Genomic DNA, 51152 nt, shown 5'->3' with positions numbered 1-51152 from the left:
TATTGGTTGCGTCTGGCGCACCAGCAGCAACGCTTCGATCCACATAAAAAGTGGTGGCCAATTTGGTGGAATTATCTCCAGCTGATTGAGTAACGGCTGTGGTTCCTGTTGGCAAAGTAGGAGTTCCTGTAAAAGTTGGAGAAGCCAATGAAGCCTTTAAAGCCAAAGCCGTATTGACCGAACTTGTATCAGCCTTGGCGGCTAATGAAATTGTAACATCTGTGGCATTTGCTTTTAAGGCAAGGGCGGTATTGACCGAACTTGTATCAGCCTTTAGGGATAAAGCTGGAACAGTGGGAGCATCCGCCGTTCCAGCTAAATCACCTGACAATCGTATTTTACCTAAAGTTGTATTAGTGGCATCTGTCATACCAGCCGCTGCCCAGCTTGCTGTCCCGGCGGCATTTATCGTTAAAACTTGACCGGATTCGTTATTGTGGGCGTTTGGATAGGTCACCGTTCCCGCTGTGAGGGTACCGCTGGTTTTTACATCAGTGACATTAGTGTTTCCTAGTTGAATGGTGTTGCTAGCGCTCACTATAGCTCCATTCCCTATTGCTGTCGCATTGGTTAAGGTACCAGATGCAACATTTGCCCCGTATCCAATTGCTGTGTTATTTGAACCTGTGGTGTTACTTAATAAAGTTGAATGGCCTAATACTGTGTTATAAGAACCTGTTGAGTTATTAAAAAGAGATGACCTGCCGTATGCTGCATTATAAGAACCTGTTGTGTTATTAAAAAGAGATCCCTGGCCGAATGCTGAATTTTCTAAACCTGTTGTGTTATTAAAAAGAGCAGTTGTGCCGCTTGCTGTATTACTAGAACCTGTTGTGTTTTTATAAAGAGCATATACGCCAGTTGCTGTGTTAGTATTACCAGTTGTGTTTACAGGAAGGGCATTTACTCCAATTGCTGTGTTAAATTCTTTATTCCCACCACCTTTCCCAACAGTCAATCCATTTACAATAGCATCTTTTGAAAATGTTGTTGTCTCTGAAAATGTTTTTGAAGCTGTTATTGTTTGTGCAGTATTGGTAGTTACATAATTAGTTAGATCCGTGGAATTGGCTTTTAGAGCTAAAGCCGTATTAACCGAACTTGTATCGGCTTTTGCGGCTAGCGAACTACTAACATCTGAGGAATTTGCTTTCGATGCAAGTGCGGTATTGACCGAACTTGTGTCGGCTTTTGCGGCTAGCGAACTACTAACATCTGTGGAATTGGCTTTTAAAGCCAAAGCAGAATTGACCGAACTTGTATCGGCTTTTACAGCAAGAGAGTTACTAACATCTGAGGTATTTGCTTTTAAAGCTAAGGCCGTATTGACTGAACTTGTATCGGCTTTAGCGGCAAGTGAATTACTAACATCTGAGGCATTTGCTTTTAAGGCAAGGGCGGTATTGACTGAACTTGTATCGGCTTTAGCGGCAAGTGAATTACTAACATCTGAGGCATTTGCTTTCAATGCAAGGGCGGTATTGACCGAACTTGTATCAGCCTTTAGGGATAAAGCTGGAACGGTTGGAGAAGCGGCTGTTCCAGCTAAATCGCCAGCTAATTGGATTTTACCTAATGAGCTATTGGTTGCGTCTGGCGCACCAGCAGCAACGCTTCGATCCACATAAAAAGTGGTGGCCAATTTGGTGGAATTATCTCCAGCTGATTGAGTAACGGCTGTGGTTCCTGTTGGCAAAGTAGGAGTTCCCGTGAAAGCTGGAGAAGCCAATGAAGCCTTTAAAGCCAAAGCCGTATTAACCGAACTCGTATCAGCTTTTGCGGCTAGCGAAATACTAACATCTGAGGTATTTGCTTTTAGAGCTAAGGCAGTATTGACAGAACTTGTGTCGGCTTTTGCAGCTAAACCTGGTACAGTTGGAGAAACGGCTGTTCCAGCTAAATCGCCAGCTAATTGGATTTTACCTAATGAGCTATTGGTTGCGTCTGGCGCACCAGCAGCAACGCTTCGATCCATATAAAAAGTGGTGGCCAATTTGGTGGAATTATCTCCAGCTGATTGAGTAACGGCTGTGGTTCCTGTTGGCAAAGTAGGAGTTCCTGTAAAAGTTGGAGAAGCCAATGAAGCCTTTAAAGCCAAAGCCGTATTGACCGAACTTGTGTCGGCTTTTGCGGCTAGCGAACTACTAACATCTGTGGAATTGGCTTTTAAAGCCAAAGCAGAATTGACCGAACTTGTATCGGCTTTTGCGGCTAGCGAACTACTAACATCTGTGGAATTGGCTTTTAAAGCCAAAGCAGAATTGACCGAACTTGTATCGGCTTTAGCGGCAAGTGAATTACTAACATCTGTGGCATTTGCTTTTAAGGCAAGGGCGGTATTGACTGAACTTGTGTCGGCTTTTGAAGCTAAACCTGGAACGGTTGGAGAAGCGGCTGTTCCAGCTAAATCGCCAGCTAATTGGATTTTACCTAAAGAGCTATTGGTTGCATCTGGCGTAGCAGCCGCAACGCTTCGATCCACATAAAAAGTGGTGGCCAATTTGGTGGAATTATCTCCAGCTGATTGAGTAACGGCTGTGGTTCCTGTTGGCAAAGTAGGAGTTCCTGTAAAAGTTGGCGAAGCCAAAGGAGCCTTTAAAGTTAAAGCTGAATTGACCGAACTTGTATCGGCTTTTGCAGCTAGCGAAATACTAACATCTGAGGTATTTGCTTTTAAAGCTAAGGCCGTATTGACCGAACTTGTGTCGGCTTTTGCAGCAAGAGAATTACTAACATACGTGGAGCTGGCTTTTAAAGCCAACGCCGTATTGACCGAACTTGTATCGGCTTTTACAGCAAGAGAGTTACTAACATCTGAGGTATTTGCTTTTAAAGCCAAAGCCGTATTGACTGAACTTGTATCGGCTTTAGCGGCTAGCGAACTACTAACATCTGAGGAATTTGCTTTCAATGCAAGTGCGGTATTGACCGAACTTGTGTCGGCTTTTGCGGCTAGCGAACTACTAACATCTGTGGAATTGGCTTTTAAAGCCAAAGCAGAATTGACCGAACTTGTATCGGCTTTAGCGGCAAGTGAATTACTAACATCTGTGGCATTTGCTTTTAAGGCAAGGGCGGTATTGACTGAACTTGTGTCGGCTTTTGAAGCTAAACCTGGAACGGTTGGAGAAGCGGCTGTTCCAGCTAAATCGCCAGCTAATTGGATTTTACCTAAAGAGCTATTGGTTGCATCTGGCGTAGCAGCCGCAACGCTTCGATCCACATAAAAAGTGGTGGCCAATTTGGTGGAATTATCTCCGGCGGATTGAGTGACGGCTGTAGTTCCTGTTGGCAAAGTAGGAGTTCCTGTAAAAGTTGGAGAAGCCAAAGGAGCCTTTAAAGCTAGAGCAGAATTGACGGAACTTGTATCAGCTTTTGCAGCTAATGCATTGGTAACATCTGTGGAATTGGCTTTTAAAGCTAAAGCAGTATTGACCGAACTTGTATCAGCTTTTGCAGCAAGAGAGTTACTAACATCTGAGGCATTTGCTTTTAAGGCAAGGGCAGTATTGACTGAACTTGTATCAGCCTTTAGGGATAAAGCTGGAACAGTGGGAGCATCCGCCGTTCCAGCTAAATCACCTGACAATCGTATTTTACCTAAAGTTGTATTAGTGGCATCTGGCGTAGCAGCCGCAACGCTTCGATCCACATAAAAAGTGGTGGCTAGTTTGGTGGAATTATCTCCGGCGGATTGAGTGACGGCTGTGGTTCCTGTTGGTAAACTAGGAGAACCTGTAAAGGTTGGCGAAGCCAAAGGAGCCTTTAAAGCCAAAGCGCTATTGACCGAATTTGTATCTGCTTTTGCGGCTAGCGAAATACTAACATCTGTGGAATTTGCTTTTAAAGCCAAAGCAGAATTGACGGAACTTGTATCTGCTTTAGCGGCAAGTGAATTACTAACATCTGAGGTATTTGCTTTCAATGCAAGGGCGGTATTGACCGAACTTGTATCAGCTTTTAGGGATAAAGCTGGAACAGTGGGAGCATCCGCCGTTCCAGCTAAATCACCTGACAATCGTATTTTACCTAAAGTTGTATTAGTGGCATCTGGCGTAGCAGCCGCAACGCTTCGATCCACATAAAAAGTCGTGGCTAATTTGGTGGAATTATCTCCTGCCGACTGAGTAACGCCCGTTGTTCCTGTCGGCAAAGCAGGAGTGCCTGTAAAAGTTGGCGAAGCCAAAGGAGCTTTCAAAGCTAAGGCTGTATTTACAGAACTTGTATCAGCTTTCGCTGCAAGCGAATTACTAACATCTGATGCATTTGCTTTCAACGCCAAACCTGGAACGGTTGGAGAAGCGGCTGTTCCAGCTAAATCGCCAGCTAATTGAATCTTTCCTTTGGTCGATGCGTCTGCATCTGCAATAGTAGCGGAAGCGATTTGAGAATCCACATAAATTTTTACTGCTTTTTGAGATGGATAGAATACGTCGCTCGTTCCTAAGGCTGTGGCGGTGGATTTATTGGACACATCTTCTTTTGATGACAAGGATGTGTTGACATCTGAAATATTCGCTTTGGCTGCTAAACCTGGTACGGTTGGTGAATCGGCTGTTCCTCCTAAATCGCCGCTTAATTTTATTTTTCCTTTTGTAATAGAAGATGCATCAATGATACCAGCTGATGTTGCTTGCTGCACAAATGCTGTTGTGGCAATCTTCGTGCTATTATCAGATTCGTTTTGAGTGACTGCAATGGTTCCGGTGGGCAAAATAGGATTTCCTGTGAAAACAGGTGAGTTTTTATCCGCCTTTGAATCTACGGTTGCCTGCAAAGCGATGCCTTGGGTGGCTTGATCCACATAGACTTTGACGGCGTTTTGGGTAGGATAAAAGTCATTACTTGTTCCTAATGACGTAGAAGTGGATTTGTTGCTCAAATTTTCTTTATTGGCCAATGCTGGAACGGTAGGAGAGAAGGCTGTTCCGCCTAGATCACCAGATAGCTGCACTTTTCCTGGAGCCAAGGTAGTTGCATCGGCTACTCCTTGACCTACTGCATTGTAAATGGCATTATCTACATAGGTTTTAGTTGCTTTTTGGCTTGGGTAAAATTGATCCGACGGATTATCTCCTCCTAGGGTGGTCGATGTAGATTTATTCGCCAATACTTCTACATCGCTAGCTAAAGTACTTAACGAAGATGCTGTGGTATTTACCCTATACCACATATCACCCATTTGTCGACCTAACGTATTTGTTGTTGTAGATATTTGGTATCGATTGTCATTAATCTGATTTTGTTGGTCTGTTAATTTCCCATTGATACTGACTATCGAATTCGAAATAGAATCGACCTTTACGCTTATTTCTGAAATGCTTTGATTAACAATTAAAAATGAATTATCACTAATATTTTTATTAGTTTCAATTTGGTTATTTGCATCTGAAATTTGACTAGTTAGTAAAGTTGTTTTGGATGTTATTTGGTCATGATTGTTTTCAATTTGATTCTGTTGAGCTATTAATTTTCCTTCGATGTTCATTATTGAATTTGAATTGGAATCTAGCCTAACCTCTAAACCTGCAATATTTTCATTGACAATTTTAAAGGAATCATCGCTCGTTTTTTTATAATCATTTAAATTTTTATTTGCATCGATGATTTGCGCGGCATTGATCTTAATGTCGATTGTATTGGCTTTGATGTCGGACGTATTAGCTTTGATGTCGGACGTATTAGCTATTATTTCTGCAGTATTGCTTTTAATGTTGGCCGTATTGGTTTGAATATCAGCTTGCAATGGATTAAGATCTTTGGGAATCAAATATCCTACATCATTTGAGAATTGGGATAATTTTGTAGGAGTGTCTCTAACATTTTTATAATCCACCGCTTCAGCATACAAGGCATATGGAGTATAATTCAACATCTGGGTGCTTACTTGCTTGAAACTATTACACCCATCATAGCTGACAGACACCCTCATGCTTTTCATATTCTCATCCCAAATGATGCACTGAAAACTCTTACACGTTCCAGCGCTATAGGTACCTTGGCCCACATAAAGATTTATTAGTCCATATTCATCGGTGGTGGCCTGTTGAATTTCTTCATAATCCACAATGCCTTGTGAATTTAGGAAGGTGAATTTTAAACAGACTTTCCCATTAGACAATGGTTGTCCATTCAAGCTGGCACCTGGAATATCAATTGGCTTTGGATCTAAAATTACAGCTTGGTAATTCAAGTTTTTATTGGCCGATTGGCCCATTAGCGTAGACAAACTTACAATGCAAAAAAACAGTGTTAGAATTAAAGTTTTTTTCATATCAATTAATTAGTATAAGTGCTCTTGTTCGGAATTAATTACTTTGTTTGATTAGTGTTTGATTAATAGCTTTCTCTTTCTGCATGACTTGTAAAATATATTTACCAGCTTTAAGATCTTGGAGTTTTTCAAGCGCGATCTCTTTTGTTAGAGCCATATATTGTCCCTGCCAAAGTACTTGACCTTGGATATCATATACTTGCAAGAAGACGGGATTGGCAGTAGGTTGATCAAAACGAACGGTCACAAGGTCGATAAATGGATTAGGAAATGTTATGTAAGACCAAGCTCTTTCTTTTTCATGGATCTGTAAGCTGAGGCTATTATTGGTGGATTTTTGTGGTCCTACAGGTTGTTTGAATCCTTGTCTAAAAATGAGCCCTTGGCTGTTCGCCGTTCCAGTAATCACACTAGATTGTCCTAATACATGAGACATATAATTTACTTTTTGTGAGGATGTGCCACCCCAAGCAGCAAAGGTGGCCACCTTCAGGTATTGAGCCTGAATGGTAAGTGATATCAATAAGAATAGGTGGATATTTAATATTCGTGACATGGTTCTTAATTAATTCAAAAAGCGAATGCCGATGGAAAATAAACTGGGTGCAAAATGGAGTGTCGAAAGTCCGACAGGATTTGAATTAAGTGTTTGGCATTGTTGGTAGGCTACCAATCCAGCTAATTTCCCTGAGAATTTTTTCTCTAACTCAATACCATACCCCGCCATCAATTTGATTTGTGAAAATTGAGGATCCTCGTTCAAGTCCACGTAATGGTTCTGCAGCAATTGGTTGCCATGAACGATTTTATTCACACTCATAATTCCCTGTAGATTAATCGAAATCGAAAATGGTATTGGGATCCGAATACCTAGTTTTCCTTGAAGGCCCACATAATCGGTTTGATAGCTGAAGGCTATATTTTTAATATCTCCTACAGCGTTTAATTGATTTAATTGAAACCCTATATCGTAATTGATCATACTAAGAAATCGAGCTATTTTAGGATTTTGGCTAAGGTAAATGGAGGTCGGGCCTTGTGCTAGAATATATTTGGCAGAATCAACTAAACTGGCTTTATGATAAGATATCTGAAAGGAAAGTCCTGACCCACGTTTCAGGCCTTGAATGATTTTTCCCTGATCATCTTGGTAATTAAATTGGGTGACTGCTATTCCTTGGTTGAATTTCATTTGTTGTGCTGCGGCAGTTGAACAAATGAATAGAAAAAGGAGTAACCTAAGCAATGGCCAATAGATAAATTTTTTGAATGGGGAGAACACTTTTTATTATTTTGAATTTTTACAGAGTAGAATTATCTACTCATTTTCAAAATTCACTTACAAACTGTAATCAAATTTATTTTACCTGTTTTATTTTGTCTACATTATTAAATTTTAGACAACTAGAATTGGAGAATTTGTATAGAATAAATTTTTATGACTAAGTTTAAATGAATAAAGTTCTAAATAATTCAATCTTTAAACTTTCGTTTATGCTTAATGCGAATCTTATTCTTGTTTTTTTATTAATTTTTGTTTTGCTTAAAAACCATTTTCACAAGAATAAAGGAATAGTTTTTTCGGTGTTGGGAATTTTAAGTTTTTATGTCAAAATTTTAGCTATTTCTTTTGATTTGTCTGAAATTCAACAACATCCTATCATACTAAGGCTTGTACTTTTTCATGGATTTATAGGTTATCTAACAGTTCCGTTTATGTTACTATATTTACAGACGGTATTTAAAAAGCAACAAGTATTTAGTACATATATTTATTTATCAATAATTCCATTGTTGATAATGTTTATTTATTACATACCTTTTTCCCAATTACCTCTTTCAGATAAGATTGCTCTATTCGAAAATCCCCATTTTCAACTATCTAATGCTAGTTTTCTTTTAATTCCCTATTCAACGGCCTGCATCATAAATGATATTGTAAATCCAATGATGGGCATAATCGTCTTAGCATCTGTTTACAAAAATTTGAATTTTTATAAACAGATACTAAGCAAGAAAACTTATTATTTAATTGTACAAATTGGGAGTATTTTCGTGATTAATTTTATTATAATAAGCATTATTACTCTATATAAATATTGCTTTGATCTTCAGCTAATTAAAACTGAAATCTTTGGGATATTGGCATTGGCTTCTCCTTTATCCTATATGTTATTTCCAAATTATGTTTATGACATTTCCTTAAACTCAGACTTAGGATTTTATTTAAGCATGATGAACCGAATTTCTCCCGAAGTTGACGAAGAACCCATAAATCAAGAATTAGTTCTAGATACTAATAGAATCATTAACTTTTTAAACCAAGAAAAGCCTTATTTGTCTGCTGATTTTTCTATTCATGATATCGTTAAACAATTAGATATTCCACAGAAAAGAGTGACAGATTGTTTTAATAAAGTTATTAAAATTCCATTTCCTAAAATGCGGAATCAATTGCGGGTGAATCATGCTACATCACTGTTTAAATCCAATGAGCACTTAAATAAATCTATTTTTGGAGTGGCAAGTGAATCGGGTTTTAAAAATCGGGCGACTTTTTATAATGCCTTTAAAGAAGTAAAAAAAACCACACCAGTCGGTTGGATTAAACATAATTGTGATTTTGTTGGCGACCGTAATTTGGAATAAGTTCGATTCTAGTTGTGGTGCTATTTCCCCATATAGATTAATTTCTTTCTACTCTTCCGCTAAACCCTCCCATCATTACAATTGGATTTTTGTCCATTTTTATACAATTTGTCTTCGATTTAATCTTTTGATTTTGCGTGAAACCTAATTGTATGAAAAAATTACTTTTGTTATTGTTACTTGCCAGTCCGGCCATTGCACAAAAAGAACTTTCCAATTGGCCTGCAAAAGCCAATCCCATTACTGTCGGTAAAAGAACCGCCGAGCGTTTTATGGCTGTTCCACATTCACGCTATGGTGTAACTTTCCCTAATCCTCCCGCTACCCAAATTACCTATCCAGATGTTTGTACATGGTTAGGTGCTTTGGGCTTTGCTCAAAAGACAAAGGATACGGATTTGCTCAAAAGATTGGATGCAAAAACAGCGCTATTACTAACCTCAGAAGCTCATCTTCAACCCCAAAAAAACCATGTCGACAATTTTGTGTTTGGGGCCATTCCTTTGGCTTTTCACCTTCAAAACGGAGATCAAGCATTAAAAATATTGGGACTTTCTTATGCCGATGAAGAATTTAAAACCCTGAGTTCAGATGAATACAACAAGCTTAAACCGGAGGTACGCAATTGGTATGCTGCCGGATTAAGTTGGGTTACTCGTTTCTGGATGGATGATATGTATATGATTACAGCGGTGCAAGCAAAGGCTTTTGAAGTTACCAAAAATCGGAAATACATAGATCGTGCGGCGTATGAGATGGTGGCCTATTTGGATACCTTACAAAATGCGGATGGTTTATTTTACCATGCGCCTGATGTGCCTTTTTATTGGGGTAGAGGTGACGGTTGGTTAGCGGCAGGCATGGCTGATTTATTGAAAGTCCTACCCCAAGATAATCCCTACAGATCTCGCATCATGAAAGGTTATTTGAACATGATGGGTGTTCTACTTAAACATCAAGATACCAATGGCATGTGGCATCAGTTAATCAATGACCCAAATTCCTGGCCAGAAACTTCATGTACAGGTATGTTTACCTACGCCTTTATTGTAGGAGTCAAACAGGGCTGGTTGCCTGCAACTACTTATGGAAAAGCGGCTAGGAAAGCTTGGATTAAATTGCAAGATTACGTGAATGAGAACGGAGATTTAACGGAAATTTGCGAAGGGACAAATAAGAAAAATGACCATCAATATTATTTAGATCGCAAAAGAATTGTGGGCGATTTACATGGTCAAGGTCCATTGCTTTGGTGTGTGAATGCCTTGTTGGAAAAATAAATTTTTGGACCAGGATTGGCTTTTTATGTATTAAAAGATTTAAAATTTTCACTCAAAAGATTTTAGGTAAAGGAATTTATTCAAATCAATCGATAGAAAATTTAGCATATGGGTATTTTTATATTTAATTAGAAGAAATGAAAAAATCACTAATCTTTTCACTGTTTATTATTTTACCGTTCCTTTCTTTGGGCCAAAAAAAGACAGCCATACAAGCAAGCTTTTTAAAATTTCCAAACAATATGGCCGATTGGATGAAAACACACATTAGTAATTTGAATCGATACAATGAACCACTTGGAACCAAATTTGAGACAGGCCAATCCAAGCAGTTTTATGATTTCAATAAAGATGGGAAAAAAGACATCTGTATGGAAATTGGCTTGAATTATTTCTTGCCTCCAAACAAAGAAGATTCAGCTTACATGTATTTCAAAGGAATATTTGTCAATAAAGGGAATGAAACCTTTGAATTAGATACCAATTATATTATTTCTGGAAGGGGACGACCCTGGTATGGCAAATTCGGTGATTTTAATGGAGATGGGAAAATTGATTATTTTCATTTAACTGAAAATTACCATGGAGATCAAGCTAAAAAGCCATTGGATTTGTTTCGATTTAAAGATATCCCGGATGGTAGTCCAAGTCATGTATTTTTTAATAATGGTACAAGTTTTGATCGTATTGATTTAGATACACTACACATGATTTCTCAAAATGGATATGTAATAGATATCAATGATGATGGGAAAGATGAAATTATATCTATACCTCAAGGTAAATTTATTGTTTATTCTTACAACACAAACACTAAAAAATTCGACCAATCATTTGATCATATCAATCAAATCATTCGGCAAAAATATGGAAATACAATCAAGTTTTTTAATTTTGAGAATGTCGAAAACAAGAAAATCAAACTGACCATTTCCTATGATTTCACCACGGGCGACAAGAATAATTGGAAAGTAGATATCGCAGAAATAGGATTAAAAGACAGCACATTTACCGTTATCAATTCATTTAAGCATCCTGTTTATTTATCTCCCAATGGAACCTTGGCCAATGCAGATATTCAAGCCAACGATTCATTTAAATACACAGATTTAAATGGAGATGGTATCAAAGAGTTAATCATGATTTCTCCTTATAGTATGGTTCCGGAAATGCAAGGATTTAATATTATTGAAAATAATCAATTAGTTACTAGCAAATATTGGACCCCTGACTTGAACGAAGTGGGTTTCAGAATTCAAGGATTCATTCAAGATTTGAATGGAGATAATAAATTGGATATTGTATCGAGTGAATGGAATCTGGATAGAAGACAAAATTATTTGAATTATTATTATGAATTTAAAAATGGGAGGTTTTTACAAACCAAATTAGATCTGACTTCAAATTCGCTAATTCCCCCAAATATCCCTTATTGGACTTGGGTAGAAGATTTCAATGAAGATGGATCCAATGATATTTTTGTTTTTAATGAAAGGAATATGTTGGAAAGTTATTATTACAAAACAATTGATTGCGATAAAACCTCGAAACCTATTTTATCATCCAATAAAAATACTTTTTGTGCGAATGATTCATTGAAAGTTTCTATTTCAAATACCTTGAAAGGGGATAAATATAAATGGTATTATGGATCCAAAATCGATTCTACTAATTCGAGCTCCAAGTATTTTACAGAGGCTTATCAGGTATTTGTTGTAAAAATGGACAGTTTGGGTTGTGTGAAACGTTCGGATACGTTAATCATTAATAAATTACCTTTAATTCAGGCTCCAAGTATTTCAAATTCTACACCACTTATTTTTTGCTCAGGTCAAAATGTTGTTTTGACTAGTAGCAGTACCAATAATCAATGGTTTTTGAATGGGAGTCCATTAATTAATGCCACGTCAGCGAGCTACACAGCAAATGCAACGGGAACGTATCAAGTTAAAGCGCTTAATGGCGATTGCAGCAGTTCATTAAGTTCAGGTGTAAGTGTTGTAGTGAACGCAATTCCTTCCGCTCCTAGCATTATAATGGAATCGAATGGAGGCTTGACGTCAAGCGCCTCTAACGGGAACCAATGGTATTTTAACAGTAACATAATTGAAAATGCTACTCAGAAAACGATCAATCCAACTAAGAGTGGAAATTATACCGTTAAAGTAACTACACCATGTTCAAGTGAGATGAGTAAACCCTATAATTTAGTAATATCAGCTTTAGAGGAGAATATATTGAGCCAAATTCAATTGGCACCTAATCCCTTTTCAAGTCAACTAAAAGTAAGTTTTCCCCATGAATTTGGAAAATTTGCTCATCTCCAAATCATGGATATGACCGGAAATTTGCAACTGCAAAAGGCCATTGTTTTTGATGGAGAGTTGTTGGACCTTAGTATTTTAAAAGAGGGGAATTACCTGTTGATTTTGATGTCCAATGAAAATGCGAATTCTACCTCAATGAAGATTACAAAGGTTCAATAATAACAGGGCTATTTTTTACCTTGGGACATTTAAATGCAAATTAATTTGTTCTTCCATTTGTGAATTCGCTTTCAGAAATGGGAATACCCCTAATTTTTATTAAATAGCTTCATATATTTCAAAGATGACAGAAAAATCGATTAGCCCCAATCAACAGGTAGAATGGATTGACCTAACAGCCCCTAATTTAGAAGAACTAGAGGCAATAGGTCAACAATATTCGTTGAATAAATTTGCCATTTCGGCTTGTTTGCAAGCAGATCATCTTCCGAAACATGAAGACATGGATGGTACGCATTTTATCATTACTCGAACATTAATATCCCATCCCAGAAAAAAGGCGATTTCCATTCAGTCCATTTCTACCAAAATCGCTTTTTTTTATCGATCTGGATTATTAGTTACCGTTCATCGCCTTCCGCATGGATTCATGCAGGAAGTGAAAGAAAAGTTTTTTGATACGGGAAAATTCACCGAAGTAGAATCTTTGGTCGCTAAAATGCTTTGGTACATCTTACACTCGTATGAATCGCCCGCCGTCCATTTATCCTATGAATTAGATGAATACGAAAGCAAAGTTTTTTCTCAAAACTTAACCCCCGAGATGCTTTCCGATTTATATCAAATCAAACGTCAATCGCTGATTAGCAAGAAATTATTGTTATTTAGTCAGGAGGCCGTAAGTTCCATCCGATTAGCGGATCAAGATGCAGTCGTTCTGCAAGATGCGCGGGATCTACATTTGAAACTTTTGAATATTTACGATCAAATACATGAAGACGTTTCCAATTTGGTCAATTTTTATTTATCTATTTCGGCTCAAAAAACCAATGAAGTGATCAAGGTTTTGACCATTTTTTCCGTCTTTTTCATGCCTTTAACCTTTGTGGTAGGGATTTATGGAATGAATTTTCAATACATGCCCGAATTACAAGCCAAATGGGGTTACCCAGCAGTTATTTTCGCGATTTTATTGATATCATTAACCATTTATCTTTGGTTTCGGCGCAAAAATTGGCTCTAACCAGAAGCTATCAATTCTTAATCTTTACGCTTATATTTCAAAACAAATCCCTAAATTGTATCTTCAATTTTTTTATTTCTAAACAAGACAATTATTAACTATGAAATTGACTAAGTTTTTTAAACCCCTCATGATGTTTGCTGCAGTTTCTGCAATGGCATTATTTTCTTTTAAAACCTTACAATCCGAGAAACCTTTTGGTGGACTAGCTTTATACACCGTTCGCGATGCTATGAATAAGGAAGCAAGAGCCACTTTGGAAAAAGTAGCTCAAGCCGGTTATGTGAACATAGAATCAGCTGGATATAACAATGGTAAATTTTACAACTTGTCGCCCGCAGATTTTAAAGCTTTATTGGATGAAATGAAATTAACTCCTATTTCCGCACATCAGGGATCGGTTAATTTTGAGAATGTAGATCAACAAATCGCAGATTTAAAAGCGGTTGGTTTTAAGTATTTTGTGATTCCGGTTCCCCCAATGAATTTGTTTTACTTTGATAATGTCAACAAAAAAATGGCAATGAAAGGTGGTGCTAAAAACTTGGCGGATATTTTAACCAAATTAGGTGAAAAATGTAAAGCAGCAGGTTTAGAGCTTTTGTATCATAACCATGATTTCGAATTCGTAAAAGATGCGGATGGAAATGTTGTGATTGATTATTTATTGGAAAATTGTGATCCTAAATTGGTGAATTTCCAAATGGATTTGTATTGGGTAACCAAAGCTGGTGCAGATCCAGTGGCGTATTTCAAGCGTTATCCAGGCCGTTTTAAAATTTGGCATGTGAAAGACATGGATGAGCAAGGTCGTTTTGCTCCTGTTGGAAATGGAAGCATCGATTTCAAACGTATTTTGGCGAACAAAAAATTATCAGGCATGAAATACTACTACGTAGAACAAGATGCTTGTTTCAACGAAACGCCATTAGAAGCTATTAAGATTAGTCACAAAGGACTTTCTAATATTGGATTTAAATAATCAAGAGCTATTTTTTATCACCAAGGTCACAAAGATTTATTTCTTTGTGACCTTTCTGTTAAATGACAAATTCGAAATCATTTCATCCCATATTAACAATGAAACACCTTTTTTTTACCTTTTTCATTTTTGGTTTTTTTATCGTTCATGCGGGACCTCGCAATTATTCTTCCCCTGTGAAAAAGCCCAAGATCGTTTTTCAATCGGCGGAATTAACGATTGAACAAATAAGTCCAAACGCCTTTATTCATGTTTCCTATTTAAAAACCAACGATTTTGGAAATGTTCCTTGTAATGGACTCATCGTTCGAGACAAAAACGAAGTAGTCATTTTTGATACACCCACCAATGATAAAAGCGCAGAGGCCTTGATTCAATGGGTTTCCAAAAGTCTGCATGCCAAGATCAAAGCCATTGTTCCTACTCATTTTCATGGCGACTGCCTTGGTGGATTGGAGGCATTTCATGCCCAAAATATTCCTTCTTATGCTTCTGAAAAAACGATTTCTTTAGCAAAGGAAAACGATTACATCATTCCCCAAAATGGCTTTTCGGATTCTTTGAGCATCCAAGTAGGGCAAGAACATGTGATGATCAGTTTTGTGGGAGAAGGCCATACCAAAGACAATGTGGTGGCTTATTTCCCAAAGGAAGAAGTGCTTTTTGGAGGGTGTTTAATCAAAGAAATGAATGCCACCAAAGGCTATTTGGGAGATGCGAATGTGGAGCAATGGCCTTTAACCGTCCAAAAATTGAAAAAGAAATACCCTCAAATAAAATGGGTTGTTCCAGGCCACGGACAATGGGGTGACCAGCAATTATTGGATTATACTATTCAAATGTTTTCGAAATAATGTGACATGTAAATAGTTAGTTATTAATGCGAATTAAGAGTCAAAAAATCTGATTTTCATTTCTCTAATACCGCTTTTTGCTTCGTCGCCGCTCAGCCAACGCTATTTCTTTTTTTTCAAGCTCATCAATGAACTTTTGGTTAATCCCGACGAAAGATTTGAACGTAGCGGTAGGCGGAGCTTTGACAATGCGCATTGGGTATGTGCGTCAGGGTCAAAGAAAATAGCCGAGAGCGTAGTGAAAATCGGTCAGCTTGCTGATTCGTCTTGGATTAACTTGCGACTAATAAGTTTTTTTTTCTTTTTTTTCAAAAAAAGAAATGCCTTAGAAAATGAATTAGCCAGAAAATTGCATTGTTGGCCAGGAAAAATGTAATTAAATTTGATTTAGCCACAATTATTGGAAAAGATCCTGAATTTTAGTTTTTAACCCTTAATTCGCATTATTAGTTATTAGTTATTAGTGATTAATGCGAAATTAAGAGTTAAAACTTCTAATTAAAATTTCTTTTTATGCTGCTCTTCGATTCTTAACAGCCTTTATAAACGGGTCTTCGATACTTCAACATGCTCAGTAACCGGCCTCAGCCGCCGTTTGTAATCACGTAAACGTTTGTTCAGAAGCTAAATAATCTTGTCACTTGCGGTTAATCCGACGAAAGAAAATTAAAATTGATTCGTCTTGGATTAAATGAAGTAAACAAGTTTTTTTGTTTCTTTTTTTCTAAAAAAGAAATGCCTTAGAAAAAAAAGAACCAACAAATTGTCACGCGGTAGTGAATTAGGGAAATCAAAGGCAATTTCAATCTTGTTCCAGTTTTTTCAATATATCTCTTGATTCGCATTAATCTTTAATAACTAAAAACTAATAACTAATAAATTGGCAAAATGAAAAAGCTAAAGCATTTTACCTGCTGCATTTTTCACATTTTCTTTGGAAATATTCACTGATTTTGAATCCAAAACCATTTCTGACCCTGAACTTTCAATGAATAGATTATTCAATTGTGCTCCATCGCATGCCGTGATAATCAAACCCTTTTGTTCGTTGCGCCAAGTATTTTTGATAAAGATTCCTTGCACATTTATTTGTTGGCACTGATTAAAATTGACGGTAGAGCCACAAGCATTTTGGAGATGCAATCCTTCTACCTGAATACCTTCACAATTCGTCATGGAAATCAAAGCAGGACTTGCTTGAAGAACACTTTCTTGTAAATAGCCTTTTTGAATTTGATTTTTGATTTGTTCTGCAACTCCTGCTCCTTGTCCCTCAATGACTCCCTTTCCAAAAATGCCTACATTTTTTTCTCCATCCGCCACAATCAAGGCTTTGTTTTCTTTGAGTTTCACATAATCGTAAATCGAGCTTGTTGCCAATAAAACAGCACCTTCTTTTAATTCAATGCTTACCTGCGACTTTAATTGAATACTGCCTGTCAAGTATTTCCCCACTGAAAATATCAATTTTCCCCCACCTTTCTCATGGATAAAATCGATGGCTTTTTGAATCGATTGGGTATTTAACGTAATACCATCTGATTTTATGCCAAAAAGAGACGCATTGTAATCTTTGGCACTAGCTGCTAGTGATAGCAGTAAAATGAAAACTCCGGTGAATAATATATTTTTCATATGACGTGTTGACAAAACGACTTATTTGATATTGACATTGGTAGAATGATAGGGGAAAATTTGTGTTTTACCCGCACTTTCTGGTTCATTAATTTTCATACCTGAAAAATTGGCCCCGTTCACATCATCCAAAACAATGCTCGGACGATAATCTTTTTTCTTTGCAGTGAATGTGACATTTTCAAAGGTAATTCCCTCCGCATGACGAATATACATGCCCCAAGCAGGTAGTTCTTTGAACTGGGAGAATTCAGGATAAACATCTCGCATTTCAGGAATTCCATCCAGTTCGAGGGCCGTTAATCCTCTTTTGGCATAAAGGGGATTTCCTTCTCCTGGATAAACGATTTGGATGTTTTTCAAGGTCACATTTTGTATTTTGTTCTCCACCAAGCCGATGATGCTTGCGGGCGAAATATTTCTTGGTAAATCTTCCACAGGGCCTTCGTAATTATAGCCCGCATCTGGTTTTCCCAATGGGACTTCCGCGTAGACATTTGAGATACTAATGTTTTTCATATACGGTTTTTTGCCTTTTCCCCAACGGTCGCCAATGCGTAAAAAAATCACATTTCCTGTGTTGATGGACCTAACCCCATCTACCACAATATTCTCAATTTCGGCACCATCTACAGCAGCAAAAGTGATGGCTGAACGGAAGGTGTCAAAGATCGTTAAATTGGTGACTTTGAAATTCTTAAATCCTCCTCGAGAAACAGTTCCAAATTTTAGTCCATTGGCACTGGAACGGCCCACGCAATTATCCACCACTACATTTTGACAAATAAAATCGGGCGAATGTGATTTGAAACAAATGACGTCGTCAGCGGCATCGAAGTAGGAATTTTTAATGACCACCCCATCGCAATCAACTATGTCGATACCATCGTTGTTCCAATAACTTTTGCTATCCACAAAAATGCCATCCACATACAAATTCTTGCATTGATCATAGGTTTGGTTCCAACTTGCTGGATCTTTGAGGGTAATATCTTTTATGATGATATTTTTGCATTCTCTGAAATAGATATTTTGTGGTCGGTTGGTTTCGTTCGGTCTGTCTAATTTCAAGACATCCGTGTAAATTCCGCGATGAATGTAATTCACCATGTTATTGGCGGTGATATAGCCTCTGCCATTGATGGTCCCTTTTCCAGTTATGCCAATGTTTTCTTGATTGAGGGCAAAGATCATCGACATCCAGCCTATTTTTTTGTCTTTGATGTAATCAAATGGATTGGTTGAGCCTAAAATAGTGGCCCCTTGGTCCAATTGCAAAGTGACATTGGTTTTTAAATATACGCTTCCTGTCACATAAGTTCCCGTTTGGAATATCAGGCGACCTCCGCCATTTTCATGGACATAATCGATGGCTTTTTGAATGGTTCGGGTATTGATGCTTACACCATCGTTTTTGGCACCAAAGTCCAAAACGAAATAATCTTTGGCTGAAAGGTTGAACCCAATCAGCAAGAAAAATAGCAATTTGATAGCTTGATAATGATTCATTGGGCGTCTCTTTTATTTCTTTTGAAGAATATCTGTTGATTTGTACAAATGCACTTGTTTTTTCTTTTTGTTTGGCTCCACAAAAGTCACATTATTTAAATGGGCACTTTGTACGTCATCCATGACGATGGCGGGACGATATTCCTTTCCTTTAGCGGTTAAAGTAATATTTTCCATGGTCAAATTTTTGGCATGACGAACATAAAATCCCCAGGCAGGAAGCTCTTTAAATTGAGAAAATTCGGGATAAGCCGCTGGCATTTCAGGGATGCTATCTAAATCGGCAGGTTGAATTCCTCGGAAAGCATAATGGGGATTACTATTTCCTGGAAATACGAGTTGGATGTTTTTTAAGGTCACATTGGAAATAGCTTGTCCCGGTAGACCAACAATACTTGCTGGAGAAATATTCCGTGGCAAATCTTCGATGGGCCCTTCGTATTCCTTGCCTGCATCAGCCTTGGTTTCAGCCACTTCGCAGTACATATTTTGGATAGTGATATGATTCATGGACCCTGTTCTGCCTTTGTTCCAACGGGCTCCGATACGCAAATAAATAGGATTTCCAGTGTTATAGGCATATAGGCTATCCACTAAAATATTGTCCACCACACCGCCGTCTGGTGTAGCAATCGTAATCGCAGAGCGGTAAGTATCGTAAATTTTATTGTTGATTATTTTGAAATTTTTGTACCCTCCGGAAGTTAGGGTGCCAAATTTGATCCCATTGGCACTGGATCTGGCTACGCAATTGCGTACTTCTACATTTTCGCAAAGTTTCGTTGCGTCATGCGATTTAAAGCAAATGGCATCATCACTGGAGTCTATATACGAATTGGAGATAAGGACATTTTGGCAATCGACAATATCAATTCCGTCGTTGTTCCAAAAGGCTTTGCTATCGACGATGATTTTATCAATTTTTAGGTTTTGACATTGATCTGCCACCACAACCCACTCGGCGGCATTTTTGACCACAATTCCGGAAATTTCCACTTTGTTGCATTCCCTCAAATAAATGGCTTTAGGGCGATAAAGGGCAGAACGATCATTGGCCAAAGGGTCTTTTAAAAAACCTTTTTGTACTTGGTCTGTGACATGATACGCGACATCTCGGCCTTGGCCATCTACGACACCTTTGCCTGTAATGGCGATATTTTCGGCGTTTTTGGCGGCTATGAGTGAAGGGAATCGTTCAGTAATATTGTAATCATAAATATTGGTGGACCCCAATAAGATAGCTCCTTCTTCCAAGTGGATCGTTACATTGGACTTAAGTTGAATTGTGCCAGTGAGGTACCTACCAACATAAAAAACCAATCGGCCACCTCCTTTTTCGTGGATGTAATCAATGGCTTTTTGAATGGCATGGGTGTTAAGGTTGGTCCCATTGGATTTGATGCCAAATAGGGATGCTTTATAGTCTTCTGCTTTTGAGGAATAAGCACAGAATATTAGCACTTGCAAGGTAATTACAAGGTACTTCATTATTTTTTCAGGTTTAGAGTAGAGAAATTTACTTAGGAAAATTGAATAAATGGCAATATTCTTAGAAAAAATTTGGTCTAATCATGTTACTGACAAACCAACACCAATTGGGCGGTTTCTGATTCATCGATGACAATGGTTACACGGTTTCCCACTTTCAAATCCGATTCATTGGCTGGACCGGCGCTGGTTTTGATGGTTGTTGAAGCTGTGAGTAGCACTTTTTGAGTATGGCCTTCCTTGGATTTCAACATGAAAAAGTGAAGTCCTTTGCTGATTATTTGTCCCGTTCCTCCTGTTCCATTGCATAGATCTTCTTGTAATTGTTTCATTCCTGCTTGGCTAGCTTTTATGTTAGGAAGTTCTCTGATTGGCGCTTTCTCTAGTCCAATGGGCCCATAAATGAATAAAAGGCCTAATAAAACGATAAGTGTAGTAATCAAAAAGCCTATTTTTTTAGGTGTAAGAATGGATTGAAAAAACGATGAATTTCGGAATGCTTGACTCATCCAAAATCCTAAGAAAACGCCCCAAACATTCAAGATGACATCATCGACATCAAAAATTCCTACATGAAAAAAGACTTGTAAACCTTCAATAGTGCCACACAAAAAAAGGGCTAATAGGCTGCATTTTTTCCAAGAGCAAGGTTGAAAAACGAAAGGAAACAGGATTCCAACGGGCACTAAAATCAATATATTTCCGAGTATATTGATGCCCCCAATTAGCCAACCTTTGGATCCTAATAGATAAGGAACAATGGTTTGAAAAGGAATCCAGTTTCCAGGACCGTCTTGCGTTCCTCCAAAATTAAACTTCATGTGTCCAACCCGAACCATGGGTAAATCTTTTAATACCAAGATTTCTATGATACATGCGATGGAAAATAAAAGTAAGAAAATGGAGAATATGCGAGGTTTCATATTATTCACTTAATAAAAATTGAATGGGCAAAACAAGTGATGATGCAATATTTACATGATTCTTTTTAGCGGGAATCCATTTTCCAGACTCTTTCATTACCCTTACAGCTTCTTCGCCAAAGCCATATCCAGGGGTTTTTAATATTTTCACATTTGTCAAAGTCCCCTCAGCATTTACATTGATTTCTACATATACCTTGCCCGTGACTTTGGCTTTTTTTGCATCTTCGGGATATTTTAAATTTTTATTCAAATAGGAGACAAAGGCTTCCATTCCACCTGGATATTCAGGAATTATTTGGTCATTCGATGGAGAATCTGAGGGTGCAGCTGCGTTTTTCTTTGAGGTAATTTCAATCACACCATTTTTACCCAATTTGCCGTATTTTTCTTTGGCTAGGGCGCCCTTTAAAACATTCATGGATTCAATTTCATTCGGTTTGATATCGTTCATGCCTTTTTTCTCTTCAATTTTTCCATCAATCACCATTAGTGGTGTGATCGGTGGTGTAGGAGGTATTGGCAAAGAGGCATTAGATGATGTTTTGCGTTTTTGCTTACTTGGCGCTACTGCTAAAGTTGATTCTTTAGAAGTAGTTTTTTCGGTAGTTTGAGCACTTAATTGCATAGAAAATGCGAATACAGTGCCAGCTAAAAGTGGAAGAGCTAATACTTTTCTTAAGTAGCTGTGTTTTGGGTTTTGGGAGGTAGTTAACATAATGATTCTGCGTTTAATGGATGAATAATAAAATGAGTGACTAGGATTAAAAAAATGGTTCCCATAATGGGTTTGCAATACTATTTTGGCCAGAGTTTCCGCATTTCCTTGTCCAAAAGACTTCTCGTCTGCGATGAATTCATGGATATTTTGGAGCTCATTTTGTATGATCCAGGTGAAGGGATTCATCCAAAAAATACTTGACATGACTTGACAAAATATTCGGTCATAGCTGTGTTTTTGTTCGATGTGTGTGATTTCATGTGTGAAAATAGCTTGTCCGTTTTCCGAGTTTAAATCGATGGATTTTTTCCAAAATAGATGATTAAAAAAGGAAAAGGGAGCGTTTTCATCCTCTGTTTCAATGAAATAAATGTCATTCAAACGAGTTCCTTGATACTTATTTTTCAATTGGAACACCGAATATATCTGGAAACACAAGTAGCTAAATAGAATAAAAGAAACGCTTCCAAGGAGAATCGTTAATAACTCCATCCAATGCTCATCCAACCAAGGCGATTGTTGGGCTTTGATGGTTACCGTGGATAAAAAGTAAACGGCTTTTTCTGTTTGACTCAACACTTCTTGTTTACCTGTCAAGTAAGTGAAATTGAAAAAGGGAATGATGAAACTTAAGATTAGGCTAATGATTAAGTAAAAGCGATTGTATGTATGAAATCGCTTGTTACGAAGCACTAGTAAATAATAGCCATAAAATATTCCTGATAATAAAACACTTTTTGCCAAATAGATGAGTGGTAGGTTATTTGTCATGGTCTTTTTGTTTTAATTGGTTAATCAATAATTCTAAATCTTCAATGGAAACTTGTTTTTTATCTACTAAAAAAGAAACCACATTGGTAAATGATCCTTCAAAAAATGAATCTGCTAAACCTGTTATCCTTTGTCCTGAATAAGCCTCTTTGCTAATTTTTGGGAAGTAAAAATTATTTCTGTTGGGATTGCTGATGCCTACAAATTCTTTCTCTACCAATATTTTTAATAGGGTCGCCACTGTATTGGAATGTGCCTTGGGTTCTGGTAAATTTTCTAAAATATCCTTCAAAAATCCTCCTTCGGGAAGGCCCCAAATGACCTGCATTATTTGCTCCTCTGCTTGTGTTAATTTTTTCATGGTTGTAGTTTGTTGTGCCAAATGTATAACTAAATTTTTAGTTACAAAATATTTTTAACTATTTTTTTAGTTAGAAATATGTTAAGGTACTAATCCTTGTTATCATCCGTTTAACAATTTTTAAAATAATTTACCGTTTCGATGTCGTTTATTTGCCCTCTCAATTCTTACTTATGACCAAATTTTTATCTATACTTTCACTATTAACGGTTTTTTCTTTTGCTTCCTTGGGTCAAACAAAACTAGGGATTCAAGGTAAATTGGTGGATTCCAGCGGTCGTGCACTTCCTCAGGCAACAGTGATGTTGTTGCAACCTAAAGATTCTTCCTTGGTGAATTATGGCAGATCGAATGAGCAAGGTCAATTTGAATTCAAGAATGTTAAACGCCAAGCCTACCTCTTAAAGGTTTCTTATGTAAGTTATTTGCCCTTGCAAATGGACATCAAACCTTTGGATGAACCATCCATCGACTTGGGAAATATAACTTTAAAACCCATTTCAAAAGAGTTGTTTGAAGTGGTTGTTCGAACGGCAAAAGCACCTTTAAGTATACGTGGAGATACGATTGAATACAATGCGGGCTCATTTAAAGTCCCACCAGGAGCTACGGTGGAGGATTTGTTGCGCAAATTGCCTGGCATGGAAATTGAAGCCGATGGAAGTATCCGAGCTCAAGGACAAACGGTTAAAAAAGTAACAGTGGACGGTCGAAGTTTTTTTGGTTCGGATCCTAAATTAGCTACCAAAAATATTTCTGCAGATGCCATTCAGAAAGTTCAAGTATTTAACGGACAGACAGAAGCCGCCAAAGTAACGGGCATTGATGATGGGAAAAAGGAAAAAACCATCAATTTGGAATTAAAAGAAAGTCATAAAAAAGGAGGATTCGGAAAAATTACCGCCGGAATAGCCACCGAAGACCGAAGGGAAATCAAAGGGAATTACAATAAATTTGATGCCAAAAATCAATTATCGGTTATTGGATTAGGAAATAATACCAACCAATCGGGAATGTCTTTTGACGACTATCAAGATTTTAGAGGAAGTCAATCGTTCAGTTGGGGCGATGAAGCGGATTTTGGGTTCTCTTCCAGCAATCGGTATATTTCTTTTGATGATGGAGATGACCAATTGGGCATTCCTATCGGAGGAAGAAGAGATGGCTTTTCCAAAAATTATTCGGGTGGTGCCAATTATAATTATGACACCAAAAAAGCGAAATTCAGCTCCAATTATTATTTCAATCAATCGGAGAGAATCATTGATAAAATTTCTACCACACAACGTTTTTTTCAAGATAAAACCCAAAATTCAGCTGACACAAGTAGTCAAAAGACTTTTTCTGCCAATCATCGCATGAGTTTGCGCTACGAAAACAACCTAGATTCAAGTAATACGCTGATTCTTATTGGTAATGGCAAATTGTCATTTGGTAATTCAAACGAATCAAGTCGTATTTACCAACAATTATTTTTTCAAAATAACCTTGTTCCACGTACTACTTCTTTACAAAACGGGAACGATTTGCAGTCGATGACGACTCAAAATACCGCCATTTTCCGACATAAATTTGCCAAAAAAGGACGTAGTTTTTCGGCTAGTGCGGGCTATAATTATTTGAACTCAGATGGAAATGCGAGTCAGAAATCCATCAACAAATTATGGAATGCCACCACTTTGCGTGATTCCATTCAAGCAATTGATCAATTGATGAATAATTTTTCCAATAAATCACAAGTTAAATCAAGTCTTTTCTTTGTTGAACCCTTATCGAAATCCTTTTTTTGGGAATCCTTTTTCAACACCAGCCTTCAAAACAATCAAGTGAATCGGGAGTTGTTTGACAATGTCATTGGAATGGCCAACAAGAGAAATGATAGTTTAAGTCGGTTTTACGACAATCGATTAACCTATAACCGTTTAGGATCAAGCATTCGTTATTCCAAAGATGGGATTAATATTTCAGCAGGATTGGCCGCTCAACATTTTAATTTAACGGGCGATTTTCGTAAAACTGCGACTGGCACCAATTTAGCTAATATTGACCTTTCTTATTTAGCTTGGATTCCCAAAATAAGTGCTGATATCGAATTGAAAAATAATCGATATGTGTTTTTCAATTATGATAAATCGGCGATAGAACCCAATATTCGAGATTTACAGCCCATTGTTGACAATAGTAATCCGTTATTTTTGCGAGTGGGGAATCCGAATTTGTTACCGAGTGTTAGTCATTCATTGTCAACTGGATTCAACTTATTTGATGCGGCTAATTTTATGCATTTTTATTCCAATGTATCCTACAACTACAATGTTAATCAAGTTGTGTACAATCAAACCATCAATGCTACGGGAATCATCACCACCAAACCGATGAATCTTACCGGAGGTGAAACGTTCAATGGATATTTGGGATTTGGATTTCCATTGAAAAAAACGGTTAGTACGCTAAGCATCAATGCCGATTTTACGGCGGCAAAAAATCCCTTGATGATCAACGATGTATTCTCCAATACACAAACCAATTCTGGAAACATATCTTCTCGCCTTTCCTTTACTCCCAACGATCGAATAACATTTTACATTAATACAAGTTTTGGATTGACTCATTCTGCCTATGACAAATCGGCTTTACCTGAACAAAATATTCGGAATGATAAATGGGGCTCTGAGTTGAATGTTAATTTTGGCAAGAATACGTTTTTCTCTTATAATTTTGATTATAATATTTTTGAAAATAAGACCAGGGGCTTATACCAAGAAATGCCCATTTTGAATCTTTCGGTATTTAAATATGTCGGAAAGGCACAAAAATCGGAGATTCGCTTAACTGTTTATGATGTATTTAAAAAGAATTTAGGCGTGAATCAAAATGCCTTTCAAAATTTTGTCAGCTTTGAAAAAACCCGGACATTGTCGCAATATGTTATGTTAAGTTATACCTATAACATGCGTGGATTAAGTTCGCCCATTCGTAAAAATTAGAACATGAAAAAAATTGGGATATTATTATTGATTTCTTTTTCCTCGTTTTGTCAGGAATTAAAACAGGAGGGAGTCGTTTATTTTGAACGTAGAACTTTTTGGGTTAATATCATGAATCGATTAACCTATTTAAGTACAGAAGAAAAAGATCGATTGAAGCTAACTTGGGGAAGTACGGATGAAGGTTGGAAACAAATCATGACCTTGACATTTAATCCTAAACAAAGTTTATACGCCTACGGCGAAGATAACCCTGAAGAAGGTTGGGCGGGCAGAAAAGAAACCCTTTATTTAACCAAGAATTTTGAGACGGAACGTTCAACCGATTACATGGATCTTTTAGGGAAAAGTTATATCGTGGATGATACTTTACGAAGTCCAAAATGGAAAATTCTCAATCAAATCAAGGAAGTGGCTGATTTCATTTGTATGAAGGCTGTCACAGAGGACACCATTAAAAAGCAAAAAATTGTCGCATGGTTTGCTCAAGATATACCCGTTCCCGCAGGTCCTGAAAGGTATTTTGGATTACCTGGATTGATTCTAGAATTGGATATTAATGACGGGGATGTGACCATTGTGGCCAATAAAATCGAGTGGAAGAAATTGACCAATGAATTGAATTTAAAGAAAATCAAAGGCAAGAAAATTGCGGATGCTGATTACAACAAAATCATCGCTGATTATATCAAAGAATCGATCAAAGGTTTTCGAAATCCGTATTGGGGATTGAGGTATTGAGATTAGTTATTAGTGTTTAGTTATTAATGCGAATTATGGGTTGAAATTTCCAATGATTAATCTCTTCCTTTACCGCTTTTGACTTCGATACTTTGGCGATGCGGTATCGGAATGTTGAGATAATAAGGAAGGAGGTAATTGGCACCTTTGAGATAAAGAAGAGATTTGTTTTTAACACAATGGACACAAAGATTATTCAACCCGACTATTAAGGATGTTTCATTGTAAGCGTGCACAGCCATCGTTAGTAATCACGAAAACATTTTTCAGAAATTAAATAATCTCGAGATGTACGGTTAATCCGACGAAAGATTGGAACGTAGCGGTAGGCGGAGCTTTGACAATGCGCAAGGGCGATGTGCGTCAGGGTCAAAGAAAATAGCCGAGAGCGATTGAAAATCGGTCAGTTTGCTGATTCGTCTTGTTTAACTTGCGACTAGTAAGTTTTTTTGTTTCTTTTTTTTCAAAAAAAGAAATGCCATAGAAAATGAATTAGCCAGAAAATTGCATTGATAGGTAATAGGTAAAAGGTAATAGGTAGTAGGTAAAAGTTAATAGGTAATAATGTGAATTAAGGGTTGAAAATTCCTGTGACAGGCTCAGGAACCGAGCTGAGATAAATCTATTAATTCTATTTTAGAACTTATAAAGGAATTTGCGGTTAATCCGACGAAAGATTTGAACGTAGCGGTAGGCGGAGCTTTGACAATGCGCAAGGGCCATGTGCGTCAGGGTCAAAGAAAATAGCCGAGAGCGATTGAAAATCGGTCAGCTTGCTGATTCGTCTTGGATTAACTTGCGACTAATACGTTTTTTTGTTTCTTTTTTTTCAAAAAAAGAAATGCCATAGAAAATGAATTAGCCAATAAATTGCATTGATAGGTAATAGGTATAAGGTTTTAGTGTTTAGTTATTAGTTGTTAGTAAAATAATTAGTCTGCCTATTTTCAGGAAAAGACAACACTAATAACTAATAACTAATCACTAACAACGCTTACCGCTTTAAAACAATTCCTACGGTTTTTGGGTTTAGATGTTGTTATGAAAAAAACACTCCTACTGCTATTCATTTCTTTTTCCATTTTCGCACAAAATAACGGTCGTATTTCTGGAAAAATCATTGATAAACTAACTCAAAAGCCCATTGTAGGCGTATCCATTTTGTTAGATAATTCTACCAAAGGAACAGCTGCGAACGAAAATGGAGAATTTCGTTTAACGGGTTTGGCATTAAAAACATACAATATTCATTTTTCAGCCGTAGGCTATGAAAAATTAACGGCTTTTAATATCATTGTTAATTCAGGTAATGAGAATTATCTGACTATCGAGTTAAATCCCAACAATCAACAATTAAACGAAGTAGTCGTTACACAAAATAGGCGGACAGCCAAGGCTGCTACTTTAGAATCTCCTTTGAGCGTTCAACGCTTAACCACCGAAGAAATAAAGAGTAATCCAGGGGGCAATTTTGATGTTAGTAAAGTGATCCAAACATTACCCGGTGTTGGTGGCGGCCCACAAGGAGGAGGCTTTCGAAATGACATTATTATTCGTGGAGGCGGACCCAATGAAAATGTGTATTATTTAGATGGAATCGAAATACCTGTGTTAAACCACTTTCAAACCCAGGGAAGTAGCGGTGGCCCTCAAGGGATTTTAAATGTGTCGTTTATTGAAGATGTTAAGTTGAGTTCCTCGGCTTTTGATGCTCGTTACGACAATGCTTTAAGTTCTGTTTTTCAATTCAAACAGCGATCGGGAAATCCCAATAAATTTCAAGGAAATGCACGCTTGAGTGCAACCGAATTTGCGTTAACCACCGAAGGACCTTTGTCTAAATCAGGTAAAACAACCTTTTTGGCGTCAGTTAGACGGTCCTATTTACAATTTTTATTTCAAGCATTGGATTTGCCCATTCGTCCGAATTTCTGGGATGCGCAGTTTAAAATAACCAAGCAAATCAACTCTTCCACCACGCTTTCCTTCATGGGTTTAGGTGCCATTGATGATTTTTCTTTTGGAACTTTAAAAAAGGCAACTCCCGAAAAATTGTATATCTACAATTCGAATCCTTTGATCAATCAGTGGAATTATACGTTAGGAATGTCCTTGAAAAAATTATTGGACAATGGCTATTTAAATATTGCACTGAGTCGAAATGTATTTGACAATAATTTCCTGAGATACGAAGATAATTTAAAAAAAGACCCAGCTCAATTGAATTTGGATTACCGATCCAGAGAAACCGAAAATAAGCTGCGTATAGACGTCAATAAAAATTCCAATGGTTGGAAAATCAATTATGGTTTATCCGCTCAGTTGGTCGATTATTCCAACAGTACCTACCAAGTTCTGAATAATGTAACGCCCAATCCAGCGATTAAAATAGCTTTTCCAACAACGATATTCTATGAAAGTCCTTTGAATTCTTTGTGGAAATATGGAGCATTTGCACAATTATCCAAAACCTTTTTTGATTCCAAATTAGGCCTAAGCGCAGGTTTGCGAACAGATATGAATAGTTTTACCACCACGGGCTCTGATCCCATGGAAACCTTGTCGCCACGGATCTCTTTGAGTTATGTCTTATCCGACAAATGGACTGCCAATGCTTCGGTTGGAAGGTATTATAAATTAGCGCCATATACGATTTTAGGATACGCTAATTCGAGCTATCCAAATCCCACGTATTCGAGTTTTGCACCTGTGAGTCCCCAGTTGGTAAATCAAGACAGTAAGTACCAACAAAGCGATCATTTTGTAGCCGGTGTAGAATATTTACATGATGAGTCATTGCGATTTACAGCTGAAGCATTTGTCAAGGACTATAACAATGTTCCAATTTCGAATCGAAAAGGAATTTCATTAGCCAATTTAGGGGGCGATTTTAATGTCTTGGGTAATGAAGATGTCACGACCAGCGGTAAAGGTCGTGCTTATGGTTTTGAATTTTTCGCTCAAAAGAAATTGACGGATAAGTTTTTTGGGATCTTATCCTACACGTTTTACCGAAGCATGTACAGCGGTTTTGATGGCAATTTAATTGCCTCCAGTTGGGATAATCAACATTTATTGAGTGTAACTTGGGGCTACAAATTTCCAAAGAATTGGGAGTTAGGATTACGTTTTCGTTACCAAGGCGGAGCTCCTTATAGTCCTTACGACGAAGTTTCTTCTCGCTCTAGTTACTTAACTTTGGGACAAGGTGTCTTTGATTATAGCCAATTGAATTCTCAACGATTACCCAATTTTCATTCAAGTGATGTTCGGATTGATAAGAAATACAATTTGAAGAAAACGACCATAGACGTGTTTTTGGATGTGACGAATTGGTACATAGCGGTGAATCCAGGCGTACCAACCTACACCTTTAAACGCGTGGAAGATAATTCAGCCTTTGCGACTACCAACGGTTTGCCCATTGCCAAAGACGGAAGTAATGCCATTCCTACCCAGTTTTTGAATGACAGAGCTCAAGTGACTCCAACGATTGGATTTATTGTGGAGTTTTAGGAAGAGAGAAAATAGGAATACAGATTTCTTTTTAATCAACTCCTAGGTTTTCTTTGATTAGTTTGTGGGTTTCTGTTAGGCCTGTTTCCATGTTAATAATTTGCAGAAAATATATTCCTGCTTTCCAGTGGGAAGTATTCAGATCTTCGTTAACGTTTTCTTGTTTTGCATATAGAAGGGTTTTTCCCTGAAAGTCCATCAAACGCACCATATTGGGTCCAAGGCTGTTGATTTTTAGTCTTTCATTAAATGGATTCGGATAAACGAGACTTTTTTGCGGTTCAAACGAGTTTTCCAATATCAAATCTTCTACTACCTCATCAACGGTCAGCGATGTAATCGCGATGCTACCGATTTGCGTACCTAAATCAAAGCTAATTCTTGCATTGGGATCAAAAAGTTCGTTCATCGTAAAAATGAAGGTGTATTCTTTTTCTGTGGGCTCAAAAGTCAAATTGTTATAAGCGCTATAAGCATTGTAAGGGTTAGACGATTTTCCCATGTAGGCCGTGATGGAAATATCTTTATCTGCGGATGCTTTTAATCGGACTATATATCTTTTTTGATACGCCAAAGGGAAACCTGATTTGGTTAATTGAATATGCCAAGCTGTACCCGTTGTCTTCAGTAAATTAATTTTTAATCCAGAAGTGAGGGAGGATAAATTTCCATTGGCACCCGAATTCAAATTTAAGTTCCAACCTGCGGAAGATTTTAATTCATAGATATTTTTGGTAGGTAAAATTTTAGGAGAGAGAAGTGGATTTTTTAGTAAGGCATTGACCAATGGCGTTTTATAGGTTTTTGTAGATGGGTTGTAAATTCCAAAACCGGCAGAAAATTCCCAATAGGCCCAACTTAGGCCTTGGGTTTCCAACCAACGAGCCAGAAATGTGGTCCAATTCGCTCTACTATCCATATCAGCAAGTTCATAAGACCCAAATTCGCCGATATGCAAGGGGATATTTTTTTGTTTCGCCCATTTGATCGCAAATTCAAATTCAGAAGTAATTTGATTTCTTTCCCACGACAAATCCTCCCATTTTGTACCGATGTATTTATCTTTATTCCCTGCCCAATCAGCACCTTGATGGGTGAAATTAAATGGATTATAATAATGTATCGTTAAAATTAAGTTAGGGTCATTGGGTAAAATAAGATCCTTTACTCCGGCAATTCCTCCATAAGAAGCGGTCCCAACCAACACCTTTCTGATCGGATTCGTTTTTCGAATTTCTGCTAAAGCTTCCGCGAAATAAACATTCCATAATGCGGGAGTTAATTGATCATGTGGTTCATTCAATACCTCAAATAAAAGTCGATCATTATAGCCTTTGAAATAATTGGCGATTTGTGCCCATTGTTGAATAAAACGGGGCTTCGCTTTTGCAGGGTCCGTAAATAATTCTTCATGATGATGCATGTTGATAATCACATATAAATTCTTGCTCAAAGCCAAGTCGATGACTGATTTGATTCGAAGCAGAAATTCAGGATTTACGGTGTAAGGAGGAGTTAATTGAGTTCTTTCTGGAACATCCCAACGGATAGGAACCCTAATGTGGTTGAAACCAAGCTCCGCAATTTTTGATATATATTCTTCTTTGTAAGGATTTCCCCAAGCCGTTTCTGTTGGAGCTTCAAACATATTGCCTAGATTAATTCCTTTTCCTAAATTTTGCCCATAAAAGGAAAAACAAAAGAGCATTAATAAAGTGAATAATGGTTTGTTCATCTAGGGTTAAATCGGATTTTCAGATTCTTAATTGTCGAATTTAATGCATATTCAATCATTATTTTAATTACCGATCATCATTTTATCGAAAAAGAAGACAAAAATAATAGGAGATTTTGATCCATCGTTCGTTGGATTCGTCACGAACAAAAGATTATTTCGCAATAAATGCCTAATTTCAAGGAATTAAACCTTGATTCTATGAAGTTCTCTCGTTCCCTGTTGGCTATTTGTTTCCTGTTGATTTTGAATGTCGCATTTGGCCAAAACAAAAAATTTACTTTTGTGGCTTTTGGTGATATGCCTTATCATGTTCCCGCAGATTATCCGAAATTTGAGCGATTAATTGCACAATTGAATAAAGAAAATCCGCATTTTATTGTGCATGTGGGTGATTTCAAATCGGGCTCGAGCCTTTGTTCCAATGAATATTTTGAGAAAATGCATGCCTATTTTGAAACCTTTGAATCACCTTTGATTTATACTCCGGGCGATAATGAATGGACTGATTGCAATCGGAAAGCGGCGGGAGAATATAATCCCAATGAGCGATTGGAAGTGCTTCGGAAGATGTTTTTTCAATCGGACAAAAGTTTTGGGAAACGCAAAATTCAATTAACGCCTCAATCCAAGTCGGCAGGATATGAAAAATATGTGGAAAATAATGCTTGGACCTATGCCGGAATTCAATTTGCAACCATTCATTTGGTGGGTTCCAACAATAATTACAAAGAAGTAGAATCCGAAAATCAGGAATTTGTTGATAGAGAAAAGGCCAATTTGGCTTGGTTGGAGGATGTTTTCCACAAGGCATCCGACAAAAAAGGATTGGTGCTTTTTACACAAGCAGATATGTTTTACAAAGACATGAAACCAAGCAAAGGTTTTGTTAAAATAGTTGAAAAACTGACGGAGCTTACCCAAAAATACGGGAAACAAGTATTTTTAGTTAACGGAGACTCCCATCGTTTCATTACCGACAAGCCCATTTTAATCAATAATTACAAAGAAACCTTGATGAATTTCACTCGAATTAATGTATTTGGTGATGCAGAAATGGCGGCTGTTAAAATCACTTTTGATCCCAAATCTAGTACGCTTTTTCAAGTGGAGCAAATGTTGATTGATTAAAGAATCGGGTAGATTTTTTCCAACCAAGCGGCGGTTTTGATAAATACGTCTGGCAAGCTCTTTTTCATTTCATGCGTTTCATTAGAGTATAAATACATTTCGGTTTTAAAACCCAATTGCAGTAGACGTTGGTGTAAATTTTTTGCCTGATGGACATCCACTAATTCGTCCTTTTCTCCATGGAAAATAATGGTTGGAACTCCTGTTTTTTTAGTCAATTGAAAGATTGGACTAGATGTTTTCGCGATATCAGCTTTAGGATCTGGATTGCCTAGAAAATAGCTAATGGTGGCATCCGCAATCCCTTGTCGGCCCCGAACCACCGAATCCGCTAAATCAGTTGGTCCAACAATATCAATAACCGTTTTGGTCATTTTTTGGGGATCATTGGCATAAGCATACATCAAAGCTAAATGTGCCCCTGCGCTTGCGCCTATCATGGCAAACGATCTTTTTTTGTATCCAAGACTATCTGCTTTGCTCGATAAATAATTCATAGCAAGAACCACATCATCCATTTGTGTTGGATATTTATTGGCACCAGCCTTCACAAAACGATAATTGATAGAAGCCATGGCATAACCTTTTTCGCCTACTAATAAATCGATCAAAGGCTTGGGTAATTGTTGTTTACTTCCTTTGGCCCAAAATCCACCATGTATAAAAACAACCATTGGAGTCTTTTTTGAATGATTTTTTGGCAAATAAATATCCAACTCATTTCGATGATCGGTTGCGGAACCATAAATTAAATTTGAGAGAATTTGGTATTTACTCGAATCTTGATTAGCGGTTTGACCGATTGCTAAATGATGAATAACAAAGAGAATCCCTAGTAATAAATTTCTGTTAGATTTGATGTCCGTTTTCATGTTTAAAGGGATTTTTAATCAGATTTTTTGCGTAGTCAATCAATTGTCGAAGGGTACTTTCTCCACATAACTTTTAAAATTATCCAAAATCATTTGCCAACCTTCTTGTTGCATCTCTGGCGGATTTTGATTTTCGGGTTCAAAGTGTTCTACCACTTGAGTTCCAGCATCGACTTTCTCAAAGTGAATGGATAACTTACGTTGATCGCCTAAAAGGATGTCAAGGCTTTTCTGCCATTCAATGTTTTGGTAAGTCCCCCAAAAATCGAAACTAAAGGATCCGTCTCTAGCGGCCATGGTATAATGAAATTCTTCGCCTACTTTCAATGAATTGTTGGCTTCCGGACAATGCCAATCGGGGCTAGCAAAATTCCAGTTGATGATGTGTTTTTCTTCGGTCCAACATTCCCAAACCTTCGATAAGGGGGCATTTATGAGAGCTTTTACAGTAATAAGTGTCATGATGATAAAAGGTATATTATTTAATAAAATCGGCTCGCATGGGACTAAATGCATCAATCAGCGCGCCATCTTCTAGGCAAAGGGCTCCATGAAGCACATTGGAAGGCACATGAAAGGTATCACCTTTGCGGAGGATTTGCTTTTGTTGATTTATTTCAATTTCAAAAACTCCAGATTCCACATAGCTGATTTGTACGTGTTCATGTTGATGAATTTGCCCTACAGCCCCTGCCAAAAATTCAACTTTGACCAACATTAAACTGGGGTCATAGGAAAGTACTTTTCTTCGGACTTTTTCTTCTAACACTTCCCATTCAAGGGAATCATTGGGAATAAATGGGGTCATCATCAAATTAGGTTTAAGCGGAAATGCCTCGCAATATACAATCCTGTGGTAAAACTAGTCGAATGTAAGCGAAAATTCTTTTACAAGTTTGGATCAAAAAATGCATGAAAATCCAAAAAGCTTGAATTGAAAATGATAACTTGGGGGCGAAAATTAGCTAATTGAAAACAATGACAATATTTGACCGAATGAAAAGTGGTGGGATTATTAAGCAAAATGATCCTGAAATTAGTCGCTTATGGGAAGTGGTATCCCAAACACGCGAATTGTCTGTAAACTTAAATGCTTCCACGGATGTGTCTCAGGCAAGAGTCCTATTATCGGAGATGATCGGGCAAGTAATTTCAGAAAACACCACTGTTTTTACGCCTTTTCATACCAATTTTGGGAAACACACACGGATAGGGGAAAATGTATTTATCAATCACGATTGTTCTTTTTTGGATTTGGGCGGAATTACCATTGAAGATGATGTATTGATTGGACCTCAAGTAAAATTGGTGACAGAAAATCATCCCATTGATCCAAAAAACAGGAAAGATTTAGACTTGAAATCGATTCTTATCAAAAAGAACGCTTGGATTGGTGCGGGAGCGGTGATTTTACCGGGAGTCACCATTGGTGAAAATGCCATTGTTGCCGCTGGAGCTGTGGTGAACAAGGATGTTCCCAATAATGCCATTTTCGGGGGTGTCCCTGCTAAATTAATTCGTACCATCTGAGGCTAGAGATAATTTGTTTATTTCAACATGCTTATGGATTAATGCACATGCTTTATATTTGCAAAACAAAAAATTGAAAAGATATGATTATTGAACCAAGAATGAGGGGATTTATCTGTTTGACTTCCCACCCAAAAGGTTGCGAACAGAATGTAATTAATCAAATAAATTACATCCAATCGAAAGGACATATAGAAGGACCCAAAAATGTGTTAGTGATTGGAGCGTCTACGGGTTTCGGACTTTCTTCTCGTATTGCCAGTGCTTTTGGTTCCAATGCTTCCACTATTGGAGTATTTTTCGAAAAGGCTCCTCAAGCTGGGAAAACAGCTTCTCCTGGTTATTACAATAGCTTAGCTTTTCATGAACAAGCTGAAAAAGCGGGACTTTATGCCAAAAGTATCAATGGCGACGCTTTTTCAAATGAGGTTAAAAATCAGACCATCGACTTGATTAAAGCTGATTTAGGCAAAATTGATTTAGTTATTTATAGTTTGGCATCTCCGGTTCGAATGAATCCAACCACTGGGATTTTGCACCGTTCGGTGTTAAAACCTATTGGAGATACTTTTTCAGACAAAACGGTTGATTTCCACACCGGAATTGTTTCTCAGGTTTCCATTGCGCCATGTACCGAAGAGGATATCGAAAATACGGTGGCAGTAATGGGTGGAGAAGATTGGCAAATGTGGATGGATGCTTTGTTAAAAGCAGATGTATTGTCGGAAAATGCCAAAACAGTTGCTTATTCATACATTGGACCTAAAGTTACGGAGGCGGTTTATCGCAAAGGAACCATTGGAATGGCGAAAAATCATTTAGAGGCGACTGCTGCCAAAATTACTGCGGATTTATCCCAAATTGGAGGCAATGCCTATGTTTCGGTTAATAAAGCCTTGGTTACTCAAGCTAGTTCTGCAATCCCTGTCATTCCATTGTATATTTCATTGTTGTACAAATTGATGAAAGAAAAAGGGATTCACGAAGGATGTATTGAACAAATTCAGCGATTGTTTAGCCAAAGACTTTATGTGGATGGTGCTATTCCAACGGATGATAAAGGAAGAATTCGCATTGATGATTGGGAAATGAGAGAAGATGTGCAGGAAAAAGTAGCGGAATTATGGAAAGTAGCAGATACAGATTCGTTAGCAGCTATTGGAGATTTAAATGGGTATAAATCCGACTTCTTAAATTTATTTGGTTTTGGTTTTGCAGGAGTTGATTATGCAGCGGAGGCAGAGGAAAATTTAGAAATGGAGGGTTTAATCACTGTTGGATAAATAATTAGTTCCCGAATGATCTCTTGCAAAAATTGCAACCATACAATTGAAGGAAATTATTGCAGTAATTGTGGGCAATCCGCCCACATTCACAGCCTTGGGGTCACCTATTTTTTGCATGAAATACAGCATAGTTTGTTGCATGTTGACAAGGGAATATTATTTACGACCAAAGAGCTTTTTTCTAGGCCAGGACGCACCATCAATGAATACATAGCTGGGAAACGGGTTAACCATTTTAAGCCATTTGCTTATTTGTTTATCATGTCTTCTTTATATGTACTTATTTCGCATTTGTTAAAACTAGAAGATTTCGATACTAAAATTTCGTTTGAATTGTCTCCCGATACGGTCTCCTCAAAAGCCGATTCCCAAAAGACTCAAAACTTTATTCTTACCGTTAAAGACATCATCCATTGGATTCGAAATCATTATGCATATTCGAACTTAATGATTCTTCCCGTTTTGTCCTTAGCATCCTTTTTAGCCTTTAAAAAACGGGGGTATAATTATTTTGAGCATTTGATTTTGAATACCTTTTTAGCGGGTCAACGAACAGTTTTCTTTCTACTTTTTTTACCTATTTTCTATTTTTTCAAAGGATCAAGTTCTTCAGATACGATCGAATTAATTAAAAATATATTCAATTCTATCTTAATCTTTTGGACGTTCAATCAGTTTTTCCATTCCAATAAATGGACCCAAAATCTACTTTTAACAGCTGTTTTTATTGGTTTAATTGGACTCTTTATGCTGGCCATCATTTTGGTAGGTTTGGTGGCTATTGGCTTATTGGTTTCCTAATCATGCAACCGATTAGAAAGATGAATGATAAACCATGAGCTTTTATAAAATTCTTAACTCAAGCTTTGTGTTGTCTTTGGTTGGATTAACCCCAATGACTTATTTAAGTTGAAAAAGAATAAAATTTCTGTGTGAACAAAAGTTTAAATACTTTTGTAAAATGAATTTACCAATTAATATTGATAAATTTCGTTCTAAATTTTTGACCCATGGCAAAAAAAATAATTGTTGACATTGATAATACACTTACAATTCACAATTCTTCAAACGATTATTCTAAAAAAGAAATAAGACAAGATGTACTGGATATGTTAAACGCATATAAAATCCGTGGCTATGAGATTGTGTTATTTTCTGCCAGAAATATGAAAACATATGATGGCGATATTTCAAAAATAAATAAACATACTCTTCCTGTTTTAATCGAATGGCTTGAAAAACATCATGTGGAATATGACGGCCTTATCATGGGGAAGCCTTGGTGCGGAGAAGGTGGTTTTTACGTTGATGATAAATCGATTCGTCCAGATGAATTTGTTAGTATGTCAGAAGAGGATATTCACAAAATGTTGGGAAATATTTAACAAATGACAGGAGTTATACTATCAAGTAAGTTTATAGAAAGTCCTCTTAAAGATCAATTTGGCGAAATTTTACCGATTGAATTGCCCATACAAAATAAAAGATTGTTGGATCTCCAATTAGACTCGATCGGAAAATTTTGTGATGAAATATATGTAACCATTCCCAAAGGCTACCACTTAGCACCTGCTCAAACAATTAAAATAATTGAAATTGATCCTGGTCTAAGTTTAATGGAGGAGTTAAACGAAATCGTTCGGTTTTTCAAATTAAATCAAAGGATTTTCATCTATTTTGGCGATACGTTATTTCTAAATATGGGGGAAATTGATCCCAATGAAAATTATTTCTTTTTCAAAGAGGGTAATGTGGGAGCTTGGATGATTTCCATTCATCAACTTCATGAACACTTGGATGGATGCCTAAATTTCAAGGATTTATTGGATAAATTTATAGCAGACGATGAGATTCACACATATTCCCAATTTGAATGTTTAGATTTCGGCAATTCGCCTTCTTACTATCATTCTCGAAAATTATTTTTAGAATCCAGAGAATCCAATAAGCTGATCATTAAAGACGGATTTATCATTAAAAGTAGCAAGGATCAATTAAAAATTTGGTCGGAATATAAATGGCTGGAAACAGCTAAAGTTTTCATGCCTCTTAATGTGCCGTTTGTGACAGAATTTTCCATGTCAGATGAGGAGGCAAGTTATTCAGTTGAGTATGTAAACCATCCTACGCTGAGTGATATTTTTGTTTTTGGAAAATTATCAAATGCCTTTTTTATACAAATTCTAGTTTCCATTAAGAAATTGATTCTTACTATGAAAGAGCAAAAATTTAATTTCGAACCAGCCACTCAAACAAACTTTTTGGTTGAAAAACTAAGCGACAGAAAAAATCAAATAATTGAAATTGTTGGAAGTTTACAAATGGACGTTGATTATATCCATCAAAAAATCGAAGAAAACAGGGTCTATTTTAGCAATAAAACATATAATTATTCGCCCATGCATGGCGACATGTGTTTCAGTAATATTTTACTTGATTTTTCAACGCTTGAACCTCAATTAATAGATCCGAGGGGATATACCTCTAAAACAGTTGGGTTCTCCATGTACGGGCCAGATTGTTATGACTATTATAAATTAGCTCATAGTTATGTGATGGGCTATGATTTTTTAATCGCTGGCCGAGAAGATGATCCTTGTTTGAAAGTCGAGGAAATATCAAAAAGATTACATCTCTTTTGCGAAATATTTAACATCGAAAAAATAGACTTACAAATGGGTTTAATCAATTTGTTTCTTTCCATGTTACCGCTTCATAATGATTCCACACAACGTCAAACTTCTTTTATCAATACCATCAAAAAAATTGAGGCATTATGATTTTAATTACACTTGCAGGTGATTCGAGCAGATTTTTTAAGGAAGGATATGCACAAGTAAAATATAAATTGGACTATGGAGATAAAAGCATCATTGCAACGATAGTCGACTACATTCCAAGAAATGAAAAGTTATTGATTGTCTTAAATAAAAAGTATCATGATTACGATTACATCAATAATCTGCTAATTCAAATGAGATTTCGGGAATACAAAATAGTAGAAATTGAAAATACCATTGGACAATTCGATACGGTCATTCAGGGATTATCCAATGCGAAAGAATTTTGGACTGAAAACGATTCTTTAACCGTTTACAATGGCGATACGATTAGAAAAATAAATCAATGGACCTATGATGAATGTGACGGGCACATCGAAGTTTTTCATGCTGAAGGTAATCATTGGAGCTTTGTTGACAATATAGGAGTAGTTAAAAACGTCACAGAAAAGCAAAGAATTAGCAATTATTGCTCTTCTGGACTATATTTTTTTAATAAAATTAAATATATAATTGATTTTGGTCCTGAATACATGAACAGTGCAATTCAAGAGTGCTATGTAGCGCCTTTTTATAATGTATTGATTAATAAAGGTTTAATCATTAAAAGTGATGTTGAAGATATCAAGCATTTCGTTTTTTGTGGCACACCTAATGAATATGTAGAATCTGTGAAAATTAAAGCTTTTTATGAAAAACCAAATTCCATTTAATAAACCATACCTATCGGGTAAAGAAATACAGTATATACAAAACGCCGTTTATCTTGGAAAGCTTTCCGGAAATGGTGAATACACCAGAAAATGTCAGAGTTTTTTAAAAGAAACATATGGATTTGGGAAATGTCTATTAACAACATCTGGTACGGATGCTTTGGAAATGGCGGCTATTTTGGTTGATATTCAGCCTGGCGATGAAGTAATAATGCCATCTTACACGTTTACCTCTACGGCAAATGCTTTTATTTTGAGAGGTGCGACCATTATTTTTGCAGATAGTCGGATGGACGCCCCAGGTATCAATGAAGATAGTATTGAATCATTGGTGACATCAAGAACAAAAGTGATTGTGCCAGTCCATTATGCGGGTGTTGCCTGCGATATGGATAAGATTATGGATATTGCGAAGAAACACAATCTATTTGTTGTAGAGGATGCTGCACAAGCGATCAATAGTTTTTACACTGGTCGAGATGGGGTAAAAAGAGCATTGGGGTCCATTGGTCATTTGGCCGCTTTTTCTTTTCATGAAACCAAAAACATCATATCCGGTGAAGGGGGTATGTTGGTAATTAATGATGCTCAATTTGATAGCCGGGCGGAAACCATTTGGGAAAAAGGGACCAACCGATCAGCTTTTTCTAGGGGAGAAGTAAAAAAATATGAATGGATTGATTTGGGATCCTCTTATCTACCTTCCGAGATACTTTCAGCTTTTCTTTGGGCACAATTGGAAAATCTTGACGATATTCAACAAAAGCGAATTAGCATTTGGAATCAATATTATTCGGGATTAAAAGATTGGGCGAACAGAAATAACGTTTCGATGCCTATCATTCCGGATTTTGCAACGAACAATGCTCATATGTTCTATCTGGTATTCAACAGCATGGCCCAACGCGAAAGCATTCAGGAGGAATTGAAAGAAAAAGGGATTTTATCCGTATTTCATTATTTGAGTTTGCATAAAAGTCCTTATTATGAGCGTAAACATGATCATCGAATTTTACCAATGTCTGATCAATATTCTGATTGCTTGCTAAGGTTACCCATGTTTTACGAATTGACGCCAATGGAGATAGATTTTATTGTAGATACCATCCTACAAAAAGGTAAAAAAATAGCTTAAAATGAAAATATTAATTATTTCGGGGGCAGACAATAAATATCGAGGATCCACATTTGTGCCTTTTGATATATATGACGGGCTAAAAAGAATAAAAGGGAATGAAGTAAAAGTGCTTTTTAAAAATTGGAATACATACGATGATAAGAATGTTATTACTCTCCACACTTTTTTTGAAGGATTGAAAAGTAGGTTTTTTTTCAATTTGAGTCGAGTTATAAGGAGAATACATGCATTGGCCATTGGTTTTAAAGTATGGAAGGATGTCAGAATAAAATACAATTCTGAATACATCGTACAAGATATTGATCAAACGATTACCTATTATTCGAGCGAAGAAATAATCAAGAAAGCGGGTTTTATTCCTGATATAATTGTTGTACTATTTTGCTTTTCACAAAAATTTTTATCGTATAAAAACCTATACGAGTTTGAAAATATCTATGGTTCTAACATATACATCATGCCTATGGACATGGCCACCTACACAGGTGTATGCCATTATGCTTGGGATTGTATTGAATACACCAAACAATGCGGAAATTGCCCTGCATTATATTCAAACAATGGTAATGACCAATCCTACTTGAATTGGAAATTTAAAAAATACTATGCAGACCTAACTAATATCCATGTTATTGTGGGGGCTGATTTGCAATTAAGGCAGGTTAAATCCAGTTCTTTATTCTCCCAAAAACCCATTCATAAAATCTTCCTTCCTACCGATTCCGATATTTTTAAACCGGTCGATAAACGAGCATTACGTCAAAAAATGGGTCTGCCCGTGGATAAAAAAATTATCTTTTTTGGTTCCATGTTATTGGGTGAAAGGCGTAAAGGAATGCGTTGTTTATTGGATAGTCTCAAAATCTTAAAAGAGCAATTGAAAGACACAGATGTTGAAAATAATATCTTGTTATTAATCGCTGGAGGTAATATCGAAAGTCTCGAAGAAATGTTAATTTTTGATTACCATTATTTAGGTTGGCTTACGACTCCAGATCATACAGCGGAGGCTTATCAGGCGGCAGATGTATTTGTTTGTCCGTCGATAGAGGATGCTGGCCCAACCATGATTAATCAATCAGTCATGTGTGGAACACCGGTAGTTTCATTTGAAATGGGAGTTGCATTTGATTTGGTCATAACTGGTCATACGGGATATAGATCTAAGCTTGGTGATGTTGCTGACTTAGCCAAGGGGATTCAAACGATCATTAATTTGGATGATCCTGCTTATCAATTAATGAGTGAAAATTGTAGAAACTTTGCATTGGAAAATTTTAGTAAAATCAAAAATGCTGAAAAATTAACGGAATTGTTTACCAATAATAGACATGAAAAATAAACTAAGCTTAAAAGAATGGGATACGAGTTTTTTTGAAATAAAAGTAGGTACGGTTGATGCTGATCATATTTCCAAAGAAGAAATGGATTTAATTTTGATGGAAATTAAGCTATATAAATACGACCTTGTCTATTTTTTTGCATCACACGAAGATGCCGTAAGTAAAGAAATTTTAAATTCTTCAGGCGCCTATTTGGTGGATCAAAAGGTGGTGTTTGAAAAAGAATTGGATAAAAATCCATATAAATTAGAAGATGACAAATTGGTCATACTATTTGAAACAACAGGGATACATTTATCTGATTTTAGTACACTTGTTTTGCAGGCGGCGGAATTTTCAAGGTTTAAAAACGATCCGAATTTGGATGAATCTATTTACAAAAAAATGTATTTAGAATGGATGAGAAAATCACTAACGAAAGAGTTAGCGGATTTTATTATCGTTTATATGGATAATAATCGTGTGGAAGGATTTATGACAGCCTACATAAAAGACAATATAGGTTTTGGGGGAATAATGGCAGTTGAAACAGAATCAAGAGGCAAATCAATTGGAACAAAGTTAGTTCAATCCTGTTTAAATTACTTTATGGAAATGAATTGTGAAGCAAGTAACTTTATCACCCAGCTAAACAATCTTAAGGCCTGTTCTTTATATAAAAAAACAGGGTTTACTCAAAAAAGTGTAACTGATATCTATCATTTTCATTCAGAGTCTTTCTAATTTTATACATTTGGTCTTGCCCTTAGAATAATTTATTTTTCTGCAATTATATAGGAACCGTTTCGCTACATTCCAATATCCAATAAAACCCTTTATCTATGAAGGATAATCAATTTGTTTTAATATGCCCCATTTATCCACCGGATTTTAAATATGGACAATATTTATATTACCAATCTTTATTATTAGAAATACAAGTATGTTTTGTTTTTACCACTCATGAAGATGAACAACTCTTTATTAGTGAAGTATGTAAAGAACAAAAATTATCATGTCTAAGTATAATTTTAGAAGATATATACACAAATAATCAATTGGAGCGCCTTTTGGAGAAAAGAAGTTTCCCAACATTCAAAAAATTTGTCGCCATTGATCAGTTAAAATCCCAATTTGATTTTTTGATTTGCATCGACGCTGAAACAATTTTACTTACCCAGGATTGGTCCAGTATTTGCCATAAATTATTGAATAGAAAAATCTGGTTTGGTGGGGGTTTAACTTCAACTATGCGGGATGCGAAAAAAATTATGCAATCTTCCGCAACGGAATTAGTTCCGATAGAAGATCATGAAAAAATCAAACGCTTAACATTTGATTATAATTTCTATAACTGGTGGTGGGACATACCCGTTTATTATTCCTCAGATGTTAGTGCATTTTTACATTGGCTTAATTGGTATGATACAGAATCGGTTATCAATAGATTGACTTGGTATTCTTTTGACCATTCGATTTATCAATTTTATACCGTGCTTTACCAAGGATTTAAATTTGTTAAGGTAAATGATGTTATCCATAGTCTAGAGTTTTCTAGTGTGGATGTTTATCAGCATGTTAAACAAGATTTTGAAGCACCTACATGGATTAATTGTAGGGCTTTTTTACAAGATTCTTCGTTTGCCAAAGAAAATAATATGGCGGCGATCTATCACATTGATCGAGTTTCCATGCCTGAGTTTGATTTAATGAGTAAAACGACTCGTGCTCACAAAGCCAATTCCTTCATCATTCGAATTGTTAGAAGATTATTGGTCAAAATGTTAAGTAAACTTCATTGAAATGCTAGACTATTTGACTAGCGCCTAACCGTTTAAAAGAGAAATAACAACAGAACTAAGGCTGTTTTCGTTTGATTCAGGTTCATAATTTGATGATTTTAAGTGCTATTGGTTGCTGTAGTGCGCAATGAATTAGCAAGAGATACATCCCCGTCCGATATTCTTTCATTTGGATGATGGTGTCGATGTTCAATATGGGCTTATTTTCTATTTCTTGTCCAAATAAATCAACTAATTGATACGATAAATTAGCTATCAAATTTCACTGAATGTGTAGGGTTAATAGGTCATTTACTGGATTTGGACCCACTTTTATTTGCAATGTTTCGCTGACAGATAGGTAACTATAAACTTGTAAGACACCGCGGCTTAGTGTATTTGTTGGACTAGCCGATTCGTAATTTATTTGTCCAATGACCCAATGGATACTTCCTGTTGGGTTCCCAATGATCCTACCACTACTAGTAATCGCTTGTTGAGCAATTAGACAATTAGGCAATAATTTAAATAAAATACATAGAGCTACACTTTTGTAAGGCATAATCATTGATTTTCGAGAAATTCAAACATGCAAAAACTTGACAAAAGAAGGATAATGTCAAATTATTTAAAGAGAAATGACGTCAGACCTGACGCCGTTGGGGATTAATAAGTAAGGTAACTTAAATGATGGACAATACCTATTGTATCAAAATGATTATATTTGTTATTTAAATTCAATTTATATAATCGGCCTAATGAAAAAACTTTTATTCATCCTTCTTTTTTTGTCTTTTAGTACTTCTTTAATGTCCCAAACAGGGAGCATTGAATTAAGTTCGGGCGGATTTTCCTTTATTCCAGCCTTTACCTCAAAAGAACCCAATCTTATTATCAATGCAGGAACAAATCCAAGCAGAAAATTAACGGGTCATTTAATGTATATGATGCGTTTGAAAAGCATGACTCCCAATACCGTCGTTTTGATTACCCGATACAAATTGATTGATAAAAAATTTAAAACTACTTTCGGTTTACATATTCCGGCCATGCAAATAATGGAAGATTATTCTGTCAATAGTTTGTTTGGACAAGAATTGACACTGTCTTATCCTCTGACAGAAAAGTTTAATTTGGGTTTATTTGTGTTAAACGGGAATGGTCGAAATGTAGACTTTAATGCCGCATTGGCTGCCTTGAATGGTAATTACCATCGCGATAAGTGGAATTATTTAAGTCAAGTTTATTACTTAGATAGAGGAAATCTGACAGGCCTTGCTGAAACAGTTACCTATGATATAAACAAGCATTTCCAAGCGAAAGCCTTCGTGAATTATACGATTACAGATCAATTCTTTATTGGAACAATTGGAGTTAATTATCGATTGTAGTAAAATCAATTAACTTATTTTGTTTATCAGTATTTTTGTGAGGTTTGAATATTGCTCAACTTATTTTTGTGGAGAAATATTCAAAATGTGAATTAACGGTTAAAACTTCTAATTATTTTTTTCGTGCTGTTCGTTGTAGAAATCATCATAAACATAGCCTTTAAAAATCGACAGGCTCAATAACCGTGCACAGCCGCCTTCTGCAATCAAAAAAAAATTGTTTTGAAAGCTAAATAATCTCGTCTTTAATGGTTAATCCGACGAAAGATTTGAGCGAAGCGGTAGGCGGAGCTTTGACAATGCGCATGGGCGTTGTGCGTCAGGGTCAAAGAAAATAGCCGAAAGCGTAGTGAAAATCGTGCCGCTTGCGGATTCGTCTTGGATTAACTGGCAGAAAATAAGTTTTTTTGTTTCTTTTTTTCTAAAAAAAAGAAATGCCTTAGAAAATGAATTAGCCAATAAATTGTATTGATAGGGAATAGGTATTAGGTAAAAGGTAATTTAAAAAACTAATACCTAATAAGGAGAATTAAGGGTTGAAATTTCCAATGATTAATCTCTTAATTACCGCTTTGGGCTTCGATACTTCGACAAGCTCAGCAATCACCTAAAGCCACTGTTTGTAATCACAAAAACGTTTGTTCTGAAAGCTAATTTTATGTCGATACTATCGGTTAATCCGACGAAAGATTTGAGCGAAGCGGTAGGCGGAGCTTTGACAATGCGCATGGGCGATGTGCGTCAGGGTCAAAGAAAATAGCCGAAAGCGTAGTGAAAATCGTGCCGCTTGCGGATTCGTCTTGGATTAACGGGCAGAAAATAAGTTTTTTTGTTTCTTTTTTTCTAAAAAAAAGAAATGCCTTAGAAAATGAATTAGCCAATAAATGGCAATGCTATATTGAATGTTGAAATAATAATGAATATTTCAACTCTTAATTCGCATTCAAACATTTATTCCATTATTTGGTTTAACAATCAAATTCCATTTCCATCAATTTTATGAAGGGAGTCAAAAAACAACATTTACCTTCAAAAATATGCCCCAAATGTCAAAGACCTTTTTCTTGGAGAAAAAAATGGGAAAAGAATTGGGACCAAATCATTTATTGTGGTGAAAAGTGTAGAAGAACAAAATAGATTTTCAGTGGAAGATGCTGACCGTATCATCCAAATGGCTTGGGAAGATCGAACACCTTTTGAAGCCATTGAATTTCAATTTGGGCTAAAAGAAAAAGAGGTGATTGAATTCATGCGTCTTAATTCGAAATCATCCAGTTTTAAAATGTGGAGAAAAAGAATGTCGGGCAGAACAACCAAACACCTGATGAAAAGAATCTCAGACACCAAACGTTTTAAATGTACCTTACAAAGAAGTATTAGTTTGAACAAAATCAGTAAGCGCTAATGCTCTTTCCCACCGATTTACCTTCCATCTATCAGCGCATCGACGAATTTGACCCTATTCAATATGGCCGAACTCGGAATTTCATTTCTGGAGGAGTATCCTATTTATCGCCTTACTTGTCTCGTGGAATCATTAACATTCAGTTCGTTTTGAAGCGATTGCAAGATCGGGGTTTTCAGATTTCCGACATGGAAAAATTTGTCCAAGAACTAGCTTGGAGAGAATTTTATACCCGAAAGTGGATGGAAATGGGGGATAAGATTTTTGACGATATTCGTCATCCTCAAGAAAATGTTCATTCCAATGCGATGCCAAGCGCTTTCGTCGAAGCGTCCACCGGAATAAACGTACTGGATCAACACCTATCCGAATTTCCTCAATCAGGCTATTTACACAATCATTTGCGCATGTATTTGGCTTCCATTGGCTGTAATGTGGGGAAATACCATTGGCGGAATTTAGCTGATTGGATGTACTACCACTTATTGGATGGCGATTTGGCCAGCAATGCCCTTAGTTGGCAATGGTGCGCTGGTACATTTAGTAACAAACTCTACTATGCCAATCAGGAAAACATCAATAAATACACCCAAAGCAATCAAAGAGGCACATTTTTAGATGTTGACTATGAACAATTGACCCAATTGCCCCTTCCTGATGTTTTGAAAAAGAACATTCGTTTCCATGTGTCATTTGAAATTCCAAGTACCCCGTTTCCATTGATAAATCCCGACTTCCCCACCTTTATTTATACACATTACACACTTGACCCTTTGTTTCATGCGGAAGAAAAAGGAAATCGCATCTTGGTCCTCGAGCCAGAGCATTTCAAAAGACATCCTATTTCTCCGAAGTCTTTGAAGTTTATCTTGGACTTGGCCAAAAACATCCCTGACATTCAAGTGTATTTCGGGGCTTATTCCGATTTAGCTGTACAAGGAATTTTTCAACATCATCCCGTCAATTCGCATTTTGAAGGAATTAGAGAACCTTATCCCTACATGAGGGAAGGTATTGAGGGACATTTTCTAAGTTTTTTCTCTTTTTGGAATCAACTTAAGAAACATCTTTGAAAAGAGTCTCCAAATAATTATTCGCATGGCTTAAATGAGTATTCTTTTTTTCCAAAGGCATTTTATCCCATGTGCTGATTAGCATCGCCCATCTTGGATTTTTGGAAAATGTGCTTCGTTGTTTATCCAAAAATCGCCAAAATAATCCGTCCCAAATTGCCTGCCATTCCCCGTTGGGATAATCGCTCATTTTCATGATATAATTGGAACCACAGATATACGGCTTGGTGGTCATTCGGCCGCCATCACTAAATTGCGACATCCCATAAACATTGGGCACCATCACCCAATCGTAAGCATCTATATACATTTCCATGAACCATTGATAAACCGCATCTGGGTGGATTTCACAAAGGAGCATAAAATTCCCAAGTACCATTAATCGTTCAATATGGTGGTTATAGCCGGTTTTTAATAATCGCTGGATGGCATTATCGACAGGCAGAATGCCCGTTTCACCTGTGTAAAAAACAGCGGGCATCGGGCGGGAGAATGCCCAATAATTAGTGGTTCTTTGCCGACTCCCAATTTTATCATACAGCAATTGAACAAATTCCCGCCAGCCGATAATTTGTCGAATAAATCCTTCTATGGAGTTGATCGGAGCATCAGCAGCAACGACTCTTTCCATTACTTGCGTTGGATGAAGCAAGCCAACATTGATTAAAGGACTTAATAAACTATGAAACAAGGTACTCTCATCTTTTTTGATAGCGTCTTCATATATACCAAATTGCTCAATGCGCTCACTGACAAATAACTCGAGTGCTGCTTCCGCCTCTTTATGCGTGCAGGGATAATAATCACCTGAAAATGGAGCCTCTGTACTTCCTGGATTATTCGGAAATTCCTTGTTTACATAGTGAACCGCTTCCAAGACATATTTATTCGGTTCTTGATGAGGAAAGGGCGCTGGAATAAAGGTGTTTTTTGGGATTTTTTTTCGATTTTCGGTATCAAATGACCATTGTCCACCAACAGGATTTTGTTCCGAATCCATTAAAATGTTCCAATCTTTGCGTTGCTGAATGTAAAAAGCCGTTTGGAAATAAGTCTTTTTTTCACCGAGGACAGCAGGATCTTGACATAAAAAATTGGGGCTTGGGTGAAAGGTGATTAGCTCCGGACACAAATTCATCAATTGCTTTTTTAGCCAATAATCATGGGGCTCAAAAATAGACAATTGAGATAATCCCTCCGATTGCAGATGGGGGATTAAATGCTCCAATTTCGCAAAGGGGCTTTTGGCTTCTATATAATGAACTTGTAAGCCATTTTGAAGGAGTAATTCTTCGTAATATTTTAAGCTTGACCGATGGAAAATTAATTTTTGTTGATGAAATGGAAATTGATTAAAATACAGATCGGATTCGATTAAATAATAGGTCGTCGCCTTTTCGAGCTGCAGAATATCCTTGTAAATTTGATGTGGAAAAAGTAAAAAGATATTCATTCTTTATTTTTGTTCACCTTTTAACTAATTTGCCGTCCAAATTGTTAAGATGGCCATCATATGCAATACTAGCTTAGCCATGTATCATTCATGAAAAAAATTCTACTTCTTATCTTTATTGCTTGGAACACGATGGGACAATCCAAAATCCCCGTTTGCCATGTTCCTGTCCCTAGTAGAATCAAAGGACTAAAAATTCCTCCAAAATCGCTTAGCCAAAAGACAAAAACCTATGCTGGAATGAAAAAAATTCCTGCCGGGATATTCTCCATGGGTTCGCATGACCCACAAGGCCGAGCAGATGAATATCCGCTTCACCAAGTACAAGTGGATGGTTTTTGGATGGATGAAACAGAAGTGACCAATGCACAATTTGCCGAATTTGTTCAAGCGACAGGTTACTTGACGACTGCTGAAAAGCCCATCGATTGGTTGGAAATTTCCAAACAAGTGCCTCCAGGCACACCCAAGCCAGCGGATTCTCTTTTGGTACCGAGCTCTTTGGTATTTGTCCCGACACTTGGACCTGTTAATTTAAATGATTTTTCGCAATGGTGGGAATTCAAAAAAGGAGCAGATTGGAAACACCCTGAAGGCCCCAATTCCTCTATTTTGGGCAGAGAAAACCATCCTGTTGTACATGTTTCCTGGGATGATGCCTCAGCATATGCCCGTTGGGCAGGTAAACGTTTACCCACAGAAGCAGAATGGGAATGGGCCATGCGTGGAGGCTTGAAAAATAAAATTTATCCATGGGGAAACGAGTCGGTGGATCAAAAACCCTACAAAGCCAACAGTTTTCAAGGCAAATTTCCTTACCTCGACGAAGCTTTGGACGGTTATAAATCGACCACAGCACCTGTCAAATCTTTTCCTGCCAATGGTTTTGGATTGTACGATATGGCAGGCAATGTTTGGGAATGGTGTTCAGATTGGTATCGCAACGATTATTATCAAAAAAGCCCCAAACTAAATCCCAAAGGCCCCAAAGACAGTTATGATCCGGACGAGCCTGGCATTTTCAAACGTGTCATGCGTGGTGGATCTTTTTTATGCAACGATGGTTACTGCTCCAGTTACCGCAGTTCCGCCCGCATGAAATCTAGCCCTGATTCCGGTTTGCAGCACACTGGTTTTAGGTGTGTGGCGAAGTAGGTAAGGGAATAGGTAATAGGTAATAGGTAATAGGTAAGAGGTAAAAGGTAGTAGGTAAAAGGTATGTACTTGCCTGAATTTGGTTGTCACTTTTCTTTCAACTTTCAGGTTTATTTAGTTTAAAGTTAATAATTTATTTCTTGGTTGTTCGGGATTAATAGGTTTTAATTGAAGGCAATATGCATG

The 51152-nt window shown here is 36.9% G+C and carries 40 protein-coding genes; 25 read left to right on the top strand and 15 right to left on the bottom strand.

From position 1 onward, the window contains the following. From V7S76_RS12840 to V7S76_RS12830, 3 genes are all read right to left on the bottom strand, one after another. On the bottom strand, positions 1-6274 hold a 6274-nt coding region (locus V7S76_RS12840; RefSeq protein ID WP_459510536.1), incomplete at its 3' end, for a beta strand repeat-containing protein. Between the two features lie 34 nt (positions 6275-6308). Continuing rightward, positions 6309-6830, bottom strand: coding sequence for a T9SS type A sorting domain-containing protein (locus tag V7S76_RS12835; RefSeq protein WP_459510534.1), 522 nt, complete (start codon positions 6828-6830; stop codon positions 6309-6311). Positions 6831-6839: 9 nt separating this feature from the next. Continuing rightward, positions 6840-7466 carry a hypothetical protein gene (locus V7S76_RS12830; RefSeq protein ID WP_459510533.1) on the bottom strand — a complete coding sequence of 209 codons (627 nt, stop codon included), beginning with the start codon at positions 7464-7466 and terminating at the stop codon, positions 6840-6842. Between the two features lie 302 nt (positions 7467-7768). Between V7S76_RS12830 and V7S76_RS12825 the strand changes: the two genes are divergently transcribed. From V7S76_RS12825 to bla, 6 genes are all read left to right on the top strand, one after another. Continuing rightward, positions 7769-8923, top strand: coding sequence for a helix-turn-helix domain-containing protein (locus V7S76_RS12825; RefSeq protein WP_459510531.1), 1155 nt, complete (start codon positions 7769-7771; stop codon positions 8921-8923). A 152-nt stretch (positions 8924-9075) separates the two neighbouring features. Beyond that, the gene (locus tag V7S76_RS12820) at positions 9076-10203 is read left to right on the top strand and encodes a glycoside hydrolase family 88/105 protein (protein WP_459510530.1); all 1128 of its coding nucleotides are present in this window, start codon (positions 9076-9078) and stop codon (positions 10201-10203) included. A 137-nt stretch (positions 10204-10340) separates the two neighbouring features. Beyond that, positions 10341-12689 (top strand): T9SS type A sorting domain-containing protein, encoded by a 2349-nt coding sequence (locus tag V7S76_RS12815; RefSeq protein WP_459510529.1) that lies wholly within the window; start codon positions 10341-10343, stop codon positions 12687-12689. Between the two features lie 124 nt (positions 12690-12813). Further along, positions 12814-13713: a CorA family divalent cation transporter gene (locus tag V7S76_RS12810; RefSeq protein ID WP_459510528.1), complete on the top strand. Its 900-nt coding sequence runs from the start codon at positions 12814-12816 to the stop codon at positions 13711-13713. Positions 13714-13813: 100 nt separating this feature from the next. Then, on the top strand, positions 13814-14695 hold the full coding sequence (locus V7S76_RS12805) for a sugar phosphate isomerase/epimerase family protein (protein WP_459510526.1): 882 nt from the start codon (positions 13814-13816) through the stop codon (positions 14693-14695). 98 nt (positions 14696-14793) lie between these two features. After that, positions 14794-15549: a subclass B1 metallo-beta-lactamase gene (gene bla / locus V7S76_RS12800; RefSeq protein ID WP_459510525.1), complete on the top strand. Its 756-nt coding sequence runs from the start codon at positions 14794-14796 to the stop codon at positions 15547-15549. An 897-nt stretch (positions 15550-16446) separates the two neighbouring features. On the opposite strand, the gene V7S76_RS12795 is transcribed toward bla, so the two are convergent. The 6 genes from V7S76_RS12795 to V7S76_RS12770 all read right to left on the bottom strand — a co-directional run bounded on the left by V7S76_RS12795 (position 16447) and on the right by V7S76_RS12770 (position 22957). Beyond that, entirely contained in the window at positions 16447-17184 is a 738-nt protein-coding gene (locus V7S76_RS12795; RefSeq protein ID WP_459510524.1) for a glycosyl hydrolase family 28 protein, read from the bottom strand. 21 nt (positions 17185-17205) lie between these two features. Then, complete coding sequence (locus V7S76_RS12790) at positions 17206-18693, bottom strand: glycoside hydrolase family 28 protein (protein ID WP_459510523.1); 1488 nt, start codon at positions 18691-18693, stop codon at positions 17206-17208. Between the two features lie 12 nt (positions 18694-18705). Further along, positions 18706-20181, bottom strand: a complete 1476-nt coding sequence (locus V7S76_RS12785) for a glycoside hydrolase family 28 protein (protein ID WP_459510522.1) — start codon at positions 20179-20181, stop codon at positions 18706-18708. 86 nt (positions 20182-20267) lie between these two features. After that, entirely contained in the window at positions 20268-21104 is an 837-nt protein-coding gene (locus tag V7S76_RS12780; protein ID WP_459510521.1) for a VanZ family protein, read from the bottom strand. Between the two features lies 1 nt (position 21105). After that, entirely contained in the window at positions 21106-22596 is a 1491-nt protein-coding gene (locus V7S76_RS12775; RefSeq protein ID WP_459510520.1) for a TonB family protein, read from the bottom strand. Then, positions 22586-22957: a BlaI/MecI/CopY family transcriptional regulator gene (locus V7S76_RS12770; RefSeq protein ID WP_459510519.1), complete on the bottom strand. Its 372-nt coding sequence runs from the start codon at positions 22955-22957 to the stop codon at positions 22586-22588. The genes V7S76_RS12775 and V7S76_RS12770 overlap by 11 nt, the downstream gene beginning before the upstream one ends. A 173-nt stretch (positions 22958-23130) precedes the next feature. Here V7S76_RS12770 and V7S76_RS12765 point away from each other — a divergent pair, with 173 nt between their 5' ends. From V7S76_RS12765 to V7S76_RS12755, 3 genes are all read left to right on the top strand, one after another. Continuing rightward, positions 23131-25944: an outer membrane beta-barrel protein gene (locus tag V7S76_RS12765; RefSeq protein ID WP_459510518.1), complete on the top strand. Its 2814-nt coding sequence runs from the start codon at positions 23131-23133 to the stop codon at positions 25942-25944. A gap of 3 nt (positions 25945-25947) precedes the next feature. Further along, complete coding sequence (locus V7S76_RS12760; protein ID WP_459510517.1) at positions 25948-26685, top strand: GLPGLI family protein; 738 nt, start codon at positions 25948-25950, stop codon at positions 26683-26685. Between the two features lie 1041 nt (positions 26686-27726). Continuing rightward, a complete protein-coding gene (locus tag V7S76_RS12755; protein WP_459510516.1) occupies positions 27727-30201 on the top strand; it encodes a TonB-dependent receptor in 2475 nt (824 codons plus the stop codon). Between the two features lie 31 nt (positions 30202-30232). Here V7S76_RS12755 and V7S76_RS12750 read toward each other — a convergent pair whose 3' ends face one another. Continuing rightward, a complete protein-coding gene (locus tag V7S76_RS12750) occupies positions 30233-31936 on the bottom strand; it encodes a cellulase family glycosylhydrolase (protein ID WP_459510515.1) in 1704 nt (567 codons plus the stop codon). A 201-nt stretch (positions 31937-32137) separates the two neighbouring features. On the opposite strand from V7S76_RS12750, the gene V7S76_RS12745 reads away from it, so the two are divergent. Continuing rightward, positions 32138-33067 (top strand): metallophosphoesterase, encoded by a 930-nt coding sequence (locus tag V7S76_RS12745; RefSeq protein WP_459510513.1) that lies wholly within the window; start codon positions 32138-32140, stop codon positions 33065-33067. Here V7S76_RS12745 and V7S76_RS12740 read toward each other — a convergent pair. From V7S76_RS12740 to V7S76_RS12730, 3 genes are read right to left on the bottom strand one after another with little or no spacing between them, the layout of a single operon-like run. Further along, positions 33064-33939, bottom strand: a complete 876-nt coding sequence (locus tag V7S76_RS12740) for an alpha/beta hydrolase fold domain-containing protein (RefSeq protein WP_459510511.1) — start codon at positions 33937-33939, stop codon at positions 33064-33066. The genes V7S76_RS12745 and V7S76_RS12740 overlap by 4 nt on opposite strands. A gap of 39 nt (positions 33940-33978) precedes the next feature. Then, the gene (locus tag V7S76_RS12735; protein WP_459510509.1) at positions 33979-34401 is read right to left on the bottom strand and encodes an SRPBCC domain-containing protein; all 423 of its coding nucleotides are present in this window, start codon (positions 34399-34401) and stop codon (positions 33979-33981) included. 16 nt (positions 34402-34417) lie between these two features. Next, a complete protein-coding gene (locus tag V7S76_RS12730; RefSeq protein ID WP_459510508.1) occupies positions 34418-34750 on the bottom strand; it encodes a cupin domain-containing protein in 333 nt (110 codons plus the stop codon). A 167-nt stretch (positions 34751-34917) separates the two neighbouring features. On the opposite strand from V7S76_RS12730, the gene V7S76_RS12725 reads away from it, so the two are divergent. From V7S76_RS12725 to V7S76_RS12680, 10 genes are all read left to right on the top strand, one after another. Next, positions 34918-35469: a sugar O-acetyltransferase gene (locus V7S76_RS12725; RefSeq protein WP_459510537.1), complete on the top strand. Its 552-nt coding sequence runs from the start codon at positions 34918-34920 to the stop codon at positions 35467-35469. 83 nt (positions 35470-35552) lie between these two features. Next, on the top strand, positions 35553-36752 hold the full coding sequence (fabV, locus tag V7S76_RS12720; RefSeq protein ID WP_459510507.1) for an enoyl-ACP reductase FabV: 1200 nt from the start codon (positions 35553-35555) through the stop codon (positions 36750-36752). A 15-nt stretch (positions 36753-36767) separates the two neighbouring features. Next, entirely contained in the window at positions 36768-37556 is a 789-nt protein-coding gene (locus V7S76_RS12715) for a DUF3667 domain-containing protein (protein ID WP_459510505.1), read from the top strand. Positions 37557-37765: 209 nt separating this feature from the next. Further along, on the top strand, positions 37766-38140 hold the full coding sequence (locus V7S76_RS12710) for a phosphatase domain-containing protein (RefSeq protein ID WP_459510504.1): 375 nt from the start codon (positions 37766-37768) through the stop codon (positions 38138-38140). A 3-nt stretch (positions 38141-38143) separates the two neighbouring features. Further along, entirely contained in the window at positions 38144-39535 is a 1392-nt protein-coding gene (locus V7S76_RS12705) for a hypothetical protein (RefSeq protein ID WP_459510503.1), read from the top strand. Then, on the top strand, positions 39532-40248 hold the full coding sequence (locus tag V7S76_RS12700) for a glycosyltransferase family protein (protein ID WP_459510502.1): 717 nt from the start codon (positions 39532-39534) through the stop codon (positions 40246-40248). The genes V7S76_RS12705 and V7S76_RS12700 overlap by 4 nt, the downstream gene beginning before the upstream one ends. Next, positions 40226-41383, top strand: coding sequence for a dTDP-4-amino-4,6-dideoxygalactose transaminase (rffA, locus tag V7S76_RS12695; RefSeq protein ID WP_459510501.1), 1158 nt, complete (start codon positions 40226-40228; stop codon positions 41381-41383). The genes V7S76_RS12700 and rffA overlap by 23 nt, the downstream gene beginning before the upstream one ends. A 1-nt stretch (position 41384) precedes the next feature. Next, positions 41385-42728, top strand: a complete 1344-nt coding sequence (locus V7S76_RS12690) for a glycosyltransferase (RefSeq protein WP_459510500.1) — start codon at positions 41385-41387, stop codon at positions 42726-42728. Continuing rightward, complete coding sequence (locus V7S76_RS12685; protein WP_459510499.1) at positions 42718-43452, top strand: GNAT family N-acetyltransferase; 735 nt, start codon at positions 42718-42720, stop codon at positions 43450-43452. The genes V7S76_RS12690 and V7S76_RS12685 overlap by 11 nt, the downstream gene beginning before the upstream one ends. A 98-nt stretch (positions 43453-43550) precedes the next feature. Then, entirely contained in the window at positions 43551-44510 is a 960-nt protein-coding gene (locus tag V7S76_RS12680) for a hypothetical protein (RefSeq protein ID WP_459510498.1), read from the top strand. Between the two features lie 262 nt (positions 44511-44772). Here V7S76_RS12680 and V7S76_RS12675 read toward each other — a convergent pair whose 3' ends face one another. Beyond that, entirely contained in the window at positions 44773-45051 is a 279-nt protein-coding gene (locus V7S76_RS12675; protein WP_459510497.1) for a hypothetical protein, read from the bottom strand. 196 nt (positions 45052-45247) lie between these two features. On the opposite strand from V7S76_RS12675, the gene V7S76_RS12670 reads away from it, so the two are divergent. The 4 genes from V7S76_RS12670 to V7S76_RS12655 all read left to right on the top strand — a co-directional run bounded on the left by V7S76_RS12670 (position 45248) and on the right by V7S76_RS12655 (position 48358). Continuing rightward, a complete protein-coding gene (locus tag V7S76_RS12670) occupies positions 45248-45880 on the top strand; it encodes a hypothetical protein (RefSeq protein WP_459510496.1) in 633 nt (210 codons plus the stop codon). Between the two features lie 999 nt (positions 45881-46879). After that, positions 46880-47017, top strand: a complete 138-nt coding sequence (locus V7S76_RS12665; protein WP_459510495.1) for a DUF2256 domain-containing protein — start codon at positions 46880-46882, stop codon at positions 47015-47017. Then, complete coding sequence (locus V7S76_RS12660; protein ID WP_459510494.1) at positions 46992-47285, top strand: TIGR03643 family protein; 294 nt, start codon at positions 46992-46994, stop codon at positions 47283-47285. Before V7S76_RS12665 ends, V7S76_RS12660 begins: the two co-directional genes overlap by 26 nt. After that, positions 47285-48358, top strand: coding sequence for an FAD-binding domain-containing protein (locus V7S76_RS12655; protein ID WP_459510493.1), 1074 nt, complete (start codon positions 47285-47287; stop codon positions 48356-48358). The genes V7S76_RS12660 and V7S76_RS12655 overlap by 1 nt, the downstream gene beginning before the upstream one ends. On the opposite strand, the gene V7S76_RS12650 is transcribed toward V7S76_RS12655, so the two are convergent. Further along, positions 48342-49811, bottom strand: coding sequence for a cryptochrome/photolyase family protein (locus tag V7S76_RS12650; protein WP_459510492.1), 1470 nt, complete (start codon positions 49809-49811; stop codon positions 48342-48344). The genes V7S76_RS12655 and V7S76_RS12650 overlap by 17 nt on opposite strands. 90 nt (positions 49812-49901) lie before the next feature. On the opposite strand from V7S76_RS12650, the gene V7S76_RS12645 reads away from it, so the two are divergent. After that, entirely contained in the window at positions 49902-50966 is a 1065-nt protein-coding gene (locus tag V7S76_RS12645) for a formylglycine-generating enzyme family protein (RefSeq protein WP_459510491.1), read from the top strand. The last annotated feature ends 186 nt before the right edge of the window (positions 50967-51152 follow it).

This window comes from Aquirufa sp. ROCK2-A2 (genome assembly GCF_054558485.1).
This window is presented reverse-complemented; position numbering and strand designations above follow the sequence as displayed.

Excerpts from the sequence above, each read along its gene's own strand:
- V7S76_RS12835 (WP_459510534.1), bottom strand. The coding sequence starts at position 6,830 with ATGTCACGAATATTAAATATCCACCTATTCTTATTGATATCACTTACC.
- V7S76_RS12830 (WP_459510533.1), bottom strand. The coding sequence starts at position 7,466 with ATGAAATTCAACCAAGGAATAGCAGTCACCCAATTTAATTACCAAGAT.
- V7S76_RS12825 (WP_459510531.1), top strand. The coding sequence starts at position 7,769 with ATGCTTAATGCGAATCTTATTCTTGTTTTTTTATTAATTTTTGTTTTG.
- V7S76_RS12820 (WP_459510530.1), top strand. The coding sequence starts at position 9,076 with ATGAAAAAATTACTTTTGTTATTGTTACTTGCCAGTCCGGCCATTGCA.
- V7S76_RS12815 (WP_459510529.1), top strand. The coding sequence starts at position 10,341 with ATGAAAAAATCACTAATCTTTTCACTGTTTATTATTTTACCGTTCCTT.
- V7S76_RS12810 (WP_459510528.1), top strand. The coding sequence starts at position 12,814 with ATGACAGAAAAATCGATTAGCCCCAATCAACAGGTAGAATGGATTGAC.
- V7S76_RS12805 (WP_459510526.1), top strand. The coding sequence starts at position 13,814 with ATGAAATTGACTAAGTTTTTTAAACCCCTCATGATGTTTGCTGCAGTT.
- bla (WP_459510525.1), top strand. The coding sequence starts at position 14,794 with ATGAAACACCTTTTTTTTACCTTTTTCATTTTTGGTTTTTTTATCGTT.
- V7S76_RS12795 (WP_459510524.1), bottom strand. The coding sequence starts at position 17,184 with ATGAAAAATATATTATTCACCGGAGTTTTCATTTTACTGCTATCACTA.
- V7S76_RS12790 (WP_459510523.1), bottom strand. The coding sequence starts at position 18,693 with ATGAATCATTATCAAGCTATCAAATTGCTATTTTTCTTGCTGATTGGG.
- V7S76_RS12785 (WP_459510522.1), bottom strand. The coding sequence starts at position 20,181 with ATGAAGTACCTTGTAATTACCTTGCAAGTGCTAATATTCTGTGCTTAT.
- V7S76_RS12780 (WP_459510521.1), bottom strand. The coding sequence starts at position 21,104 with ATGAAACCTCGCATATTCTCCATTTTCTTACTTTTATTTTCCATCGCA.
- V7S76_RS12775 (WP_459510520.1), bottom strand. The coding sequence starts at position 22,596 with ATGACAAATAACCTACCACTCATCTATTTGGCAAAAAGTGTTTTATTA.
- V7S76_RS12770 (WP_459510519.1), bottom strand. The coding sequence starts at position 22,957 with ATGAAAAAATTAACACAAGCAGAGGAGCAAATAATGCAGGTCATTTGG.
- V7S76_RS12765 (WP_459510518.1), top strand. The coding sequence starts at position 23,131 with ATGACCAAATTTTTATCTATACTTTCACTATTAACGGTTTTTTCTTTT.
- V7S76_RS12760 (WP_459510517.1), top strand. The coding sequence starts at position 25,948 with ATGAAAAAAATTGGGATATTATTATTGATTTCTTTTTCCTCGTTTTGT.
- V7S76_RS12755 (WP_459510516.1), top strand. The coding sequence starts at position 27,727 with ATGAAAAAAACACTCCTACTGCTATTCATTTCTTTTTCCATTTTCGCA.
- V7S76_RS12750 (WP_459510515.1), bottom strand. The coding sequence starts at position 31,936 with ATGAACAAACCATTATTCACTTTATTAATGCTCTTTTGTTTTTCCTTT.
- V7S76_RS12745 (WP_459510513.1), top strand. The coding sequence starts at position 32,138 with ATGAAGTTCTCTCGTTCCCTGTTGGCTATTTGTTTCCTGTTGATTTTG.
- V7S76_RS12740 (WP_459510511.1), bottom strand. The coding sequence starts at position 33,939 with ATGAAAACGGACATCAAATCTAACAGAAATTTATTACTAGGGATTCTC.
- V7S76_RS12735 (WP_459510509.1), bottom strand. The coding sequence starts at position 34,401 with ATGACACTTATTACTGTAAAAGCTCTCATAAATGCCCCCTTATCGAAG.
- V7S76_RS12730 (WP_459510508.1), bottom strand. The coding sequence starts at position 34,750 with ATGATGACCCCATTTATTCCCAATGATTCCCTTGAATGGGAAGTGTTA.
- V7S76_RS12725 (WP_459510537.1), top strand. The coding sequence starts at position 34,918 with ATGACAATATTTGACCGAATGAAAAGTGGTGGGATTATTAAGCAAAAT.
- fabV (WP_459510507.1), top strand. The coding sequence starts at position 35,553 with ATGATTATTGAACCAAGAATGAGGGGATTTATCTGTTTGACTTCCCAC.
- V7S76_RS12715 (WP_459510505.1), top strand. The coding sequence starts at position 36,768 with ATGATCTCTTGCAAAAATTGCAACCATACAATTGAAGGAAATTATTGC.
- V7S76_RS12710 (WP_459510504.1), top strand. The coding sequence starts at position 37,766 with ATGGCAAAAAAAATAATTGTTGACATTGATAATACACTTACAATTCAC.
- V7S76_RS12705 (WP_459510503.1), top strand. The coding sequence starts at position 38,144 with ATGACAGGAGTTATACTATCAAGTAAGTTTATAGAAAGTCCTCTTAAA.
- V7S76_RS12700 (WP_459510502.1), top strand. The coding sequence starts at position 39,532 with ATGATTTTAATTACACTTGCAGGTGATTCGAGCAGATTTTTTAAGGAA.
- rffA (WP_459510501.1), top strand. The coding sequence starts at position 40,226 with ATGAAAAACCAAATTCCATTTAATAAACCATACCTATCGGGTAAAGAA.
- V7S76_RS12690 (WP_459510500.1), top strand. The coding sequence starts at position 41,385 with ATGAAAATATTAATTATTTCGGGGGCAGACAATAAATATCGAGGATCC.
- V7S76_RS12685 (WP_459510499.1), top strand. The coding sequence starts at position 42,718 with ATGAAAAATAAACTAAGCTTAAAAGAATGGGATACGAGTTTTTTTGAA.
- V7S76_RS12680 (WP_459510498.1), top strand. The coding sequence starts at position 43,551 with ATGAAGGATAATCAATTTGTTTTAATATGCCCCATTTATCCACCGGAT.
- V7S76_RS12675 (WP_459510497.1), bottom strand. The coding sequence starts at position 45,051 with ATGCCTTACAAAAGTGTAGCTCTATGTATTTTATTTAAATTATTGCCT.
- V7S76_RS12670 (WP_459510496.1), top strand. The coding sequence starts at position 45,248 with ATGAAAAAACTTTTATTCATCCTTCTTTTTTTGTCTTTTAGTACTTCT.
- V7S76_RS12665 (WP_459510495.1), top strand. The coding sequence starts at position 46,880 with ATGAAGGGAGTCAAAAAACAACATTTACCTTCAAAAATATGCCCCAAA.
- V7S76_RS12655 (WP_459510493.1), top strand. The coding sequence starts at position 47,285 with ATGCTCTTTCCCACCGATTTACCTTCCATCTATCAGCGCATCGACGAA.
- V7S76_RS12650 (WP_459510492.1), bottom strand. The coding sequence starts at position 49,811 with ATGAATATCTTTTTACTTTTTCCACATCAAATTTACAAGGATATTCTG.
- V7S76_RS12645 (WP_459510491.1), top strand. The coding sequence starts at position 49,902 with ATGAAAAAAATTCTACTTCTTATCTTTATTGCTTGGAACACGATGGGA.